Here is a 55439-nt window from a genome sequence, read left to right on the forward strand (position 1 = left end):
GCGCGACGCCTGGTCGAGGCTGCTCTTGGTGGAGTACTCGTTGGCCAGCGCCAGCCCGAAGGTGATGACGCTGCCGCCGACCGCGAGCCAGCCATAGATGGGATTCAGCGCGAAGGCCGCGATCACGTAGACGGGCACCCACGGAAAGTCGCAGAAGGCCAACAGGCCGCTGCCCGTGAAGAACTCGCGGATGGTGTCGACGTCGCGCAGCGACTGCACGTGCCGCGGGCTCGGCTGGATGATCGTCGCGCGCTGCACGCCGCGGAACACGTCCGGATTGGCGACCTTGTCGAACCTGACGCCGGCCCGGACGAGGATCTTGGACCGCAGCATCTCCAGCGCCGACGACACCGCGTAGACGAAAGCCAGGATGACGGTTAGCGCGACCAGGGTGCTCAGGCTGCGGCTGGACAGCACGCGGTCATAGACCTGCAGCATGTAGAGCGGCCCGGCGAGGGCCAGGACGTTGATGAAGAAACTGAAAACGACGGCCGTGGCGAGGGCGGGCCGGGTGGCGCGAAGCGCGGTCTTGATGGCTCCAGGGCCGAGCGGCTTACCATCATGCACTTCGTCAGACATTGCTCACCATGAAGAATCGCGACATCCGGGCGCTGGCAACGCCCCCGGCCAATGACGAGGAACTAGACGACGCGTAGTACCATATTGTGGCAAAGCCTTTAAGAATAAACTTTGCCAATGGATCAACACGCGCAGCGGTTCACGGGATGCTGCGTCGCCGGGGCCACTGTTCAAGGCGAAGCCGCCGCGGCGGCGGAACCCGTTCAACTCCAGGTTCTCCGACCGGTCACTCCGACCTTTGAGCGAGGGCTCCGGATAGCACGCCGAGGTCGGAAATGAAACCCGCGGCCGAGAACTCGTCCTCGATCCTGCGGCGCCCGGCGCGGCCGATGGCGGCCAATGTCCCGCGATTCACGTAGCATTCGCGCAGAATTTCCGCGGCCTTCGCGACGTCCGGCTGGGCCCAGCGGCCCTGTTCGACGTCGTGGCGCTGCTGTCGGTCCTCAACCGGCACGAGGACGTAGGGCACCGGAAATCCGACCTGCGCGTCGACGAATTCCGCCGTGGCGGACCAGTTGGTGGCCAGCACGGGGACGCCCTGGTGCATCGCCTCCGCCAGGGTCAGGCCGAACCCTTCCGAGCGGTGCAGCGAGGCGTAGAGGTCGAGCGACGCCATCCACTCCAGCGTCCGCTCGCGCGACCAGTCCTCGCAAAACAGTTCCGCCCGCGAGCCCATTGCGCTGATTCGACTCTGCAAATGTTCCCAGGCGTGGCGGTCGTAGTCGGCCGAGCGGGTCTTGATCGACAAGAGGACGTAGTCCTTCGGGCCGAAGGCCGCCTCGAAGGTCTGAATGAGATCCCAGGGGTTCTTGCGGGCTTCGGTCGAGGCGATGTCGAAGGCGAATCCGATCTTGAAAGGCCCCACGGGCTGCTGGCGCTCCAGGCTCGGCTCCAGCGCCAGCGGATAGCGCAGGCGGCGCACCTGGCGGCCGGTGGACCGGGCGATCGCCTCGGCGGCGAAATGGGTCGGCGCGGCGATCTCGTGGACGAAGCGCGCCTGCTGGACCCAGCTGTCCGGAAGCCGCTCGAGCTCCCAGACCCACACCGCCACCAGCCGCTTGCCCTTCAGCCGCTTGCGTCCGATCGCGGCCAGCGCGCGGGGCATGTTCGGCGGCGTGACATAGAGCAGGATCGTTCCCGGCCCGAGGGGACAGTCGGCGGCGTCGAGGTCCGGCAGGCTGGCCGGCTGCATCAGGGCCGACGTCAGGTCGATGGCGGCGGCGCCGGGCCCGTGGTCGCGCAGCGAGGCCAGCGCCAGCCGGGCCGTCTGCCCGAGCCCCGAGGGCGATCGAAGCACGCCCGCCACGATCCAGGGCGGCCCCGCGTTGGCGGGGGCGGACGGATCGGGCCGGGGTGCGACCGCCGCGCTCAGCCAGGCATAGGCCGTGCGGCGCTGCCGGGCGGGCAGACGGCGCCACAGGTCATGCACGAAGTGGGCAAGGGTCATGCCGGCCGACCGGAGCCGAGAACGGCGTCGAACGCGCCGACGGTGCGCCGCGCCGCCTCCGCCCAGGTGTATTGCGTCGCCGCGCGGGAGCGCCGGTCGCGGTCTTCCGGCGTCTCGCCTACGGAAGCGTCGCAGAGCCTCGCCAGCGCCTGCGACCATGCATCAACGTCCATCGCGTCCACCGTGATCGCGTGTCCGAAAGCGGCTTCTTCCGTTGCGGCTCCACTGGAGACGGCCACCTGCGTTCCGCAGGCTAAGGCCTCGCTGACCGGCATGCCATAGCCCTCGTAAACGGAGGGATAAACAAATCCGGCAGCGGACTGATAAAGGCGCCGCAGCGTCTGCTGGTCGACATAGCCCGTGAGGATGAGCTGCCCGGAGCGCCGCAGGGCTTCGGAGGCGGCCGGCAGGTCGAGGTCTCCCCAGCCGAGCTGGCCCGTCAGCACGAGCGGCCAGCGGGCCCGCGTCGCCTCGGGCAGCCGCGAATAGGCCTGCACCAGCGTCTTGAAGTTCTTGCGCGGCTCCAGCGTGGCGACGCTGAGCAGATAGCGGCCCTTCTGCAGTCCCAGGGGCGCGGGCTCCTCCTGGCCCTGGAGCCCATAGGCCTCGTCGACGGCGGGCGGGACGATGCGGATGCGCTCGGCCGCGACGCCGAGCATGCTCATGACCTCGTCGGCGGAGAACTGCGAGATGGTCACGAAGAGCGGCGCCGTCTCGATGCGGCGCAGGCCCGCCTCGAACCAGCGCACGCGGTCCTTCGGATGCATCTGCGGGAAGCGGACCGGGGACATGTCGTAGATGACCGGGATCGCCTGGCCGCTCAGCTTGGGATCCGGGAAGAAGCCCAGCGCATAGACGAGGTCGAAGGGCCTCGTCCCCTGCGCCGCATCGATGAGGACGTCCGCGCCACGCACCGCCAGATACTTCGCCCGGGCGATCTGGTGGGACAGGCCCCGCGCCGGCTCGGCGGGCTTCAGGTCCTGGCCGACGCCGGGCGCCACCTTTACGGGCCGGAAGCCCTCGACGAAGTCCGCCAGCCTCTTGGCGCGGCGCCCGGTCCAGGCGAAAAGATCGAGGTCCGTCTCCTGCAATTCGGAGAGGCCTCGCGCGATGCCCATCGTGTAGTTGCCGATTCCGGTCAGTGGAAATCGCGTGGCGACGACGTCGATGGCGATTCGAGGGTGGGACATCGGGTTCCGATCGGGTTGGACCACGGGTGTTTACAAAGTCCATCCTGCCCCGCCAACCCTGCAGGGCGCCTTTCTTGACAGCAGGGCGCCTTCTCCTCTTTGCGCTGCGCCGGGCGTCGGCCCTTTCGCACTGCTGTTGCAGGAGAAGGTTTGCCCGGTGTCGGTCGCTTCGTGCGTCGTGTTCGGTCGTGCGCGCGCTCTATACCCGGATGCTCGCCGCCTGGTTCGGACCCCAGACGATCGCCGATGTCCAGTGGCTCAACCGGCTCCTGGTGGAGCTCGATCGGCGCGTCGCCGATCTGGAATCCGACTGGTCCGGCCACGTGTCGCGCATGAAGCGCGAGGTCGACGACGGCGTGACGGCGCTCAACCACCGGCTGGAGCGTGAGGACGGCAGGCTGATCGCCATCGAGGGGAGCACGGCCGAGCTGATGGACCGCGTCGAGCGCGAGTCCGCCCGCGCCCGCCGCGCCTATTCCGACCTGTCCGCCCGCTTCGCGAACCTGAAGGCCGCCATGCGCGACGGCGGCGCGGAGAACGAGACCGCCAAGCCGGCCCCCGAGGCGCAGGACGAGGCGCTCTCGCCGCTGCTGTCACGCTTCTACGCGACCTTCGAGGACCGTTTCCGGGGCTCGCGCGAGGAGATCCGGGACCGGGTCGCGGCCCTATCGCCGGAGGTCCGCGAGACCCTCGATCGCCTCGGCGGCGGACGGGTCGTCGATCTGGGCTGCGGCAGGGCGAGTGGCTGGAGGTCGCCCAGCAGGCCGGATGCGACGTTCTCGGCGTCGACAACAACGAGGCGCAGCTCGGCTCCGCGCGGGAGCGCGGCCTCCCTGTGCTCAGAGCCGACGCCCTGGAGGGGTCGTGCGCCCAGCCGGACGGCTCGGTCGCGGTCGCGACCGCGTTCCACCTCGTCGAGCACCTGCCATTCCCGGTGCTGGTCCGCTTCTGCCTGGAGATTCAGCGCGTGCTCGCGCCCGGCGGCTCGCTGCTCTTCGAGACGCCGAATCCGGAGAACGTGCTCGTCGGCGCGTGGAGCCTCCAACTCGACCCGACGCACCAGAAGCCTTTGCCGCCCGAACTGCTGGAATGCCTCCTGGACACGGTCGGCTTCGAGGCGGCAAGGTGCGGATGCTGCGCCCGCACTCCTGGCGCCAGGGCTATCCGAGCAAGGGCGGGCTGCCGCCCGAGGTCGTCGAACTGCTGTTCGGCCCGCGCGGCTACGCCGTGGTGGCGAGCAAGCCGCGCTGACGTCCGAACGAAAAAACCGGCGCGAGGGGACGCGCCGGGCTGAACCTGCGAGATCGGGCCGGGCCGGTCAGAACCGGAAGCCGCCGCTCTTCAGCCGCCGCGCGTCGGCCTCCGCCATCATGACGACGAGTTCCTCCAGCGAGGTCTGGGGCGCCCAGCCCAGCTTCTCCTTCGCCTTGGACGGGTCCCCGATGAGAAGGTCCACCTCGGCCGGACGGAAGAAGCGCGGGTCCACCGCCACGACAGTCTTGCCTGTGGCCGGGTCGAGCGCCTTCGTGTTCTCCCCTTCGCCTTCCCAGGCGAGCTTGACGCCGAGCGCCTCGGCGGTCAGCTCGACGAAGCGGCGCACCGTCGTGGTCCGGTTGGTGGCGAGCACGAAGTCGTCGGGCGCGTCGGTCTGCAGCATGCGGGCCATGCCGTCCACATAGTCCCCGGCGAAGCCCCAGTCGCGCTTGGCGTCCATGTTGCCGAGCTGCAGGGTCTCGCCGCTGCCCGCCGCGATGCCCGCCATCGTGGAGGTGATCTTGCGGGTGACGAACTCGCGCCCGCGCAGCGGAGATTCGTGGTTGAACAGGATGCCGGAGCAGGCGTGGATGCCGTAGCTCTCGCGGTAGTTCACCGTGATCCAGTGGGCGTAGAGCTTGGCCACCCCGTAGGGGCTGCGCGGATAGAAGGGCGTGTCCTCCTTCTGCGGGACGGCCTGGACCTTGCCGAACATCTCGGAGGTGGACGCCTGGTAGAAACGGATCTTGGGATCCACGATGCGGATCGCCTCAAGGATCTTGGTCACGCCCAGCGCGTCGATCTCGCCCGTGTAGATCGGCTGCTCGAAGGACGTGCCCACGAAGCTTTGCGCCCCGAGATTGTAGATCTCGGCGGGCCTCGCCTTCTCGATGCAGCGCAGGATGTTGCCGAACTCGAAGAGGTCGAATTCCATGAACTCGATCTCGTTCTCGACCCCGAGCTCCGCCAGCCGTCCCCGGTTGACGCTGGCGGACCGCCGATAGGCGCCCACGACCCTGTAGCCCTGCTGCAGGAGACGCTTGGCCAGGTAGGCCCCGTCCTGTCCCGTGATACCCGTCACCAGGGCTGTCTTCGCCATCGAGGCCTCCAAGGTTGCGGCCATCGGCCATGTCTGAGCCGCTGCGATATTTGCACTGGCCCGGCGCGTCAAGTAAGCTTGCAACCTGCGGGCGACGTCATCCCTTCGAGATCAGGCCACGAATTCGCGGATGGGCGAGCTTGTTGGACGCCCCACCGTCATGTGAAATCTGATGAAACTTGTCGTCCTCACGAATGACTTTCCGTACTTCGTCGCGCATCGGCTGCACGTCGCTCAGGCGGCCGCCGCCGCCGGCTGGACCGTGACGGTGATCGGGCCGCAGAGCCAGGCGATTCCTCCGGAGCTGGCGGCCTGCGGGTTCGACATCGCTGTCCTCCCTCTGGTGCGCTCCAAGCTGGATCCGGCGGCGGACCTCAACTATGTCCGCGGCCTCGTAACGGCGCTGGGCCGGATCCGGCCGGATGTCGTCCACGCGATCACGATCAAGCCGGTTCTGCTCGGCGGAATGGCGCTCCAGGCCGCGCGTCTGGCGCTTGGCCGGCGATTCGGCTTCGTCGCGACCATCCCGGGGCTGGGCCTCGTCTTCTCCACGTCCGCGGGCGCCTCGCGCCTGGGACGGCTGCGGCGCCTCGCCGTGGAGGCCCTCTACCGCGCCGCGCTCGCCTATCCGGGCGTGCGGGTGACCTTCGAGACGCAGTCGGATCGCGCCTTCTTCATGGAGCGCTTCGGCCTGCCCGCCGACCGCGCGATCCTGCTGGCCGGGACGGGCGTCGATCTCTCGCGTTTCGTGCCGGGTCGGCCTCCCGCTGCGCCGATGCGGGTGCTGTTCGCGGGGCGGCTCCTCCATTCCAAGGGCGTCGACACCTTCTGCGAGGCGGCCCGGCTCGTCCGTTCGCAGGGCCTCGACGTCAAATGGCTGATCGCCGGATGGCGGGACGGCGGCAGCGCCGACGCGCTCTCCGAGGATGACATCGAGGCGCTTCGCCGAAGCTCCGACGTCACCTTCCTGGGCCATGTGACGGACATGCCCGGCCTGCTGGCCGGCGTGCACGTATTGGCGCTTCCGACCCGCTATCCCGAGGGCGTGCCGCGGATCCTTATCGAGGCGGCGGCCTGCGGCGTGGCGATAGTCGTGCCGGACTTTCCCGGCGCGCGCCGTCTCGTGGACCACGAGGTTTCCGGCCTGCTGATCGACGACGACGCCGGCGCGCCGGCGGGCGGGCCCACGCCCGCCGCCGTCTCGCTGGCGCAGGCCGTCGCCCGGCTGGCCGGCGTCCCTGGACTGCGCGCCCGCCTGGCCGCCGACGCCCAGCGTCGCGTGCTGCGCGACGGCTACGGCGCCCCGGAGATCCAGGCGCGGTTCCTCGAGATCTTCGCCGAGTCGGCTGGCCGTCCCGCCCCGTCGGCGGCCGTCGAAGTCGTCCACCCTGCGCGCGCGCTCGACGTCGCCGCGCCGGCCGAGCGGTCGTGACCATGTCCTCGCGCCAAGACGACGAACGCCAAGACACCGAGCGCCATGAGGACGAGCCCCCCGGCGCCGAGCCCTCCAAGGCCGGCGACCGCGCGTCCGCGTTCGACCGCAAGGCGGCGCTGGCGCTTCTCGGCTCCTGGGTCGCCGTTCTGAAAGGCTGGCGCGACAAGGCGCTGCCCCATGCGGCGACGGCGGCCGGCAAGGCGGCGCAGGCGATCCGGGACGGCTCGCCCATCGCCGCGGCCGCCATCGGCAAGGTCGCGTCGCTGCTGCCGAGCCGGGTCGGGACCGCGGAGCCCGAGCCGCCTCCGCCGGACGATCCGGAGCTCATCGACGTCCTGGCCGGGCTCGACGCCATGCCGCCCGGCCGGCGGGACGACGTCGCCCTGATGGTGCTCGATCTCTGGGAGGCCTTCACCAAGGAGTTCGGCGGCGTCAGCGCCTTCGTCAGCCAGTCCGTCGACGCAAGGCAGGCCTATGTGGCCCGACTGAACGCGTCCGCCGGACGGATGGCCGTGACTCGCGGCACCGAGAAGGAGCATTTCTACTACTCGGTCGTGATCGTGGCGCATTACCTCGACGCCTGGTCCCAGGCCGCCACCGAAGAGGCGCATACCCGCTCCCCGGCGCAGGTCGACCGCCTCGGCGCGCAGTTCACCGCGCTCGTCGAACGCGGCCGCACCATTCGGACGCTCCGTGCGGGCCCCGCCGGGTCGCCCGCGTCGGCTAGGAACTCGTGACCAGGGCGGCCGGAGCCGAATGGCGCTGGTCAGGCTGGAACAAACGGAACTGACCCCCACGAACGTCGTTTCCAGTGCACTCGAACAGGCAAGGAGACGAAGATGGCAACCGATCAGAACTGGCAGGGCGGCGGGTCCAAGGGTGGAGCCGAGAGCGCCTCCGGCGCCGCGGGCTCGGTCAGCGAATTCGCTTCGAAGGCGGCCGACACGGCCCGGCAGGCCGTGAGCCAGGCGAGCGACGCCATCAAGGGCGCGACTCCCAAGGACGCTGCGCGCATCGCCCAGCAGGGCGGCGAGTACGCCTACAACACGGTGACGTCGCATCCGGTCGCGACGGCGGCGCTCGGGGCCTTGGCCGCCTACCTCATCTTCGGCCGCGGGCGCTCGAACGACTACTATCAGCGCGACATCGACAAGCAGTACCGCCGGGCGCGCGACACGGTCAGCGACTACGCCGACCGCGCCCGCAACCAGTGGGGCGGATACGACGTGTCCGACGCCATGTCGGTGGGACGGGACTACGCGTCCCGGATCGGCAACCAGGCCGCTCACGAGCCGCTCGCGGCGGCGGTCGGCGTGGGGCTCCTGGCCTGGATGGTGGGCTCGTTCCTGTCCAGCAACCGCTAAGGCGTCCGGCTCGGAAGACTATCCCAGGGCGGCGGCGACGCCGCCCTGGTTCGTTAAGCGGCCGCTGAAACGCGATCCTGCTTAATTCGGTCGGAACAAATCGCCCCCGGGCGCGTTCCAACCGGTTACGTCACCGGCGCAACGATCAGGGTGGGCGGACGACATGACCGGGGCGCCGGACTCACGACCAGACATCAGCGACGATCAGTATCGTCGACTTGTGGAGGGTGTTAAGGATTACGCCATCTACATGCTTGACCGCAGCGGCGTGGTCCGCAGCTGGAACGCCGGCGCCAAGCGCTTCAAGGGCTACGAGGCCGGCGAGATCATCGGCCGGCATTTTTCCGTGTTCTTCACCGAGGAAGACCGCCTCGCCGGGCTGCCCGAACGCGTGCTCCAGGTCGCGCGCGAGGAGGGCCAGTCCGAACAGGAGGGCTGGCGCATCCGCAAGGACGGCGCGCGGTTCTGGGCGCATGCGATCGTCGACCCCCTCTACGGCGACGACGGCGAGGTGATCGGTTTCGCCAAGGTCACGCGCGACATCAGCGACCGGCTAGCCGCCCGGGAGAAGCTGCGCGAGAGCGAGGAGCGGTTCAAGCTGCTCGTCCAGAGCGTCACCGACTACGCCATCTACATGCTCGACCCGCAGGGCGTCGTGACCAACTGGAACATGGGCGCGGCGCGGCTGAAGGGCTTTCAGGAGCACGAGATCGTCGGGCGCCATTTCTCGACCTTCTACACCGACGAGGACCGCGCCGCCGGCAAGCCCGGGCTGGCGCTCGACATGGCCGCCCGGCATGGGCGCTACGAGCAGGAAGGCTGGCGCGTCCGCAAGGACGGATCCCGCTTCTGGGCGAACGTGGTGATCGATCCGATCCGCAACGACCGGGGCGAGATGCTCGGCTACGCCAAGGTCACCCGCGACATCTCGGAGCGCAAGGCGGCCCAGGAAGAGGTCGAGAGGGCGCGCGCGGAGGCCCACCACGTCCAGAAGATGGCCGCGATCGCGCAACTCGCGTCCGGCATCGCGCATGATTTCAACAATCTTCTGACTGTCGTGATGGGCAATCTCGACCTGCTGAAGCGCGCCCGCGAGGAACGGCGGCCCAGGCTCATCGACGGGGCCCTGCACGCCGTCGAGCAGGCCCGCAAGCTCACCGGCAAACTCCTGGCCTTCAGCCGCAGCCAGCCGATGTTCCCCGACGCCATCGACCTCAACGCCCTCATCGCCGGGATGGACGACATCCTCTCCCAGTCGCTGCGGGGCGACATCCGGCTGGAGTTCGACCTCGCCGACCAGCTCTGGCCCGTCGAGGTGGACGTCTCCCAGATCCAGGTCGCGCTCATCAACCTCGCCGTCAACGCGCGGGACGCGATGCCCCATGGCGGGGCGTTCAGGATCAAGACCGAGAACCTCGTGATGGGTCACGGCCGGCTCAGCCACGCCGTGGCGGTCAGCGTCTCCGATGACGGGGTCGGAATCGACGCCGACTTCCTTCCCCGGGTGTTCGAACCCTTCTTCACCACCAAGGAGGTGGGCCGCGGCGTCGGACTGGGCTTGTCCCAGGTCTACGGCTTCGCCCAGCAGTCGGGCGGAAGCGTGGACATCCGCAGCGAGGTGGGCAGGGGCACGACGGTCACGCTCTATCTTCCCAAGGCGAAAACGGCGGAGAACCCCGCGGCCGGGGAGGCCGCCCGGAGCGGCGAGATCGACGGCCGGGGCCTGAAGATCCTGCTCGTCGAGGACAATCTCCACGTGGCCGAAGTGGCCGCCGCGCTCCTGACGGAACGGGGCCACGCCGTCGAAGCGGCGGTGAACGCCGAGGAGGCCCTTCAATTCCTGGCGCGCGCGCCGGACTTCGACCTCGTCTTCTCGGACCTCGTCATGCCCGGCGAACTGGATGGCCTGGCGCTCGCCCGCCAGGTGCGCTCGACCTGGCCGTCGATGCCGGTCCTGCTCGCGACGGGCTACAGCGACGCGGCGACCCGGGCCAAGGCCGAGGGTTTCGCCTTGATCACCAAGCCCTACCGCCCCGACGCGCTCGCGTCGGCGATCCAGCAGGTCGTCTCGCAGGCGGCCGCCGTCCCCTCCCAGGGGGCCTCCAACGTCGTCGCGCTCGCCCGCCCCGGGGCGTGAACGGCCGCGCCGCCGCTGAACCGACGTTTTCGCTCGATCTTCAGCGCGGCCGTGACTTGGCCTTAGTTCCTGGCATGATGAGCGCCTGGTCGGCTGAGGCGGGGCGATGGGCAGACCTCTCGCGATCCTTCTGGTCGAGGACGAACCGTTCGTGACCCTCACGGTCGCCGAAATGCTTGGCGAGATGGGCCATTCCGTCATCAAGGCGCAGGACGGGGCGGCTGGCCTGGAGGCGTTCGAGCGGCATCCCGGCGTCGATCTCCTCATCACGGATATCGGGCTGCCGCGGATGCGCGGCGACGCGCTGGCGGCGCGATGCCGGGAGACGAGGCCGGACCTGCCCGTCGTCTTCATCACCGGCTATCCGGCGACGGACGAGGTCGAGATGCAGCGCACGGCCTTCGTCGGCAAGCCTTTCCATTCCGCCGAGCTGATCTCCGCCATCCTGGAGATCCGGCCCCTGAAGCCGGGCCAGACCCTGTCGGGGCGACGCGAAGCGATCCGGCGCGTGCTGCGCGATACGCTGGCCACCGTCATGCGCTGACGCTGAGCCGCGCGCCTGCGCTCATGCGCGCCAGGCATTGGAGCCCTGTTTGCGGGAGTCTGCCGAACAAAACGGCCGTCTGGCCGTTCAATCCGCATGATCTCTGAAAATATCAGTCGGATTAAAGCGATGTCGTTGGCGCCCTGGGACGAAAACGCCCGCATCGCCGCGCTTCGTTCCTACGGCATCCTCGATACGCCCCGGGAGCCGGAATTCGACGACCTCGTGAATTTGGCGGCGTCGCTGTTCTCGTGCCCTATCGCGGTCATCACCCTGATCGAGGACAAGCGCCAGTGGTTCAAGGCCGAGGTGGGCCTGGGGATCCGGGAGACCCCGCTCGACGTCTCGATCTGCTCGCACGTGCTGCTGCGCAACGATCCTCTGGTCGTCGACGACCTCGCGGCCGACCCCCGCTTCACCTGCAATCCCCTGGTCACCGGGGCGCCGAACCTCAAATTCTACGCGGGCGTGCCCCTCGCGACGGCCGACGGCGTTCCGCTGGGATCGCTCTGCATCCTCGACTTCAAGTCTCGCACCCTGACCACGGAGCAGGTCGGCGTGCTGCAGGCATTGGCGCGCCAGGCGATGGGACACATCGAGCTGCGCCGCGCCGTCCGGCTGCGCGACGAGGCGCTGGCCGCCGCCGCCGAAGCCGAGAAGCGCCGGGCCCTCCTGATCCGCGAGCTGCACCACCGGGTGCGCAACATGCTGGCGCTCCTCAGCGGCATGCTCACCGTCACGGCCAAATCGCGGGGCGAGGACAAGCCGTTCCGTCGCATCTTCTCGCAGCGGATCGCCTCCCTGTCGGCCACCCATGCGCTGCTGACGGACGACTACTGGCAGACGGCGCGGGTCCAGGCCCTGATCGAGAACGAGATCGCGACGCTGACGCCCGAGCTTCGGCGGCGCTTCTCGATCGAGGGCCCGGCGGTGGACCTGGCCGCGGATCTTGCGGTTCCGCTGGGGATGGCTTTTCATGAGCTCGTCGTCAACGCCGTCGAGCATGGCGGCCTGGCGAAGGGAGAAGGCAAGGTCCATGTCGCCTGGCGCCTCGCAGAGGGCGAGGGCAAGCGCCTCGTCGACGTCGAGTGGCGGGAGGAGGGGGGCTCCGAGGTCGTTCCCCCATCCAAGCGCGGCGTCGGCCTGGAGATGCTCCAGCAGGTGCTCCGGATGCAGGCGAGGGCCGAGACCACGGTCGAGTTCCGTCCCGCCGGGCTCTATTTCCGGATGAGGGCGCCTCTGATCGAGGCGAGACTGGTGCCGAGTTTCGACGATTAGCGGCCGCCGCGTCGGAACGAACAGCCGCCGCGCCGGTTGAGGGGCCTGCCGCGTTCGCCGAAGGCGGACGCCGAACGATGCGTTGAATCCCATGAACCAGGGAGGTTTCAGATGAGCCGCGGCTTTCCATCGATGACGGCGCTCTTGGGTCTGCTGGCGGTCGCCGGCTACCAGAACAGGGACAAGCTGGGCGAGCTCCTCGGAGGCCTGCAGAACCGAGCCGGCCAGGGGGGCATGGGCCAGGGAGGCGCGGACCCGTCCGGGATGGGTCAACCCGGGACGAGCCAGGGCGGAGGTCTCGGCGGGCTGCTCGGCGGCCTCACCGGACAGGGCGGCGGCTTCGGCGGCGGGCAGGGCGGCGGCCTCGGCGGCCTGGGCGGCCTTCTCGGCGGGCTCGGGGGCGCCGGCGTCGGAGGCCTCCTGAGCGGCGGCCTGAGCGACCTGCTGGAGCGCTTCAACCAGAGCGGCCACGGCCAGACGGCCCAGTCCTGGGTCCAGCCGGGGCCGAACCAGCCCATCGCTCCCGACCAGCTGGAGCAGGCGATCGGGCCCGACGTGCTCAGCACGCTGACGCAGCAGACGGGGCTGTCGCGGGAAGAGCTGCTTGCGCGGCTGTCGCGGGAGCTCCCCGAGGCCGTCGACAAATACACGCCCGAAGGACAGCTCCCGCAGGGCTGACCTGGGCCGCATCCTCGAAGCCGCTTCGCCGTTCCGGGCGGGGCGGCTTCGTTGCGCCGGTCGGCGGCGGCGAGGGCGGCGACTGATGTAAGGCCCCTCGACCTCTCCCCGTCATCCCCGGCCGGAGCCGCGGCGGCGGAGGGGAAGGGGATGCAAATCCTCGTGGCCGGCTTCCGGGATCCCCCTCCCGGCGCTCCGCGCCGCCGCCGGATGACGGCGGAGGAGGTTGCCGTTACCGCGTCCGGCAGCCGACGCAACTCAAACGCTTGTCGCCCGTTCCGCTAGGTCGGTGGGATCGGAACGTAGCGGATGGGCGCGGAAGACGGGTCTGCGGAAGACGAGCGCGGCGCGCGCGGCCGTGAGCCGCGCGTTCCTCCTGGACGTCCCGGACCGCGTCCTCTCGCCGTCTGCCTGTTCACCGACAGCCGCGCACCGTCCGGAGTCGGCGAGCACATGCTCACGCTGGTCCGCCATCTGCGCGGGTCCTGCCGGTTCAGCGTCGTCGGCATGCGCAGTCCCGAGAGCCGGCGCCTGCTGCGCCGGGCCGAGGCCCTGGGCTGCGACACGCTGGCCATGCCGCGCTGGGAGCTGCCCGAGAGCTGGGCCGACCTGGGCCGCTTCCTCGCCGCGCAGCGGCCGGACCTCATGCATGTCCATGCCGGCGTCGGCTGGGAGGGGCTGCCTGCCGCCTACGCGGCCCGCTCCGCCGGCGTCCCGGCGATCATCCGCACCGAGCATCTGCCCTATCTGCTCACCGAGGACCGGCACAGGCGCTGGCACGCCGAGCTCCTGCCTCTTCTGCGGGGCCTCGTCTGCGTGTCCGACAGCTCCCGCCGGTCCTACGAGGCCGAGGGAGCGCCGCGGTCGCTGCTGCATGTGATCAGGAACGGGGTGGACTCTTCGCCGCCCGCCGCGAGCCGGGCCGAGACCCGCCGGCGGCTCGGCGTCCCCGACGACGTCCCGCTGCTCCTCACCGTGGCGCGCCTGTCGGCGCAGAAGGGGCACGCGGATCTGCTCGCCGCCGCGCCTCACGTGCTGGCCGCGTGCCCCGATGCGCGCTTCGCCTGGGTCGGCGCGGGTCCGCTGGCGTCGGCCCTGGCGGCGGACATCGAAGCGGCGGGGCTCTCCCACGCGATCTTGCGGCTCGGCCGCAGGGACGACGTGCCCGACCTGATGGCCGCGTCAGACCTCCTCGTCCTGCCCTCCCTGTTCGAAGGCCTGCCGCTGGTCCTGCTCGAGGCCATGGCGGCCGGCCTGCCGGCGCTCGCGACGCGCGTTCCGGGATCGTCCGACGCGGTCCGCGACGGGGAGAACGGCGTCCTGGTTCCGCCGGGCGATCCGCCCGCCCTCGCGGCCGCCATGGTCGCGCTGCTGCGGGATCCGGCGCGCCGCGCGGAGCTGGCCTCGGCCGCCCGCCGGCGCTTCGAGGCCGATTTCACCGCCGCCCGCATGGCGCGCGAGACGCTGGCGCTCTACCGGCGCCTCCTTTCCGACGCGCGCGCCGACGCCCGGCTCGCCCAGACCCCATCCAGCATGGAGACGTTATGACCTGTCGCATCGGGTTCATCGGCGCGGGCGGCATCGCCGGCCGCCACATCGGCAATCTCTCGGGGTTCGACGACGTCCGCATCGTCGCCGTGGCGGACCCGGCCGCCGACAGGGCGGGGGAGGCCGCCGCGCGCTGCGGCGCGCGCGCCTATTCCGACCACCGCGCCATGCTGGACGCCGAGAGGCTGGACGCCTGCTATGTCTGCGTGCCGCCCTTCGCCCACGGCGCGCCCGAGCATGACCTGCTGGACCGCGGCGTCCCGTACTTCATCGAAAAGCCGCTGGCCGCCGACGGCGCCGTCGCCGAGGCGATCGGGGCGCGGGTGGCGGAGGCGGGGCTCGTCACGGCCGTGGGCTACCACTGGCGCTATCTCGACACCACCCAAGAGGCGCGCGAGCGGCTCGCCGCCCGGCCCGCCCGGCTGGTGAACGGCTACTGGCTCGATTCCACGCCGCCCCCGGCCTGGTGGTCCAGGCAGGACCAGTCGGGCGGCCAGATGGTCGAGCAGACGACCCACATCCTGGATCTCGCCCGCCTTCTGGTCGGCCCGGTCGAGGAGGTCTTCGCCTTCGGCGGGCGCACGCCCCGCGCCGACCACCCCGACTGCGACGTCGACGAGGCGTCCACGGCCTCGCTGCGGTTCCGCTCCGGCGCGGTGGGGTCGGTGTCGTCGACCTGCCTGCTGCGCTGGCCGCACCGCATCGGCCTCAACCTGTTCAGCGACGGCATGGCGATCGAGCTCACCGAGTTCGAGATCATGGTCGACGTCGGGGAGGGCCGGCCGGTGCGCGGCGCGCAGGGCGATCCCTTCGTGCGGGAGGACCGCGATTTCGTCGACGCCGTCATGGGCCGCGAAAACCGCATCCGCGCGCCCTACGCCGAGGCGCTGGAGACCCACCGCCTGGCGATCGCCGCGGCGCGGTCCGCGCGGGAGCGGCGCCCCATCGCGCTCGGCCAGGCCACGGCGGCGGAGGTCTCCCATGGCTGAGGATCGCATCATCCGCTCGCTGGGCGTCGAGGCGCCGGGGCGGGCCTACCATTTCAGCTATGGCGACGGGCCCACGCCCGAGGGGTTCTTCAAGGTCGAGACGCTCTATTCCGGCCTGTCGGCCGGCACGGAGCTCACCTTCCTGAAGGGCACCAACCCCTATCTGTCGTCCCGCTGGGAGAGCCAGTACGGCGTCTTCGTGGACGGCGAGCCGAGCGCCAGCTTCCCGGTCCCGTTCCTGGGCTACATGGAGGTGGCCCGCGTCACCGAAAGCCGCGCCGGCGCGCCGCGCGAGGGCGACGTGGTCGCCATGGCGTATGGCCACAAGAGCGGCCACGTGGCGGACGCCGCGCAGGATTTCCATGTGGTCCTGCCGCCCGGCATGGACCCCATGCTCGGCGTCTTCGTCGCCCAGATGGGGCCGATCTGCGCCAACGGGCTCCTGCACGCCGCGGCCGATCTCTACGGCGCGCAGGCGAGGGGCCTCGGCGACGGCGTCGTCGGCCAGCGCGTGCTCGTCATGGGGGCGGGCACGGTCGGCATGCTGACCGCGCTGTTCGCGCGACGCTGCGGGGCGCTCGACGTCCTCTTGGTCGATCCGTCGCCGTTCCGCCGCTCGCGGGCCGAGGCGCTGGGCTTCGCCGCGCTCGACGCGCCGGACGCCTGGATGCACGTGAAGGACCGCTGGTTCCACGGGCCCGCCGAACGCGGCGCCGACGTCGCGTTCCAGTGCCGCGCGACCGGCGGAGCGCTCCACCAGTGCCTCAAGGCGCTTCGCCCGCAGGGAACCGTGATCGACCTCGCCTTCTACCAGGGCGGCTCCGAGGAGGTCCGGCTCGGCGAGGAGTTCCACCACAACGGCCTGGCCATCCGCTGCGCCCAGATCGGCCGGGTCCCGCGCGGCCTTGCGCATGCCTGGAACCGGCGCCGGCTGGCGGCCGAGACGCTCGCCTTGCTGGCGGACGAGGGCGACGCGATCCGCCGCACGCTCATCACCCATGTCGAGACCTTCGACGCGGCGCCGGCCTTCATGGAGCGGCTCGTGGCCGAGAGGCCGGATTTCCTGCAGGTCGTCTTCGAGTTCGGCCGATGAGCGGCGCGCCCGCCCCGTTGCGGCGGCCCACGCGCATCCTCTTCGTATTCGCGTGGCTCGTCGTGGGAGGCGAGGAGACGGAGGTGCGCCTTCTGGCCCGCAACCTCGATCCGCGCCGTTGGCGCATCGACGTGGTCGCCTGCTTCCGCAAGGAGGGCATGCCCGACCAGTCGGTGACCCAGTTGAGGGCGCTCGGCGTCGACGTCGACGAGGCGCCCTACGCGCTCTCCTTCGAGGACACGGTCGCCTATCTGGCCCGCAAGATGGAGGGCTACGACGTCGTGGTCGCCTGCCAGGCCGTCCCGGACGTCGCGCCGGCATTGCGCCTCATGGCCAGGCCGCCGCCTTTAATCGAGCATGGCGGCATCGTCGCCGAGGCGCTGGCCGGCCCGAAGGATCTCACGGCCCGCTATGTCGGGGTCTGCACCAGCATCCGGGAGGCGGCGGCGTCGCGCATGCCGGAGCGCGAGGACCGCACGCTGGAGATCCCCAGCATGGTCGATCTCGGCGAGTTCGATCCCGCCGACCGCGGCCGGGCGCGCGCCGCCATGGGCGAGCCCGGCGACGCCTTCCTGGTCGGCTGGGTCGGGCGGCTCGACCGCAAGAAGCGGGTCGAGGACTTCATCCGGTCGGCGGCGATCGTGGCCCGCGCCGCCGCGTCGGCAAGGTTTTGGGTCGTGGGCGGCCCGGACGCCTTCATGCCCGACTACGCCGATGAGCTCCGGGCGCTTACGGCCGAGCTCGGGCTCTCCGGCCGGCTGCGGTTCCTGGGCGACCGGGCCGACGCGCCCCGGCTGCTGATGTCGCTGGACGCCTTCGTCTGGCTCGCCGAGGGTGAGGGCATGCCCCATGTCGTGGCCGAGGCCGGGGCCGCGAGCCTGCCGGTGGTGGCGACACCGGACAACGGCGTCCTGCAGCAGATCGCCCATGGCGAGACCGGGCTGCTGGTGGGCCGCCGCGATCCCGAAGGGGTGGCGGACGCCGTCCTGCGGCTCCACGCCGACGCCGCCCTGCGGGCGCGGCTGGGCGCCGCCCTGCGCCGCAAGGTCGAGCGGGACTACAGCGTCGAGGCCGTGCTGCCCCGGTGGGAGCGCCTGTTCGACGAGGTGGCGGCGGAAGCCCGCACCTAGAGCATGCTGCGAAAAGGTGGAAACCGGCTTTTCGCGCCAAGGCATGCGATCACCGGGACGCGACAGGGTGCTGTGTTTCCGCCGAAACACAGCACGCTCTAGATCCCGGACCCGCCGGTTTCGCGCCCGGCGACGCGCTTGCGCCATTCCTCCAGCACCGACACGTCCGTCGCCCTCAGGCCCGGCGCGGGCGAGGGCAGGGGCATCCAGCCGGCCAGTTCGCCGTCCGCATAGGCGACGGGGCAGTCATGCTCCGAATCGGCCGCCATCCAGCATTCGCCGCCTGGCTTCAGCTTGCCCCAGCGCGCCACGTCGACTTCGGCCGGGCCCTGCTCGGACGCTCGCAGCATCACCAGCACCCGGGAGCCGTCCCGCGGCGCCTCGGCCATCGACCGCCACTCGCCATAGGAGCGTTCAGCCATGTCGACCTCCTGATCGTTTCCCGCCGAACGATGCCCGGCGGCGCCGGCGAGCGCAAGCCGGCCCGCTCACGGCGCGGGCGGGGGACGGGCGCTGCGGCGTTCGTCCGGCTCCACCACGACGTTCGGACCCGGCGCCTCCGGCGATGTCGCGTCGAGCGCGGTGGCGAGCCCGCCCTCGGCGACGGCGCGGGCGGTGGCCTGCGGGGTCGCGCCGCTCACCCGCGTGGTCGGCGCCTCGGGCGGCTGCGGCTCCTGCTCTTGCCGGTTGGAGCGCACGACCGCCGGCGTATCCTCGCCGACGAGTCCGAGCTTGACCGCCTGCTCGGCCATGGCGACGCTGTCGGAGGCGAGCAGCAGCGTGCTCCCGGCCTGGCTCACCGCCATGGCGAGGCGCTCCATGTCCCGCACCCTGGCGGGATCGTGCGACACGTCGCGGATGAACACGCCGAGCACGCGCCCGGGATTCTCCTCCACGATCCTGCGGTAGATCTCCGGGTCGTGCTGCCCGCTGTCGCCGATCAGCACGAAGGGCAGCGCGTCGTAGAGCGCCAGCATGCGCCGGATCAGGTCTTCCTTGTGGCTGCGCGCCTCGCGCGGCAGCGGCGAAGTCCAGCTGACGCCCCATTCGCGCAGGAACAGGATGGGCCCGACCGGGATGCGATGGATCTGGAAGAACTCCTCCAGCACCTCGTAGGTGCCCCAGGGCGCGCGCGAGACATAGAGCATCGGGTTGCCGTCGCGCCCGCTCAGTCCCCCATGCAGGGCCTGGTACAGCGCCGCGACCCCCGGGAAGGCGATCCGGCTCTCGGCGTCCTCGACGAACAGGCGCCACAGCATCACCAGCCTGTTGGCGATCCCGGTCTCAACGACGGTGTCGTCGATGTCGCTGATCACCACGAAGCGGCAGCGGTCCGGCGGGATGAACACGGAGGCCTTCGCGGCGACCCGGGGCTCCTCCAGCTCCAGGTCCACCTCGTGCCAGCTCCGGTCCGGGGCGGGCGGCGCGGCCAGGCGCAGATGGATCCTGAAATAGCCGTCGCGGTCGGTCGTAACCCTCTCCTGCGCGCCGCAGAACCGGGCCGTCACCGCGGCGCCTTCCACCGCTCCTCGCGTGATGCGGCGCAGCACGTTGCGGATCTGCCCCGGGACGCCGCCGCGCCGGTCCTGGCGCGCCTCGTCGGACTGGCGGAACACGCGCCCGATCAGGAAGACCTCGCTGCGCGAGCCGTAGCCCCGGTAGGGCAGGAGCGCGACGCCGCCGCGGCCCTGCGCGCGGGCGACCGGGCGCGCCACCGCGGCCAGCAGCCGGCGCGCCGACCGCCCCATGGCGGCGAGGATGGCGGCCGGGCTCCTCACGTCCCGGCTCCGATGGCGCAAGGCTCAGGCATCGATCACGCTCCGATGATGTGGCCGATCGGCTTCAGCGGCTCGACCCGGTCCGCCACGATCTTCAGGATGGCCAGCAGCGGCACGGCCAGGAACGCGCCCGGGATGCCCCACACGGAATGCCAGAAGAACAGCGACCCGATCACCAGCACCGGGTTCAGCGTGAACCGCCGCGCCAGCAGCATCGGCGTGACCGTCTCACCCTCGACGACATGGATCAGGAGATAGGCCCCGGCCGGGAGCAGCGCATACCAGGGCCAGTCGAAACTCAGCACGCCGGCGGCGAAGAAGATCGCGATGCCGGCCATCGGGCCCAGGATGGGGATGTAGTTGAGCAGGAAGGCGGCCGCTCCCCACAGCAGCGGCGTCCCGAGGCCGCAGGCCCACATGGCCAGACCCGTGGCGACGCCCACGAGGGCGTTCATCATCGTGATGGTCAGCAGATAGCCGGTGATGTTGGTCTCGATCTCGCTGGCGATCTCGACCGCCTGGCGCTTGTCGGAAAAGCTCGGCAGCACCTCCACGAAGCCGCGCAGGAGGCGGTCGCCCGAGGCCAGCAGGAAGAACAGCAGCACCATCGTGGTGAAGAACCGCCCCAGCATGTTCGCCGTCCCGGTGGCCAGGTGCCCGGCGATGCCGGAGCCCTGGCTCACCGTGACGGACTGCCCTTCGGCCGCCCCCGGCCCGGCGTTCGACGTGACGTGCTCGAACTCCTTCAGGGCGTTCTGGATGAAGTCCAGCGGCTGGCGCAGCACGGCCAGCTTCTCCTGCAGGATCGGCAAGGTCTGCGGCAACCGCTCGATCCAGCCCGAGGCCGGCAGCGAGATGGCGAAGGCCACGACCCCGATCGCGCCGAAGACGACGAGGATCAGCAGCAGCGCCGCCAGCGACTGGGGGACCCGCATGCGCTCGTGCAGGAGCCGCATCGCCGGCCCGAGCAGCAGCTTCAGCACGATCGCCAGAGCGATCGGCAGGATGATCTCCCTGGCGAAGTAGAGCGTGTAGACCACCGCCAGGATGGTCAGGATCAGCACGCCCCAGGAGCGGACGCCCTGCGGCGCCGCCTCGCCCCGGGCCACCGCCTTGCGGGCCTCGCGGGTCTCCGCCGCGAGGGACTTTTCGTTCCTGGCCGACGGCGCGACCGCGCCTTGTTCTCTTGTGACCGCCACTGACCGTCTCCCATCCTGGACTCTCTAACGAGGGAGGGCGGTCGTTCGCTCCCCGCCTCGGACGGAAGGGACGGAGCCGCGTCCGCGGCGCGCCCTGACCCGGCTCACTCCTGCGGCGACGCTTCAGCCCGCGACGCTCGGCCGCGCGGGCCGGTCCCCAGGGATCCGGGACGGGAGCGCTGGCCAATCTGGCGTTTGATGAGGTATAGACCCCCCACATCTTGCGGGGACGGCGTCGGGCGTCGTCGCCGGATGCACGTCTCGTCCCGAAGACCGCACCGAACCGAGCCACATCGCCCTCCTGGGCCGGAGATAGCACCGATGTCCATCAGCCACGCGCGCCAGAGCCACATGTCGAACAGCTTCTTCGCCGCATCGCTCGCGGATCGCGACCCGGAGATCGCCGACGCCATCGGCAAGGAACTTGGTCGCCAGCGGGACGAGATCGAATTGATCGCGTCGGAGAACATCGTCTCGCGCGCCGTGCTCGAGGCGCAGGGCTCGGTGATGACCAACAAGTACGCCGAGGGCTATCCGGGCCGGCGCTACTATGGCGGCTGCCAGTTCGTCGACGTCGCCGAGACCCTCGCCATCCAGCGCGCCACGCGCCTGTTCGGCTGCCGGTTCGCCAACGTCCAGCCGAATTCCGGCTCGCAGGCCAACCAGGCGGTGTTCCTGGCGCTGATGAAGCCGGGCGACACCTTCATGGGGCTCGATCTCGCGGCGGGCGGCCATCTCACCCACGGGGCGGCGCCCAACATGTCCGGCAAGTGGTTCAAGGTGGTCAGCTACGGCGTCCGTCGCGAGGACCAGATGGTCGACATGGACGCCGTCGAGCGCCTGGCGCGCGAGCACAAGCCCAAGATCATCATCGCCGGCGGCTCGGGCTACTCCCGCCACTGGGACTTCGCCCGCTTCCGCGAGATCTGCGATGCGGTCGGGGCCTATTTCATGGTCGACATCGCCCATTTCGCGGGCCTCGTCGCCGGCGGCGCGCATCCGTCGCCATTCCCGCACGCGCACGTCGTCACCTCCACGACGCACAAGACGCTGCGCGGCCCGCGCGGCGGCCTCATCCTCACCGACGACGAGGAGCTGGCCAAGAAGATGAACTCGGCCGTGTTCCCCGGCCTGCAGGGCGGCCCGCTGATGCACGTCATCGCCGCCAAGGCGGTGGCCTTCAACGAAGCCCTGGCGCCTGAGTTCAAGCTCTACGCCCACGCCGTGGTCGACAACGCCAAGGTGCTGTCCGACACCGTGAAGGCGGCCGGCTACGACATCGTGACGGGCGGCACCGACAACCACCTGATGCTGGTGGACCTCAGGCCCAAGAGCGTCACCGGCAAGGCCGCCGAAGCCTCGCTCGGGCGCGCCCACATCACCTGCAACAAGAACGGCGTGCCGTTCGACACCGCAAAGCCCACCATCACCTCCGGCGTCCGGCTGGGGACCCCGGCCGCGACGTCTCGCGGCTTAGGCGTCGCCGAGTTCAAGCGCGTCGGCGAGCTGGTGGTCGAGACGCTCGACGGTTTGGCTAAGAACGGCGAGGAGAACAACGCCGGCGTGGAGGAGGCCGTGAAGGCCAAGGTCGCCGAGCTGACGCGGCGCTTCCCGATCTACGGCTGAGCCTCGCTGTTCGCCGTCATCCCCGGCGGGCGCGAAGCGCCGGGAAGGGGATCCGGACGGCGTAACTCATGCCCCCTCGTCCTGAGGAGCCGCGCAGCGGCGTCTCGAAGGACGAGGGGATCCAGGATGCTCATGCGGCCGAGCGCGCCGGAGCCCTCAGGCGCCACGTGAAACAGGTCAGGACACAAAGCCCGTGCGCTGCCCCTATTGCTCCAGCCTCGACACGCAGGTGAAGGATTCCCGCCCGACGGACGACAGCTCCGCAATCCGGCGGCGGCGCGTCTGCCCGGACTGCGGCGGCCGCTTCACCACCTTCGAGCGCGTCCAGCTGCGCGAGCTGATGGTGGTCAAGCGCTCCGGCCGCCGCATCCCGTTCGACCGCGACAAGCTGGTGAGGTCCATCGAGATCGCGCTGCGCAAGCGCCCTGTCGATCCCGATCGGGTCGAGCGCATGATCAACGGCATCGTCCGGCAGCTCGAGAGCCTCGGCGACGGCGAGGTCACCACCGCGGTGATCGGCGAACTCGTCATGGAGGGCCTGAAGGCGCTCGACGACGTGGCCTATGTGCGTTTCGCGTCGGTTTACCGCAATTTCCGCGAGGCCAAGGACTTCGAGGAGCTGCTCGGCGAGCTCACGAGCCCGGACGACGACGGCGCGCCGCCGCCGGCCCGGCGGCCCAAGGCGGGAGCGCGCGAGGCGTCATGACCGCGCCAGCAGGCCGGCCGCGGGCGAGGAGCCCGGGCGAGGCCTTCCCTCCCGACGACGTCGCCACCATGCGCATCGCGCTGGCGCTGGCGCGGCGCGGGCTGGGGAACACCTGGCCCAATCCGGCGGTGGGAGCCGTGGTCTGGACGCCTGGCCCGGACGGCCCCGTGATCCTCGGCCGGGGCTGGACCCAGCCGGGCGGCAGGCCTCACGCCGAGCCCGTTGCGCTGGCGCAGGCCGGGGCGGCGGCGCGCGGCGCGACCCTGACGGTGACGCTGGAGCCGTGCTCCCATTTCGGCAAGACGGCCCCGTGCAGCCACGCCATCCTCGACGCCGGGATCGCCCGCGTGGTCTCCGCCATCGAGGATCCCGACCCGCGGGTCAACGGGCGCGGCCATATCCTGATGCGCGCCCACGGCGTGACGGTGAGCGTCGGCGTCCTCGCCGGCGAGGCGCGGTGGGCCAATCGCGGCTTCATCAAGCGCATCGTCGAGGGCCGCCCCATGGTCACCCTCAAGCTCGCCCGGACGGCCGACGGCTACGCCGCCGCCTGCGCCGGACCGCGCCTGATGATCACCGGCGCCGAGGCGGCCGCGCGCGTCCACCTCATGCGCGCCCAGCACGACGTCGTGCTGGTGGGGGTCGGGACCGTGCTGGCCGACGACCCGCTCCTGACCTGCCGCCTGCCGGGCCTCGAGCATCGCTCCCCCGTGCGCGTCGTGCTCGACACGGCCCTGCGGACGCCGCCCGGCGCCAGGATCGTGGCGACCGCCCGGGAGGTCCCGACCTGGATCGTCGCCGCGCCGGACGCGCCGGGCGCGGCCGAGGCCGCGCTGGCGCAGGCGGGCGCCGTCGTCATCCGGGTCCCGCGGGCGCCGGACGGCGCGGGGCTGGACCTGCTCGCCGCGCTCGCGGCCCTGGCGGCGCGGGGCGTCACGCGGGCGTTCTGCGAGGGCGGACCCCGCCTGGCCGAGGCGCTCGCCTTGGCCGGGCAGGTCGACGCCGTCGAAATCCTCACCGGGCCCGACAGGCTCGGCCGGCCCGGCCTGCCGGCGATCGGCCCGGCGCTGGCCCAAATCATCGAACGCGATCCCCATATGGAGCGGGGCGATGCCGTCCCGCTCGGTCGCGATGCGTGGCGTAGCTACGCCAGGAGGCGCTGATGTTCACCGGAATCGTGACGGATGTGGGCGAGCTCGTCCGCGTCGAGGACCACCAGGGCGCGCTGCGCCGCCTCACCATCCACTCCGCCTATGAGGCGGCGGGCATCGATCTGGGCGCGTCGATCGCCTGTTCGGGTCCCTGCCTCACCGTCACCGGGATGGGTCCCCGGCCGGAGGGCGGCTCCTGGTTCACCGTCGACGCCGCGGCCGAGACGCTGGCCCGCACGACAGTGGGCGGCTGGCGCGCGGGGCGGCCCATCAACCTGGAGCGCTCGCTGCGGATCGGCGACGAGCTCGGCGGGCATCTCGTCTCCGGCCATGTCGACGGCGTGGCGGAGGTCGTGGCCCGCGACGACGTGACGGCCGACGAGGGCGCGGGCGGCGCCTGGGGCCCCACGGCCCGGTTCACCATCCGCGCGCCGGCCGGCTTGGCGAAGTTCATCGCCGAGAAGGGCTCGGTGGCCCTCGACGGCGTGTCCCTCACGGTCAACAGCGTCGAGAGCGACCTCTTCACCGTGTTCCTGATTCCGCACACGCTTCAGGTGACCACGCTGGGCGCGCTCAAGGCCGGCGACCGGCTCAACCTGGAGGTCGACCAGATGGCCCGCTACGCGGCGCGGCTTGCGGAAGCGCGCGAGCAGGGCTACTGACAGCCTCCTCCGCTCAACCCACCGAGACCCGCCATGGCCGCCCCCCGTTTCGCCAGCGCCACCCGTGATGGCGCGCCCACGAAGGGCCGCCTGCTGATCGTCGAGGCCCGTTTCTACGACGACCTCGCCGACGAGCTTCTGGCGGGCGCCAAGGGGGTCGGCGCGGCCGAGGAGATGGACGTCACGGTCCTCACCGTCCCGGGCGCGCTGGAGATCCCATCCGCCATCGCGATCGCGCTCGACGCGGCGGAGGCGGCCGGGACGCCCTTCGACGCGGTCGTGGCGCTCGGTTGCGTCATCCGCGGCGAGACCGGCCATTACGACATCGTGGCGGGCGAGAGCTCGCGGGCCCTGATGGACCTGTCCGTCGACCGGCGCATTCCGTTCGGCAACGGCATCCTGACGGTGGAGAACGACGAACAGGCCTGGGCCCGCGCCCGGGTTTCGGACATGAACAAGGGCGGCGGCGCGGCCGAGGCTGCGCTGGCGGTCCTGCGCATCAAGCGCCGCCTCGCGGCTGGAAGGATCTGATCGGAATGGCCAAGGGCGAAAAACGCTCCGCGGCCCGGCTCGCCGCCGTGCAGACGCTCTACGAGATGGAGCTGTCGGGCAAGGGCGTGCTGGACGCCGTCGCGCAGTTCGAGGCCCACTGGATGGGCCGCGAAGTCGAGGACATGGAGTTCAAGCCGGCCGAGGTGGGGTTCTTCCGCGACCTCGTGTCCGGCGTCGTCCAGGAGCAGCGGCTCATCGACCAGAAGGTGGACGCCGCGCTCGCCAAGGGCTGGCCGCTGAAGCGCATCGAGGCGGTGCTGCGCGCCATCCTGCGCGCCGGCGCCTATGAGCTGATCCGGCGCGCCGACGTGCCTGCGCGCGTCGCCATCACCGAATATGTCGACGTGGCGAACGCCTTCTATGACGGCGAGGAATCCGGCATGGTCAACGCCGTGCTCGACGCCATCGCCCGCGACGTCCGCGGAGACGAACTGACCAAGCAGCGGGCCCGCTAGGCCAGCCGGACCCGGTGGCGGGCCCGGGAATGTGGAGGCTGGCGATTTCGACCCCATCACGGCCTTCCGAGGACGACCTCATCGCGCGCTATTTCCGGCCCATGGCCGGGGAGGGGGGCATGGCCCTCCTCGACGACGCGGCGCGCCTGCCGGGCGAGGCGGGGCGCGATCTCGTGCTCAAGGTGGACGCCATCGTGGCCGGGGTGCACTTCTTCCCGGACGATCCGCCGGAGGCGATCGCCTGGAAGGCGCTGGCCGTGAACCTCTCCGACCTGGCGGCCAAGGGCGCCGCGCCGCGGGGCTTCCTGCTGGCGCTGGCGCTGCCCCCGGACTGGACCGAAGAGTGGCTGGCCGCCTTCAGCCGCGGCCTGAACGACGGCGCCGTCGCCACGGGCTGCCCGCTCCTGGGCGGCGACACGGTGAAGACCCCCGGACCGCTGACGATCTCCGTCACGGCCCTGGGCTCCGTCCCGGCGGGGCGCATGCCGGTGCGCATGGCGGCGCGCGAGGGCGACGCGATCTTGGTCTCCGGCACGGTCGGCGACGCCGCGCTCGGCCTGGCGCTGCGGCTCGACGGCGCCCAGCCCTGGGCCGACGCGCTCGATCCCGGCCAGCGGGCGCATCTCCTCGACCGCTATTTGCGGCCGCAGCCGCGGCTGGCGCTCGCCCCGGCGCTGCTCGCTCATGCGCGGGCCAGCATGGACGTCTCGGACGGGCTCGTCGGCGACCTGCGCAAGCTGCTGGCCGCCTCGAACCTCGGCGGAACGCTGGAGCTCGACGGCGTGCCGCTCTCGGCCGCCGCCGCCGCCGCCGTCGCGCGCGAACCCTCGCTCCTGGAGCGCGCCGCGACCGGCGGCGACGACTATGAAGTGCTCTGCACCGTCGGCCCGGCCGACCTCGCGGAATTCCAGTCCCGCTGCGCCTCTCTGGGCGTCCCCATGACCCTTATCGGGTCCGTGGGCGCGGCCGGACAGCCCTTCCAGGTGCGCCGCGGCGGCGAGCCGATTGCGATCCCCCGTGGTTCATTCAGCCATTTTTGAGGGTTCGTCATGCATGCCCCGCTCGTGAACGACCGGCTGGCCCGGCGCAACGCCGTGCTGCTCGCCGTGGCGCAGGCGCTGGCGGGCGCCAACTCCACGGTCGTCTTCGCCACCGGGGCGATCGTGGGCGCGCAGCTGGCCCCGGACCCCGCCTGGGCGACCACCCCCATCTCCATCCTGGTGCTCGGGATGGCCTTCGGCACCCTGCCCATGGGGGCGATCGCGCGGCGCTGGGGCCGCCGGGCGGCCTTCTTCGTCGGCGCCGCGGCGGGCTGCCTGACGGGCCTCTGCGGCTGCGTGGCCATCCTGAAGAGCTCCTTCGCGCTCTTCCTGCTCGCCACCTTCTTCGGCGGCCTCTACGCCGCCGTGGCGCTGTCCTACCGCTTCGCCGCCGCCGACACGGCCAGCGCGGCCTTCAGGCCGCGCGCCATCGCCTATGTGATGGGCGGCGGCCTGGCCGCCGGCGTGCTGGGGCCGCAGCTCATCCAGTTCACCATGGACGTCTGGCCGCCCTATCTGTTCGCCGCCACCTACCTGGCCCAGGCCGCCGTGGCGCTGGTCGCCATGGGCGTGCTCTTCTTCGTGCGGATTCCCTTCCCGCCCGTCACGGCCGCCGGCGGGGGGCGCCCGCTGCTCGAGATCATGCGCAAGCCCGCCTTCATCACCGCCGCGCTCTGCGGCGTGGTGAGCTACGCGCTGATGAACCTCGTCATGACCTCCGCGCCGCTGGCCATGCGCATGTGCGGCCACGCCATCGGCGACTCAAATCTCGCCATCCAGTGGCACGTCATCGCCATGTATGGACCGAGCTTCTTCACCGGCTCGCTGATTGCGCGATTCGGCGCCCCGCGCATCATCGTGGCCGGCCTCGTCATGATCGCCGTCGCGGGGCTCATCGACCTGTCGGGCGTCACCGTGGCGCATTTCTGGGCCGGGCTGATCGTGCTGGGCCTCGGCTGGAACTTCGGCTTCATCGGCGCCACGGCGCTGGTGGCCGAGACCTGCGCCCCCGAAGAGCGGACGCGGGTGCAGTCGATGAACGACTTCCTGGTGTTCGGCACGATGGCGGTGGGGTCGTTCTCCTCCGGCCACATCCTGGCGACGGCCGGATGGAGCGCGGTCAACCTGGTTGTGTTCCCGCCCGTGGCGCTCGCGCTGCTGGTGCTGCTGTGGCGCCTGTGGACGCGGACGCGGACGGCGTGAGCGGTCCCGCCGCGACCGCTGAAAATAATCCCTGAAATGCGGGTTTCCTGCGAAAGTCTGTTTGCGTCCGACGTTCGATTTTGCCACGCTTGCGCCGCCTCGCGTGGTGAGGCGCGGTCAGAATAACGGTTCGTCAGCCACGAGGCGTGTCAGAGCCGCACCGCTGGGAACTGCAAGGACGGCACAATGACTTTAGCGTTGATCATCATTGGCGGCCTGTTGTCGGTCGCCTATGGCGTGTGGGCGAGCGCGGACGTGAACCGACGCGACGCAGGCACGCAACGGATGCAGGAGATCGCGTCCGCCATCCGCGAAGGAGCGCAAGCCTATCTGAAGCGGCAATATACGACGATCGGCATGGTCGGCGTGGTGCTGTTCGCCATCATCGTCTGGCTGCTGGGCCTCAAGGTGGGCGTCGGCTTCCTTATCGGCGCGGTGCTGTCCGGCGCGGCCGGCTTCATCGGCATGAACGTGTCCGTCCGGGCCAATGTGCGCACCGCGCAGGCGGCCTCGATCTCGCTGGCGGCCGGCCTCGACGTCGCCTTCAAGGCGGGCGCGGTCACCGGCATGCTGGTCGCGGGCCTCGCGCTGCTCGGCGTCGCCGTCTACTACGTCATCCTCACCGGTCCGATGGGCCTGTCCATCACCAACCCGGCCGAGTTGCGCGTCATCATCGATTCGCTCGTCGCGCTCGGCTTCGGCGCCTCTCTGATCTCGATCTTCGCCCGTCTCGGCGGCGGCATCTTCACCAAGGGCGCCGATGTCGGCGCGGACCTCGTGGGCAAGGTCGAGGCCGGCATTCCCGAGGACGACCCGCGCAACCCCGCCACCATCGCGGACAATGTCGGCGACAATGTCGGCGACTGCGCCGGCATGGCGGCCGACCTGTTCGAAACCTATGCGGTGACCGTGGTCGCCACGATGGTGCTGGCCGCCATCTTCTTCGCCGGCCAGCCCGTGCTCAGCGCGGCGATCAACTACCCGCTCGCGATCTGCGCCGTCTGCATCGTGACGTCGATCGTCGGCACCTTCTTCGTCAAGCTCGGCAGCAACAACTCCATCATGGGCGCGCTCTACAAGGGCCTGTGGGTGAGCACGCTGCTGTCCGTGGTCGGGCTGGCCATCGCCACCTGGGGCACGGTGGGCTTCGGCGACATCGGCGTCGTCAAGGCCATGGGCGGCGACATCACCGTCAACGGCACGCGCCTGCTGATCTGCGGCGTCGTCGGCCTCGTCGTCACCGGCCTCATCGTCTGGATCACCGAGTACTACACCGGCACGGGCAAGCGGCCCGTGGTTTCGATCGCCCAGGCGTCGGTCACCGGCCACGGCACCAACGTGATCCAGGGCCTCGCGGTGTCGCTCGAATCGACCGCGCTGCCCGCCATCGTCATCGTCGGCGGCATCATCAGCACCTTCCAGCTCGCCGGCCTCTACGGCACCGCCATCGCGGTGACGACCATGCTCGGCCTCGCCGGCATGATCGTGGCGCTGGACGCCTTCGGGCCCGTCACCGACAACGCCGGCGGCATCGCCGAGATGGCCGGCCTGCCCAAGGAGGTCCGTCACTCCACCGACGCGCTCGACGCGGTGGGCAACACCACCAAGGCGGTGACGAAGGGCTACGCCATCGGCTCGGCCGGCCTCGGCGCGCTGGTGCTGTTCGCCGCCTACAGCTACGACCTGCAATACTTCACCAACGAGGCCAACAGGGCCGGATCGACGCTGTTCCCGTATTTCAAGGGCGTGGCGAACGTCTCGTTCGACCTCTCCAACCCCTATGTGGTGGCCGGCCTGATCTTCGGCGGACTCATCCCCTACCTGTTCGGCGGCATCGCCATGACGGCCGTCGGCCGCGCGGCGGGCTCCGTGGTGGAGGAGGTGCGCCGGCAGTTCAAGGAAAAGCCCGGCATCATGGCCGGCACCGACCGCCCGGACTATGGCCGCGCCGTGGACATGCTCACCAAGGCCGCCATCAAGGAGATGATCATCCCCTCGCTGCTGCCGGTGCTGGCGCCGCTCGTCGCCTATTTCGGCGTGCTGCTGATCTCCGGCTCCAAGGCCTCGGCCTTCGCGGCGCTGGGCGCCTCGCTCCTGGGCGTCATCGTCAACGGCCTCTTCGTCGCCATCTCGATGACCTCGGGCGGCGGCGCCTGGGACAACGCCAAGAAGTCCTTCGAGGACGGCTTCATCGACAAGGACGGCGTCAAGCACCTGAAGGGCGGCGACGCCCACAAGGCGTCGGTGACGGGCGATACCGTCGGCGATCCCTACAAGGACACCGCCGGCCCGGCCGTGAACCCGGCCATCAAGATCACCAACATCGTGGCCCTGCTGCTGCTGGCGATCCTGGCGCATATCGGCGCCGCGTGAAATCGACCGCCGCCGCGCTCCGTCGCGGCGGCGTTCTGATGGCCTGACCTGGTTCCTCTCAACGCCCCTCATCCTGAGGAGCAGGCCCCCTTGGGCCTGCGTCTCGCAGGACGAGGGATTGCTGGGTGCGGGAGCGCCAGGTTCCGAAGCCAGGCCAACAAAAAAGCCCGCGGTCCGCCGCGGGCTTCGTCGTTTCCGGCCGGGATCTCCGGCCGGGCAGGGCGCTTGGACCGTGCGGTCAGATCACGCCCTGGCCGGTGGCGCGCAGCAGCTGGCGCACGACCGAGAGCTCGTTGCCGCCCGTCGGCGTCGTGCGGCTGATGAAGTCGAACGGCACGCCGTCCTGCAGGCCGTAGGAGGCGATCTTCTCGACCTTCATGGACTTGTTGAAATTGATCGCCAGCACGCGCTGGTCGATCACGGTCGGCTCCATGAACTGCAGCGTCCGGGTGGTCTTCTGGCTGATGTAGTACCAGGTCTGGTTGCCGACGGTGGACACCGTGGAGGGGGTTCCCATCGCGCTGAGCACCTTCTGCGCGTCCGTGCCGACCCGCACCTCGCTCAGGAGCTTCTCGTCGAGCATGTAGCCGCGGGTCTGCGGCTCGGTGTTGCAGGCGGACAAGCCGGCGCCGAGCGCCACGGCCAGCGCCAGGCGCATGGTCCACCGCCGGGCGGAGCTGTGTCTGGCGACGGAGCTGTCCGACGTCTTGCGACGCACCATGTGTAGACTCCCAGAATGCCGCCCACTTGGGCCGAAAGAGGAGGGCCGGTCGTTGAACGACGATTTCTCTTGCCGGGACCGGCACGGATGCCGTAACCCGCGTCCAATGGAATTGCAAGGAGCGCCGCGGCGGCCCCGGAAGCATCTCGGCTTCCTTCCCGGACGGGACGTGCGAGCATGATTTTCAGCCTGTTCAAGCGCCGGGACGCCAACGCCGAGCTGGTCGGCCGCCTGCACGAGGCGGTGGCGAACGCCGCCCGCGCGCCGGCCTTCTACCGGGATCTCCACGTGCCCGACACGGTCGAGGGCCGCTTCGACATGATGGTGTTGCACGCCTTCCTGACCCTGCGGCGGCTGAAGGCCTTGCCGCCGCCGGCCGAGGATCTGGCCCAGGATCTCGTCGACGCCGTGTTCAAGGGCTTCGACCACGCCCTGCGCGAGCTGGGCGTCGGCGACGTCGTCGTCCCCAAGCGCATGAAGACGATGGCCGGCGCGTTCTTCGGCCGCGCCAAGGCCTATGAGCTGGCCCTGGGCGGCGGCGAGCCCCTGGCGGACGCCGTCCTGCGCAACGTCTACGCCCAGGCGCCCGAGAGGCGCGCCGACGCCGACCGGCTGGCGGCCTACCTGATCGAGGCCGTCCGGCGCTTCGAGGCCGTCGGCTTCGACGACATCGCGGCCGCGAGGCTGCCCTTTCCGGATCCCGACGCGTTCTGCGCGACGGCGTCCGTCACCCCGACCGCATGAGGGCCGCGCCATGAAGACCCCGCGCGACAAGGACCACGATCGACATGCCCGGCGCGAGTCGGCCGCCGCCGCGCCGCACGGCGCCCCGCCGACGCTGTCGCGCACCATCGACGTCGCCTCGGGCCTGGGCGCGGGCGCCGACGTCGCGGTCGAGGCCAGCGAGGCCGAGCGCGCGGCGCTCGCCAGGGAGTTCAAGATCGACGGGATCGATCGGCTGACGGGCCGGTTCCGGGTGACGCCCAAGGGGCGCACCGTCCATGTCAGGGGCGAGGTGACCGGCGACGTGCGCCAGACCTGCGTGGTCACCCTGGAGGAGTTCTCCTCGCGGGTGGTGGAGGAGGTCGACCTCGACTTCGCCGAGGACGCGCCGGTGGGCCGCGAGCAGGAGGCCGACGAGAACGTCTCCTCCGAGCTCATCGACGCCCCGGACCCGATCATCAACGGAAAAATCGACCTCGGCGCCATCACGGCCGAGTTCCTGGCGCTCGGCCTCGATCCCTATCCGCGCAAGCCCGGCGTCGAGGGTTTCGCCCATATCGAAAGCGAAGATCCCGAAGAGTCTCCGTTTGCGGCGCTCGGCCGCCTCAAGGGCGACGAAAAGTCGTGAGACCCACGCCTTCGGCGTCCGCCGCCGGGGCCGGTTTTCCTCCTGTTCATCAGGATAAAACCCGGTTGCCTCGAGCGGCCGCTTCGTTATTGTCCGCCGTCCGCACGAGCCCGTGTGCGGCCGTTTGCGTGACCACTTGAATGGGCCGGCCTGGGAATCCATGACACGCAACGTGAGGATCGCGCTCGACGCCATGGGAGGGGACCACGGCCCCTCGGTGGTCATCCCCGGCGCCGCGCTGGCGCTCGTCAGGCATCCCGACGCGACCTTCATCATTCACGGCAAGGAGGCGGAGTGCCTGCCCGTGCTGGAGCGGCATCCGGCCCTGAAGGCCGTGACCACGTTCCACCACTCCGACGTCGCGATCCGCATGGACGACAAGCCCAGCCAGGCGCTGCGGCAGGGCCGTTACAAGTCGTCGATGTGGCGCGCCATCGACTCGGTGAAGAAGGGCGAGGCCGACGTCGCCGTGTCGGCCGGCAACACCGGCGCGCTGATGGTGATGTCGAAGTTCTGCCTGCGCACCATGGCGCAGGTGGATCGTCCCGCCATCGCGGCGATCTGGCCCACCATCAAGGGCGAGAGCATCGTGCTGGACGTCGGGGCGACGATCGGCGCCGACGCCCGCCATCTCGTCGACCTCGCCATCATGGGCTCGGCCATGGCGCAGATCGTCTTCGGAATCGATCGTCCCACCGTCGGCCTCCTCAATGTCGGCGTCGAGGAGATCAAGGGCGTCGAGGAGGTCAAGTCCGCCGGGCGCCTCCTGAAGGAGGGCGGTTTTCCCCACCTCTCTTACGCCGGCTTCGTCGAGGGCGACGACATTGGGCAGGGCGCGGTGGACGTGGTGGTCACCGAGGGCTTCGCCGGCAACATCGCGCTGAAGACCGCCGAGGGAACGGCCCGGCAGATGGCGTCCTACCTGCGCAGCGCCATGAGCCGCACCTTCATGGCCAAGCTCGGCTACGTCTTCGCCAAGGGCGCCTTCGACTCCCTGCGCGAGAAGATGGACCCGCGCCGCGCCAATGGGGGCGTTTTCCTTGGCCTCGACGGCATCGTCATCAAGAGCCACGGCGGAGCCGACCAGACGGGATTCGCCGCCGCGATCGATCTGGGCTACGACATGGTGAAACACGACCTCCTGTCCAAGATTCGCGACAGTCTTGAGGCCCACTTCCCGAGCGCGACGCCCGAGCCGGCGATCGCGGCGCCGGAGACTCAGGTGTGATGACATTGCGTTCGGTCGTCATCGGATGCGGCCAAAGCCTCCCCGATCGCGTTCTCGCCAATGCGGAGCTCTCCACCATGGTGGACACCTCCGACGATTGGATCGTGGAGCGGACCGGCATCCGCCAGCGCCACATCGCCGCCAAGGAGGAGACCACCTCCGTGCTGGCCACGCGCGCGGCGCGCGCCGCCCTGGCGTCGGCCGGCGTGGACGCGTCGGAGATCGACCTGATCATCGTCGCCACCGCGACGCCGGACTTCACCTTCCCGGCCACCGCCACGCAGGTCCAGGCGGCCTTGGGCGTCACGCGCGGCGCGGCCTTCGACCTGCAGGCCGTATGCTCGGGCTTCGTCTACGCCCTGACCACCGCGGACAAGTTCCTCACCTCCGGCACGCATCAGCGCGCCCTGGTTATCGGCGCGGAGACCTTCTCGCGCATCCTGGACTGGACCGACCGCACCACCTGCGTGCTTTTCGGCGACGGCGCCGGCGCGGTGGTGCTGGAGGCGCGGCGGGGCGACGGCGAATTGTCGGACCGCGGCGTGCTCTCCACCCATATCCGGGCCGACGGCCGGCACCTCGACAAGCTCTATGTCGATGGCGGCCCCTCGTCGACGGCCACCACGGGCCATCTCAGGATGGAGGGCAAGGAGGTGTTCCGGCACGCCGTGAACTTCCTGGCCGAGACGATCGAGGAAACCTTCCGCGTCACGGGCGTGACCGCCGACGCGATCGACTGGTTCGTCCCCCACCAGGCCAACCGGCGCATCATCGACGCCACGGCGCGCAAGCTGGGCATCGATTCGGCCCGCGTCGTGGTCACCGTCGAGGACCACGGCAACACCTCCGCGGCGTCGATCCCGCTGGCGCTCGCCACGGCCTGCGCGGATGGCCGGATCAAGCCGGGCCAACTGGTCCTGATCGAGGCGATGGGCGGCGGCTTCACCTGGGGCTCCGCGCTGATCCGCTGGTGAGCGGCTCAGCCTCACCAATCTGTGATTGAATCATCCGCTCTTGCGTCATCATCGTTGACCGGTGTCGGATCACAGAATAGCCTTCGCTATCAGAGGCATAGCCGCAGTCTTCACTGCGCTCTGCTGAAGGCTTCTTTTGACGAGAAAGCATCGGGGGACGGTGTGGCCGAACGGACGATCACGCGGGCCGAGCTGTGCGAGGCCGTCTACAAGGGTGTGGGCCTGTCCCGGACCGAGTCGTCGGCGCTCGTCGAACTGGTGCTGAAAGAGGTCTCCGACTGCCTGGCCAATGGCGAGACGGTGAAGCTCTCGTCCTTTGGGTCCTTCGTGGTGCGCTCAAAGGGAGAGCGCGTGGGCCGCAACCCCAAGACGGGCGTCGAGGTGCCGATCGAGCCCCGCCGCGTCATGGTGTTCAAGCCCTCCAACATCCTGAAGGCCCGAATCAATGGCCTGGACGTGCGCGACGTCGCGGATTGACGTCGGCGAACCCGGGGGCGCGTCGCCGCCCTTTCGTCTGAACGCCTGCCCGGGGGCCCGAGGTGGACAAAAGTCCTGACGCTTTCAGAACCATCAGCGAGGTCGCCGAAGATCTCGACCTGCCGCAGCACGTGCTCCGGTTCTGGGAGACGCGATTCTCTCAGATCAGGCCGCTGAAGCGGGGAGGCGGACGGCGCTACTACCGCCCGGACGACGTCGATCTCCTGCGCGGGATCCGGCAGCTGCTCTACGGGCAGGGCTACACCATCAAGGGCGTGCAGCGCATCCTCAAGGAGCAGGGCGTCCGCTCCGTGCAGGCGCTCGGGCGCGGCGAGATCACGGCCCCGATGCCGCCGCCGAGCCATGGCGGCGCCGAGGAGGACGATCCGCTCGACTCCTATGGGCCGGACGACGAGATGGGCGAGGCGGAGACCCGCGGCTCGTCCGTGGCCACCCTGACGCAGGTGGCCCGGCCGGGGCCGTCCTCCATGGGCGGCCTGCAGATGTCGCCGGACGCGATCCGCCGCCTGCAGGGCGCGCTGTTCGAGCTTCTCGAATGCCAGCGCCTGATCGACGCCGTCCGCGGCGCGCCCGCGCAGGAGAGCGACGGCGAGGCCGCCTGAGCGGCCCCGGCCGGCCGGCGGGACCGGGCCTCAGCCGATCTCCACCACCACGCGGCCCCGCACCGTCCCGTCCAGGATCTTCTGGCCGGTCTCGATCACCCGGTCGAACGGGATGGTCGTGGTGAGCGCCGCCAGCTTGGCGCGGTCGAGATCCCGGTCCAGCCGCGACCACGCTTCCAGCCGCCGCGCCTTGGCGGCCATCACGCTGTCGACGCCGAGCAGCGCGACGCCGCGCAGGATGAAGGGCGCCACGGACGAGGGCAGGTCCATGCCGCCCGCCAGTCCGCAGGCGGCGATCGCGCCATTGTAGCGGGTCATCGACAGGAGGTTGGCCAGCGTGGTGGACCCGACCGAATCGACGCCCGCCGCCCAGCGCTCCCGGGCCAGCGGCTTGGCCGGTCCGGCGAGCTCCTGGCGGTCGATGATCTCGGCGGCCCCCAGGCCCTTGAGGTAGTCGGCCTCCTGCGGCCGGCCGGTCGAGGCGATGACATGCCAGCCCAGCTTGGACAGGAGCGCGATCGCCACCGAGCCGACGCCGCCCGCCGCGCCGGTGACCACGACAGGCCCCTTGTCCGGGGTGAGCCCATGTTTCTCGAGCGCGATCACGGCCAGCGCGGCCGTGTAGCCGGCCGTCCCGATGGCCATGGTCTCGGCCGCGCTCAGGCCCTCGGGGCGCCGGATCAGCCAGTCGCCCTTCACGCGGGCCTTCTGGGCGTAGGCGCCCAGATGCGTCTCGCCGATTCCCCAGCCGTTGAGGACCACCGCGTCGCCGGGCTTCCAGTCCGGATGGCTGGAGCTCTCCACCTCCCCGGCGAAGTCGATGCCGGGAATCATCGGGAAGCGCCGAACCACCGGCGCCTTGCCGGTCAGCGCCAGGCCGTCCTTGTAGTTGACCGTGGAATGCGTGACCCGGACGGTCACGTCGCCGTCCATCAGCTCGGTTTCGTCGAAGTCCCGGAAGCTGCAGACGTAGCCCTGCTCGCCCTTGTCGACCACCACCGCCCGGAATGCCGTCATCGCCGCGTCCTCACCCTGTCGCATCGGTCCGGCAGTTGTGGCCGAGGCGCGCGCATGCGGCAAGCCCGGCTCGGCGTCAGGCGCCCGCCGTCGCCGGGCGGACGACCGCCTCCTCCTTGATCGGGATGTTGATCAGCGCCGACGCGACGCCCAGCCCTACCGACAGCCACCACACGGCGTTGTAGGACCCGGTGCGCTCATAGATGGCCCCGCCCAGCCAGACGCCCAGGAACCCGCCCAGCTGGTGGGAGAAGAACGCGAAGCCGTAGAGCATCGCCAAATAGCGCGTCCCGAACATCTGCAGCACCAGGCTGGAGGTCGGCGGCACGGTGGAGAGCCACAGGAGGCCCATGCCGACGCCGAAGGCCAGGGCGGTCGCCGGCGAGGGCGGCAGCAGCATGAACACCGTGACCACCAGCGAGCGCCCGAGATAGATCCCGGAGAGCAGCCATCTCTTGGGCATCCGGCCGGAGAGCCAGCCGGACGTGAGCGATCCGACGGCGTTGGAGAGCCCGATGATCGCCAGGGTCCATGCGCCGACCCAGGCCGGCAGGTTCTGGTCCTTCAGATAGGCCGGCATATGGGCGGTCACGAAGGCCAGCTGGAACCCGCAGGTGAAGAAGCCGATCACTAGCAGGACGTAGCTCGGGTGCCGGAACGCTTCCGAGAGCGCCTGCCGGATGGACTGCGAGGGACCCACGCCCGCGGAGTTTCCGTTGCCGCGGGTCGCGAGCGTGATGGAGAGCGGAACGACGAGCAGGACGGTGAGGCCGAAAATCAGGCTGGTCTGCTGCCAGCCGATCGAGTCGATCAGCATGGAGCCGAAGGGCGGGAACAGGAACTGGCCGAAAGAGCCCGCCGCGGTCCCGAGCCCGAAGGACAGGCCGCGCCATCTGTCCGGCAGGAGCTTGCCGAAGGCGCCGAGGACGAGGTTGAACGAGCAGCCCGACAGGCCGAAGCCGATCAGCACGCCCGCGCCCAGCGTCATCATGCCGGGCGTGCTCGCCACGGCCATCAGGGCGAGGCCTCCCGCATAGAGCAGCGCGCCCGCGATCAGCACCCTGATCGTCCCGAAGCGGTCGGCCAGCGCGCCGGCGAAGGGTTGTCCCACGCCCCACAGCAGGTTCTGGATGGCGATGGCGAAGGAGAACACCTCGCGGCCCCAGCCGAACTCCTGGCTCATCGGGATCTGGAACAGCCCGGCGGAGGCGCGCGGACCGAAGGTGATCAGGCCGCAGAGGCACCCCGCCACCAGGATCGTCTCGGGAGCGTAGCGGGAGGCCCGGCGGGCCAGCGATGGTTCAGAGGCGGCGGTCATCGGCGAAGGGCTCCGGGTCGGAAGCCGGAACCATAAGGTCCGATCTTCCAGGCTAAAAGTCAGGGCTTGTGATGCGTCCGATCGGTCCGTGCGATCGGTCAAGCCGCTGCGGCGGCCGGGACGTCGAAGACGAAGCAGGTCTCGGTGCCATGGGCGAGCAGCCGGCCCTTGGCGTCGTAGAGCTTGCCCTCCGACGTCGCGAGACGGCCGCCGGCGTGGATCACGGAGCCCACGGCCCGGACGCGGCCGGCGTCCGGCAGGACCGGGCGCACGAAATGAACCTTGAACTCGGCCGTCGTGTAGCCTTGCCCGGCGCGCAGCATGCTGTGGACCGCGCAGGCCATCACGGTGTCCAGCATGATGGAGGTCCAGCCCCCGTGGATCGTCCCGAGCGGGTTCAGGAAGGCGTGCGAGGGCTCGCCCTCGAACTCCACTTCGCCCTCGTCGGCGCGGCCGAGCCGCATGCCCGAGATCTCGGCGATCGGCGGAGCGGGATAACGGCCGGCGATCATGCCGCGCAGGAAGTCGAGGCCTGACACGGACGCGACCTCGCGCAACGGCAGGACGCCGTAGCGGGGGGTGGTCGGGGCCTGCTGGTCGAGGGTGGGGGACGACATCGGATTCTCCTGCGGAACGCACGGGAAGGTCAGGCGGGGGGCGGCGCGTCGCGATCGTCGGCGAGGCGCGCGGCGAGCGCGTCGGCGGTGCGGCGCAGTCGGGCCAGCTCGCGCCGGTAGCTTTGCGCGGCGTCCGGCCCCAGTTCGGCCGTGAAGGCGTCCTGCGCCTTGCGCCAGAAGGGCAGGGCCCGGGCCATCGCCTCCTCGCCTTTGGGCGTGAGCCGATACCGCTTGCCCCGCCCGGACGACTGGACGGGGGCGACGAGGCCCGAGCGCCGCATCTGGTCGATGTTGCGCAGCAGGGTGGTGCGCTCGAGCGCCAGCCCGTCGGCCAGATGGGAGAGCGTCTCGTAGCGGTCGATCTTGAACGCCGCCAGGACCGAGAACTGCGCCATCTGCAGCCCGGTTTCGCGCATGAAGGCGTTGTAGACGCGCATGAGCGACCGCGCCGCCATCATGGCCGACCGCGCGAAACACAGCGGCAGGTCGGGCGGCAGGTCCTCCGGGAAGGAGGGCGCTTCGGCGTCGGGACGGCGATCGGCGTTCATGGCGTGTGGATACACGCTTCTCGCGTGGCTGGGAAGACGCACGCGCCGTGAATTCTGCAACCCGGGATGCGTAGACTCAGGCGGCGCCATATCCTCACGTGATTGCTGGAGGGCGCATGCTGTCCCAGGCTGACATCGACGCATTCACGGCAGGCGAGAGCGGCGAGGGCGGGCAGGGCGGCAAGGCTCCAGGCCAGCCGCCTCCGCCGGCGGAGGCCGTGGCCGTGGCCCCAGCGCCCGAACGGCCCAGCGCCGCGCTTTGGCCGCGCATCCCGGCCGTCCAGCCCTGGTTCCCGCTCTGGTGGCTGCGCTACCCCACCCGGCTCGACGGCGAGAGCTGATCCGTCACAAATCGGTCGCCAGCCCCTTTCCATTCAGGGGCGTCGTGCCTATAATACTTATGCTCACTTTGAGCAGAAGCCGACCGATCCTCATGCCCGATCGGTCTTCCCAGTCTGTTCTTATGCTCAAAGTGAGCATTAGGGGGAAGTCATGGAAGCCCAGCTCGCCCTTCGCCCCGCGCCGTCGCCCCTGGCCTCGACGGCCGCGCCGCTCACTCCCGCGCAGCGGAGATACGGGCTCCTGCCGACGCCCGACCTGGCCTGGACTCCGGCGGTCGAGAGGGCGACGGCGCATCTCTACGACAAGGTCCGCGACGTGATCCCGTCGGTGGAGTGGCCCTTCTTCGCGCCCTATGTGAAGGCGATCAACGAGCTGAAGGCGGAGCGCGGGGCAGTCATCCTGGCCCACAATTACCAGACGCCCGAGATCTTCCATTGCGTCGCCGACGTCGTGGGCGACAGCCTGCAGCTGGCCCGGCGGGCCGCCGAAGCCGAGCAGGACATCATCGTCCAGTGCGGCGTGCACTTCATGGCCGAGACCTCCAAGCTCCTCAGCCCGGACAAGACGGTGCTGATCCCCGACAGCCGCGCCGGCTGCTCGCTCGCCGCCTCCATCACGGGCGCCGACGTGCGGCTGCTGAAGCAGCGTTATCCGGGCGTGCCGGTGGTCACCTATGTGAATTCCTCCGCCGACGTGAAGGCGGAGACGGACATCTGCTGCACCTCCTCCAACGCCGTCCAGGTGGTCGAGAGCCTGGGCGTCGACCGCGTCATCTTCCTGCCGGACGAGTATCTCGGCCACTACGTCCAGTCCCAGACCCGCGTGCGGCTCATCCTCTGGAAGGGCCATTGCGAGGTGCACGAGCGCTTCACCGGGGCGGAGCTTCGCGCCTATCGGGAGGCCGACCCGTCCATCCAGATCATCGCCCACCCGGAATGCCCGCCGGACGTGCTCGCCGAGGCCGATTTCACCGGCTCCACGGCGCACATGATCGACTGGGTGAAGACCCGCCAGCCGCGACGGGTCGTCATGGTCACCGAGTGCTCGATGGCTGACAACGTCGCCGCCGAGGCGCCCCGGGTCGAGTTCGTGCGGCCCTGCAATCTCTGCCCGCACATGAAGCGGATCACGCTGCCCAAGATCCTCGACAGCCTGGTCAACATGCGCGAGGAGGTCCTGATCGACCCGGCCATCGCGGAGCGCGCGCGGCTGCCCATCGAGCGCATGGTCAACCTGAAGGCCTGAACCCCGATCCCCGACACGCCTGCGCGCCGGCGACGCCCGGCGCGCAGGACTCCACGCGCCCTGAGCCGAGCCCGATCGCCATGGCCTCACCCATCATCATCGTCGGCGGCGGCCTTGCGGGGCTCTTCTGCGCCCTCAAGCTCGCGCCGCGGCCGGTCACCGTGCTGGCCGCCGCTCCCATCGGCGAGGGCGCGTCCTCCAGCTGGGCCCAGGGCGGCGTCGCGGCCGCCATGTCGGAGGGCGACAGCCCCGAAAAGCACGCCGCCGACACGGTGGCGGCCGGCGCCGGGCTGGTCGACCAAGCCGTGGTCCTGCAGATGGCGCGCGAGGCCGGCGACCGGGTCCGCGACCTGCTCGCCTATGGCGTGCCCTTCGACAAGGACCTCGAAGGCCGGCTGGTGCAATCGCGCGAGGCGGCCCATTCCGAGCGCCGGATCGTGCGGGTGAAGGGCGACATGGCCGGCCGGGCCATCATGGAGGCCCTGATCGCGGCCGTGCGGCGCACGCCCTCCATCACCGTGATGGAGGGGGAGTTTGCCGAGTCCCTGGTGGTCGACCGCGGCTGCGTCGTCGGAGTCGTGAGCCGCGGCGACGCCGGGGCCGCCGCGCTCGCCCGCGCCCTGCCGGCGGCGGCGGTCGTGCTCGCCACGGGCGGGATCGGCCACCTCTACGCCGTCACCACCAATCCGTCGCAGGCCAACGGGCAAGGGCTGGCGCTGGCCGCCGAGGCCGGCGCGCTGATCGCGGACGCCGAATTCGTCCAGTTCCACCCCACCGCCATCGACATCGGCCGCGACCCCGCGCCCCTCGCCACCGAGGCGCTGCGGGGCGAGGGCGCGATCCTGGTCGACCGGACCGGCCGCCGGTTCATGCCCGACCTCCATCCGGACGCCGAGCTCGCGCCGCGCGACATCGTCGCCCGCGGCGTCTTCGCCGAGATCGCGGCCGGACGGGGCGCCTTCCTGGATTGCCGCGCCGCCGTCGGCGAGGCGTTCGCCGAGAGGTTCCCCACCGTCTACGCCGCCTGCGCCGGCGCGGGCCTCGATCCGGCGCGAAGCCCGATTCCCATCGTGCCGGCCGAGCACTACCACATGGGCGGCGTCTGGACCGACGCGCGCGGCCGCAGCTCCGTCGAGCGGCTCTGGGTCGCCGGCGAGGCCGCCTCCACCGGCGTCCACGGGGCCAACCGCCTCGCCTCCAACTCCCTGTTGGAGGCGGTCGTCTTCGCCGGGCGCATCGCCGCCGACCTGCAGGCGCTCGACCTGCCCGAGATCGGGCCGCTCCCTGGCGCCGCAGCGCCGGACCGCGGGCCGGCCCGCGACCCGGGCGACGACGAGCTCCTGCCGCGGCTGCGCCGCCTGATGAGCGCCAGAGTGGGGGTGATCCGCGACGGGGCGGGGCTGGCCGCCGCCTGCCGCGACCTGGCGGCCATGACGGCCGAGGCGCGCACGCCCTCCTTCCGCAACATGCTCACCGCGGCGACGCTGATCACGGCCGCCGCGGCGGCGCGCCCGGAGAGCCGGGGCGGCCATTTCCGCAGCGACCACCCGCATCCGGACCCCGTCCTGGCGCGGCGCTCGCGCCTCAATCTCCAGGAAGCGCGCTTCATCGCGGCCCGCGCCGCGGCGTCCGCCGCCTGACTGTCGCCTCATCCGCCGGAGCCGCCTCATGACCGCCCTGTTCCTCAACCCGCTCCTGATCGACGAGGCCGTCCGCCGGGCCCTCGACGAGGACCTGGGCCGCGCCGGCGACATCACCACCAACGCCACGATCCCGGCGGCCGCGACCGCCACGGCCGTGATCGCCTCCCGGCAACAGGGCGTGGTCTCGGGCCTGCCGCTCGCGGCGGCGGCGTTCCGGATCTTCGATCCGGCGGTCCGCTTCGAGCCCGTGGCGCAGGATGGCGAGCGGGTCGAAGCCGGCGGCGTCGTGGCCCGCGTCTCCGGCCCCGCCCGCTCCATCCTGTCGGCCGAGAGGGTGGCGCTGAACTTCATGGGCCGGCTCTCGGGCGTCGCCACCCACACGGCGGCCTATGTGGATGAGGTCCGGGGCACGCCGGCGCGCATCGTCTGCACCCGCAAGACCACGCCCGGGCTGCGGGCCTTCGAGAAATACGCCGTCAAATGCGGCGGCGGCGCCAACCACCGCTACGGGCTCGACGACGCCGTGCTGATCAAGGACAACCACGTGGCCGTCGCCGGCGGCGTCGCCCAGGCGCTGCGCGCCGCCAAGGCGGCCGTCGGCCATCTGGTGAAGGTCGAGATCGAGATCGACCGCATGGACCAGCTCGACGCCGTCCTGGCCGAGGGCGCCGACGTTGTCCTGTTCGACAATATGAGCCCGGCCGACATGGCCGAGGGCGTCCGCCGGGTCGCCGGGCGCATGAAGACCGAGGCGTCCGGCAACGTGAACCTTCAGACCGTCCGGGCGATCGCCGAATCCGGCGTCGACATGATTTCCGTGGGCGCTCTGACCCACTCGTCCAAGGTGCTGGATCTCGGCCTTGACGTCGAGATCAGCGTCGGGGAGCGCCCGGTGGGGCTTCGATGACCGGGCAGCTCACCGTGCTTTTGATGTGGTGGAAGCCCGAGGACCACAGCGCGGCGAGCCGTCTTAGTGTGCCGATCGGGGTAACGAAAGCAAGCATGGCATTATCAAGAATCATTGATGTCCAGCAGCATAGTGTCGTATGTGCGATGGGCGCCACAGACGCTCAGGTCTGGCCTGGCTTCAGCTTGTAGAAAATGTGCCGGCCGATCACGTCCATCTTCTTGAGGCGCTTGGCCCAGAAGGGTTTCACGTAATTGGCGTGGTAATGCGTGGCGCCGCCCACATCGGCGTTGTAGGTCTGGCCGAACGTGACCTCGCGGGCGATCCTCACCGCCATCTTCCAGTGTTCCGTCTCGGTGATGCGCAGCGCCTTGCCTTCGCAGGCGAAGGAGAACTGGCAGGCGAATTTCCGGTGCCGGTTCTGGTAGACGACGCCGCACACGCTGGCGGGATAGAGCCCGCTTTTGACGCGGTTCAGCACCACCTGCGCGACGGCCGCCTGGCCCTCTTCGGGCTCGCTGCGCGCTTCGAAATAGACCGCCTCGGCGAGGCAGCGCTCTTCCTTGTTGAGGTTTTCCGGGTCGAGCAGGCTGGCGTAGCTCGGCCGCAGGTCGTCGGCCTTGGGCGCCACGGTGACGCCGGCCTGGCCGGGCGAGCCCAGCGCGACGTTGCGCGAGCGCAAGGCGTTCAGCCCGTCGACGGACACCGGCGCGGCCGCGATCTCCACCGGGGTGGCGTCGGCGGGCGCGGGCGTGGTGGAGGAGAGCGACACGGCGCGCGGCACCGTCGGGGTCGAGCCGATCCCGGTCGTGGTGCTGCCCGAAGCCCGCGCGGCCGCCGTCGACTGCGAGGTGCTCGATCCGGACGAGGCGCCGCCCAGCGGCGTTCCCGGGGTCGTCGCGGCGGCGTCGCTGGACGGCTCGAACGCCGTCACCGAGTCCGGCGCGTCGACGCTCGGCGGCAGCAGGATGGTCGGGGGCAGCAGGTCGACATTGTGGCCGGTCAGCATGCGCTCGCCGCGCCGCAGGCCGGGCGGCGTCTGCGACAGGCTGGGTCGCAGCACCAGGATGGGGTCGCCCTTATGGGTGCGGTCCACCACCGGATAGCCCTTGTTGCCGGCCTTCATCTCGGCGCGGGGCGCGGGCGCGCCCGCATAGGCGTCGGGGGAGGGCTCTTCGGCCGGCAGCCGGGCGGAGTGGATCAGGCCGTAGCGGCCCGGGATGGCGGGAGAGGCGGAGAGCAGGCTGGAGCGGACCGGCGGCACCAGCATCCCGGCGGTTCCGAGCGGCGCCTGCGTCATCGCCGAGACCTGGAAGCCTCCGGACGCGTCCACTCCGGCGTCCGCCGCCATCGAGACCAGAACGCCGGCCGCAAGCACCCACGGGGCCACCGTTCCGAACGCCCAACGCACACTTGAAGTCATGCGCACGCAACCTCACGCCCACCAGAACAGATGCGGCGCCGTTACCGAAGTATGACCGGAACGGGTTCAGACGACCGCGACTTCATTTATCGGAGAGTAAGGTTGACCAGGCGTTAACAGGCCGGATCGTCACGGCGCGGCGCGACGTGGCGCGCCGATCTACTTGCGCGCGCCGGTGCAGGGATCGAGCACGACCGCGCTGGCATGGCGCTGGACGGACCCGGTCGACACCGGATCCAGCACCGACCGGATCTGCTCGATGGACTGCTTGACGGAGGGGACCCGCGCCTGCGCCACCTGCGCGCCGGAGGGCTGGACGGCGGCCGCCAGATAGCGCACCGCGCCCGCCGACACCACGCAGATCGTCAGGGCGAACATGATCGTCGCGCCCAGCATGCGTCCGCTCGTCCCGCCCATCGTCTCACGTCCCGCGCCGGCGCATGACGCGCCGGCCCGCAAGGTACGATGGACATGGTTAACGGCTTCTTTGGCGCGTCAGCGCGCCGGGAGCATGCGCTGGAGCACGCCGTCGCGGCGGACGAAATGGTGCCAGAGCGCCGCGGCCGCATGGAGCGCGGCCAGACCCACCAGCGCATAGGCCGCCCACTCGTGGACCTCCTTCATGGGCCGCGACACGGCGCGGCTGGCCGCGATCGGGGAGGGGATCTGGAAGACGTAGAAGTCGATCCCGCGGCCGCGGAAGAAGATCAGGGCCAAGCCGACCAGGGGCGTGGCGATCATCAGGGCGTAGAGCCCGACATGGCCCAGCCGCGAGGTGGCGTCGATGAAGCGCCCGAGCGTCGGGTCCGCGGGCGGCGGCTTGTGGCGCCAGCGCCAGCCGAGGCGCCCCGCATAGAGCGCCAGGATCAGAAGGCCGAGCAGCATGTGAACGTTGACGAAGGCGGCTTCCGCCGATCGGGGGAGGGCGTCGACGAGCAGCCCCATCGCGAACACCACGACGATGAGCCCCGCCATCGTCCAGTGAAAGAAGCGCGATACGGCGTCGTAGCGGTCGGTCGTCGTGAGGGTCGTCATGTCTCCTCCTTCAAGACCGGTCCGATCGGCCGGGGGCTGCCCCGAACGGACGCAGGTGGATCGCTCCCGGGCCGAAGCCGAGCCGGACGCGGGATGGCCCAGTTGTGGCCGCCCGCGCCTTTCCGGCGCATGACGGGGGCATGAACACAGTCCGGGTCCGTCCCGCCTCCGCGCGCAGGGGCCGGCCTCGCCGAGCCCCCGGCTCCGGGCTCAGATGTCCACCAGCTCGGTCGCGAAGGCCGCGCGCTCCTGGATGAAGGCGAAGCGCGCCTCGGGCTTGTTGCCCATCAGCCGCTCGACGGTGTCGCTCGTGACCGGCTTCTCGTCCGTGATCACCTGGACCTGCAGCAGCGTGCGCCGCTTGGGATCCATGGTGGTCTCCTTCAGCTGGGCCGGCATCATCTCGCCCAGGCCCTTGAAGCGCCCGATCTCGACATTGGACTTGCCCTTGAACTCGGTGCGCAGCAGGTCGTCCTTGTCGGCGTCGGTGCGGGCGTAGACGGTCTTGCCGCCATGCGTCAGGCGATAGAGCGGAGGCACGGCGAGATAGAGATGGCCGCCCTCGATCAGCTTGGGCGTCTGGCGATAGAAGAAGGTGATCAGCAGCGAGGCGATGTGGGCGCCGTCGACGTCGGCGTCCGTCATGATCACCACTTTCTCGTAGCGCAGCTCCTCTTCCTTGAAATGCGCGCCCGTGCCGCAGCCGAGCGCCTGCACGAGGTCGGAGAGCTGCTGGTTCTGGGCCAGCTTGTCCCGCCCGGCGGAGGCGACGTTCAGGATCTTGCCGCGCAGCGGCAGCACGGCCTGGGTCTGGCGGTCGCGGGCCTGCTTGGCCGAGCCGCCGGCCGAGTCGCCCTCCACGATGAAGATCTCGGACCCGGCCGCTCCCGCCGCGGTGCAGTCGGCGAGCTTGCCCGGGAGGCGAAGCTTGCGCACGGCCGTCTTGCGCAGCACCTCCTTCTCGGCGCGGCGCCGGATGCGTTCCTCGGCGCGCTCGATCGTCCAGTCCAGAAGCTTCGTCGCCTGCGCGGGCGATCCGGCCAGCCAGTGGTCGAAGGCGTCCCGGATGGCGTTCTCCACGATCCGCGACGCCTCCAGCGTGGCGAGCTTGTCCTTGGTCTGGCCCTGGAACTCCGGCTCGCGGATGAACACCGACAGCATGGCCGCGCAGGAGGCCATGATGTCGTCGGTGGTCAGCGTCGCGGCGCGCTTGGACTGCCCGATGCGCTCGGCATGGTCCTTCAGCGCGCGCAGAAGCGCGATGCGCAGGCCCGACTCGTGCGTGCCGCCCTCGGGCGTCGGGATGGTGTTGCAGTAGGAATTGACGAAGCCGTCCTCGCCCGGCCCGAGCCAGCTGATCGCCCATTCGAGCGAGCCGTGGCCGCCCGCCTTCTCGATCTTGCCGGCGAAGATCTGGTCGGTGATGAGCTCCTTGCCCTCGATCTCCCGCGCCAGATAGTCCTTCAGGCCGGCCGGGAAGCGGAACACCGCCTCGGCCGGCACCTTGTCGACGCCGTCCAGCAGCGCCGGCGCGCAGGACCAGCGGATCTCGACGCCGCCGAAGAGATAAGCCTTGGACCGCGCCATCTTGAACAGGCGCCGCGGCGAGAACCGCGCCTCCGGCCCGAAGATCTCCGGGTCCGGATGAAACCGCACCCGCGTGCCCCGGCGGTTGCGCACCTCGCCGAGCGCCTCGACCGGACCCAGCGCGTGGCCGCGCGAAAAGACCTGGCGGTAGAGTTGCTGGGCTCGGGCCACCTCCACCTCGAGCCGGTCCGACAACGCGTTCACCACCGAAATGCCGACGCCGTGCAGGCCGCCGGACGTCTCGTAGACCTTGGAGTCGAATTTGCCGCCCGCGTGCAGCGTGGTCATGATGACCTCGAGCGCGGACTTGCCGGGAAACTTCGGATGCGGGTCGATCGGGATGCCGCGGCCATTGTCGGTGACCGTGATCGCGCCGTCCTCGGCCAGCCCCACCTCGATGAAGCTCGCATGGCCGGCCACGGCCTCGTCCATGGAGTTGTCGATGACCTCGGCGAAGAGGTGGTGCAGCGCCTTCTCGTCGGTGCCGCCGATATACATGCCGGGCCGCCGGCGCACCGGCTCCAGCCCCTCCAGCACCTCGATCGAGGCGGCCGTATAGCCGGCCTCGCCGGGCGTGCCGACGGGCGCGGGCGCCGCGGCCAGCGTCGTGCGGCGGGCCGGCTTGGCGCGCTCCGGCGCGCCCTTGGCGGGCGACCCCGCGTCGGCCCCGGCCAGGTCCGGATCCGCCTCCGGCAGCTTCCGCGCAGCCCCGCCGCCAAAGAGATCGCCCGTATTCGCCATGCCGCCGCCGCCGCCCCGTGCTGATTCGCTGCGCGTCCAGTATGCCACGCCCAAGCCCCGTTGGAACGGATCGGAAACACGCCGTCCACCGAAAACGCCGCGCGGCGTTCTTTGGCGAGCGCGCCGTCACTAACGGGGGATCGTGTCGCGGGCGGGGCGAGCGCGGGCGGGGGAACGCCGGCCGCGCGGCGATTGACTCTCGTCAAGTTTCGGTCGTTTTCTAGGGCCAAAGAAGACGGGAAGGGGCGACCGATGAGGAAGGCTGGGATTTGGGCGGCGGCCGGCGCGCTGCTGGCGTCCGCGTGGGGGGCGCAGGCCCAGACCCCGCGCATCGTGGCCTTCGGGGACAGCCTGTCGGATCCCGGCAACCTCTTCATCGCGACCGGCGGGACGACCCCGCCGAATCCGTATGACCAGGGGCGTTTCTCCAACGGCCTGACCTGGGTGGAGCGCCTGTCGGGCGCGCCGCTCAACTTCTTCACCTTCGCGGCGGGCCGGCCGGGCAGCGTGGATTTCGCCTTCGGCGGCGCGCGGACCGACACGACGGTCGCCAATCCGCCCGGCATCCCGGACCAGATCGCCAGCTATCTGTCGCGCGGCGGGACCTTCGGCTCCTCCGACCTCGTGACGCTCTGGGGCGGCGCCAACAACATCTTCCAGGCGCTTGCGGCGCCGTCGCCGACGCTGGCCTCCCTCGGCGCGGCCTCGACGGGCGGCGCCGGCGCGCTCGCCGGCTCGGTCCAGGCGCTCGCGGCGGCGGGGGCGCGCAACATCGTCGTGCTGAACCTGCCCGATCTCGGCCTCACGCCGAGCTTCCTCAACACGGCCGGGCAGGCGGGGGCGACCTACGCGTCCGCCGCCTTCAACCAGCAGCTCGCCGCGTCCCTCGCGGCCGTGAAGGCCGCGAATCCGGGCGTCAGCATCATCCAGGTGGACGCCAAGTCGATCTTCGACCTCGTGGCCGCCAGCCCGGGCGCGTTCGGCGTCGCCAATTCCAGCGCGGCCTGCCTCGCGACGCCGTCCTGCGTCGCCGCCCCGGCCGCGGTCCAGAACGGCTTCGCGTTCTGGGACGGCGTCCATCCCACCGCCGCCGGGCATGAGCTGATCGCCCGGCTCGCGCTCGAATATCTGAACGCCCCCGTCTCGGCGGCGGGCCTCTCCGGCATGGCGGACGTCGCCCTCATGGACCGCCGCGACGCCGCGGCGCGCGCCTTCGGCCGCTTCGACCGGATCCGCCTCGGCCTGCAGCAGCCGGACGGCGTCTACGCCGAGGCGCTCGGCGGCCGGCTCGAAGCGGGCCAGGACGGCGGCCGGCCGGGCTATTCGTCGAACCGCGCCGGGCTGGCGGCGGGCGTGACCCACGCTTTCACCCCGAACTACGCGGTCGGCCTGGAGGCCTAATTCACCTCGGGCCGCTACGAGAGCGGCGGCTATCGCAGCGACCTCGTGGTCGGCGGCTTCGACGCCGTGTCGTCCTATACGCGCGGCCCGTTCTTCGCCCGCCTGGGCGCCGGCTTTGGAATCAATCGCTTCGGCGGATTGGAGCGGGCCACGCTCGGACCGTTGAAGAACGCCGCGAGCGCGACGGGTCTGTCGGCCAACGTCACCGCCGAGACCGGACTCTCCTACAAGTTCGGAGCGCTGGACGTGTCGCCTCGCCTGCGGCTCGGCTGGCTCGGCGCGAATTTCGACCGCTTCCAGGAGGCGGGCGTGGTCGCCCCGCTCGACGTGCGCAGCCGCTCGGTGTCGGCCCTGGCCGGCGCCGCGGAGGTGCATTTCGCCTATGATCTCGTCTCCGAGCGCGGCCGCAGGATCGCGCTGCTCGGCACGGTGGGGTATGAGCGCTGGTTCGGCGTGTCGGGCTACCAGGTCGAGGCCGAACTCGCCGGCAACACGGCCCTGCCTTTCGCCGTGCGCGCCGCCAAGCCGACCGGTCCGGGCCTGCTCGTCGGGGCCGGCCTCGCCGGCCGGCGAAGCCAGCGCCCGCCGTCACGAGGGCAGGGTCGGGGTCCAGTACCGCTTTTGAGCCGCGTCGCGCCCGATCCGGGCCTCGCCGTCAGCCCCGGCCGCCGCCGGCGGCCGTCAGGGCCGCCGCCATCACGGCCGCGACGCCGTGCGCGATCCGGCCCAGGCGCGTGTCGCTGCGTCCCGCCCGCCGGGGCGGATGCGGCGTAAAGGCCCCCTCGTCATACGCGAAGCTTGCGCCCGCCATGGCGGCGATCTGGTCGAGGGGGACGGTGCGCGGGAGCCGGGTCTTCATCATGCCCTCCATGCTAGGCGAGACACGGTTAACGCCTCCTCCACGGCCGCGGTCGAGCTGGACGCCGAGAGCGCGTCCGGCCTCGATGCCGCCGGCGCCGGACTTCATCCCTGCGTGGTTCATGGCGTCCGCTCCTCCCGCGCTCCGGATGCCGAAGGGCTAGCGTCCAGACATGACGCGGCGGTGACGCGCGCCGAGCGGCCCCGAACGCAAACGGGGCGCCCGAAGGCGCCCCGTCGCAATCAGAGTCAGGCCCGGCCTTGCGGCCGGCGGCGGCTCAGTACGAGTAGTACATCGAGTTCTGCAGTCGTTTTGGGTAACGCGAGAAAATATTAAGAATTTCAATAGTTTACGCAATTTTCTACCTCGGCATGTTTTCTTTTCCGCACCACGATTCGAACCACCGTGCGCCACCCCTGAAGCGGATAGAGCCGGTCGCCAGATATAAGCGGGACCCTGCGAGCGGCGACTCCGTCGACCCATTATGTGGTGAACTGCCCGGGCAGCTAGGCATGCAAGTGGTTCGGGCAGGGCCGCTCCCACGGTGCAATCTGCCCCGACGATCGGCTTGCCGTTTTTCACCGCGTGCGGCCCTTGATCGTTTCAGCATCTGCGTCGCCCCTGATACGCCAAGCGGACCTCAGCGACGCCCGCTTCGCGCCGATTGCGTTGAAAAGTTGCCTAGTTGGCTTGGGCAGAGGCGCGGGCGACCCAGGGCGAGAAGCGCCTTCCTCCTCAGGTTTGGCATCCCTTGGGGCCCGTTCGGCAGGAGTTTGGCCAGCTTCCTGAGGCTGCAAGGTGGAACTCGTCTCTGGCTCCAGGGGGGCCGCGGAGCCGCAATCGGTCGAGCCTCAAAATGCGCTTCAGGCGCAAACAGCATCTCCACCCTCTTCCGCTGTCGGCGTGAGGTGACGTACTCGTCAGTGGTGGCGTTGGCCCGCGCCATGTCGCGGGCCCCTTCGTGGATCGAGCGTGGGACCTTGCGGGCGGGCTCGCGCAGCACGTCACTGTCGCGGAAGCGGCCTTACGGCGCCCACTAGTGCAGAAGCCCCGGTGCGCCGTTCCGAAGCGGCCGTCCAGCCGGCCTTGCCAGTTCCTCCTCAACGGCAAGCCTATGGCTCAGCGCGAACTGATGGTCCTTCTCGAAGTCGGCCCACGTCGCCGCGCTCAAAAATTGATTGACAGCTCACTACTGCCAGAGTGATGTCAGGCCGCACTGGTCTGATAGGTGGATATGTTCAGCATCAAGCCGATCCGCCGCAGGAAGGTTTCCGAGGAGCTTGTGGAGCAACTCGTCGACTCGATTGTGTCGGGCAAAGCGCCCCCAGGAACTCTGCTCCCCTCGGAGCGTGAATTGGTCGATCAGTTCGGGGTTGGTCGCAGCTCCGTGCGAGAGGCACTCTTCGCGCTGCAGAAAATCGGACTGATCGCGCTCAGCAATGGCGAGCGCGCAGTTGTGGTCGAGCCGACGTCCGCGGCACTGGTCAATGAATTAGCGGCGCCAGTGCGTTACTTCCTGTCCCGTCCCTCAGGCGTGCGTGAGTTCCAATGCGCGCGCGAATTTCTTGAAGTGGGTCTCGCGCGCCACGCAGCGAAGCACCGCACGGCGGAGGATCTCGCCCGTCTCGAGGCTGCGCTGGTCGCCAATCGAGGGGCGGTGAACGATGTGGACCGCTTCATCGATACCGACGTGGCCTTTCATGACATCCTCGCGGACATCTCCGGCAATTCGATCTTCACGACCCTGAGCTCCGCGCTCTCTTCCTGGCTGCGCAACCAGCGTGCGGTCAGCGTTGGCCGTTCCGGCTCGCCGGAGGCGGCCGTTGCGGCGCATGCCCGGATCTTCGAAGCCATCGCAGCAAGCGACCCGGACGCCGCAGAGGCTGCCATGCGCGATCACCTCAACCAGGTAGTAAATTTCTACTGGTCAGGCTCGGAAGGAGGCAGCCGATGAGCCGTTTTGCAGTGATCGTCGAGTTCGTGGTCCGAACAGGGCAGACGGCGGCTTTCAAGGAACTAATTGTGGCGAATGCGTCTGCTTCTGTGGCCGATGAGCCCGGCTGCCATCGTTTCGATGTTCTAGTTGACCAAGCGGACGAGGATACTGTTGTCCTTTATGAGATCTATGAGGACGAAGCCGCCTTCGCCGAGCACTCAAAATCCGCGCATTATTTGACCTTCGCGGAAGCATCTCTCCCTCTGGTTCAGGCCAAGACAGTACGGTCGCTCCGGATCATTGCTACGCCCGAGGCCGGAAAGCTGTGAATTACACGTTCCAATTCGAATTCACGACCGCTGATTGGGCGACCCTGTTCGCAGGGGCCGTTCGTACTCTGTGGTATTCGTCGCTGGGCATGGTTGTTGGTCTGGCGATCGGGATTGTCGGTGCAATCTGGCGTAATTCGCGGCTCCAGGTCTTGCGGCTAGTCGCCGGCGGCTATGTCGAATTCGTTCGCAACACTCCTCTGCTCATCCAGCTATTCCTGATCTTTTTCGGCCTACCGATGCTCGGCGTGCGGCTTTCTGCGGACCAGGCCGCCATAGTGGCGCTCACCTTCAACTTTGGAGCTTATGCGACCGAGATCGTCAGGGCGGGCATTGCAGCCGTGCCGAGCGGGCAAATCGAGGCAGGTCACGCGATGGGACTGACCTGGTTCGAGACCTTTCGCCACATTGTGATCCTGCCCGGGATCGAGCGGGTCTATCCCGCGCTGATCAGCCAATTCACGCTTTTGATGCTGGGATCCAGCATCGTGTCAGCTATCGGAGCCAATGAGCTGACATCGGCCGCCAACTCGATCCAGTCCCGGAATTTCCGCAGCTTCGAAGTCTACACCATTGCGACGCTGGCCTATCTCGGGCTGACGTTGCTGTTCCGCCTGGGCTTCCACTGGCTCGGTTACGTGATCTTCCCACGTCGCCGGATCATTGGCGTCGCGGCCACGAAGGTTCGCTGAAATGCGCGACTTTGGCTTCGTCGATGTTGGCCTGCTGCTTCAGGCTGCCCGCTGGACCGTCCTGCTCTCGCTGCTCGCGTTTGTCGGAGGGGGCATCCTGGGCGCTATAATTACGTTGGCGCGCATCTCTCGCTCGGCGACGCTGCGTAAACTTGCCGGCGGCTATATCCTGCTACTGCAGGGCACGCCGCTGCTGATGCAAATATTTCTCGCATACTTTGGACTGAGCCTGCTTGGCTACAACCTCCCGCCTGTGGCGGCCGCAACGCTGGCGTTTACAGCTTACTCCAGCGCCTTTTTTGCCGAGATTTGGCGTGGCACCATCGAAGCTATTCCGAAGCCGCAGTGGGAGGGCGCAGTTTCCATCGGTCTGACCCGCTTCGAGCAACTCTACCACGTGATCGTGCCTCAAGCCGCACGCATAGCCTTGGCCCCAACGGTCGGCTTCTCTGTCCAGATTGTCAAAAACACCTCACTCGCCGCTCTGATCGGTTTTACCGATTTGGCTCGGGCCTCACAGCTCATCAACAACGTGACCTTTGAGCCGTTCCAAGTCTTCGGCGTCGCGGCCGCAATCTATTTCGCACTTTGTTTCCCAATCTCACTGCTGGCTCGGTCACTCGAGCGGAGGCTTCATGTCGGTCGTTGATGTCAAATCGGTCAAGAAGAATTTCGGCTCGCTCGAAGTTCTGAAGGACGTCTCCTTCTCGGTTGAGCGCGGCCAAGTGGTCGTCCTGATTGGGCGAAGTGGATCTGGCAAGACCACGATGCTGCGCTGTCTCAACGGACTAGAACAAATTGATGGAGGTGACATTCTGATTGACGGATTCCGGGTCTCAGAGCGGGGCGCAAACCTGCGCCAACTTCGACAGGACGTGGGCATCGTCTTTCAGCACTACAACCTCTTCCCGCATCTTACGGTGGAGAGGAATATTACGCTGGCGCTCACCGTGGTGAAAAAGATGCAGCGTGCCGAGGCGCGGAAGATCGCCGAACGCGTGCTCGCCCAAGTAGGGCTGGCAGAGAAGATCGACGCCTATCCCGAGCAGTTGTCCGGCGGGCAGCAGCAACGTGTCGCAATCGCGCGGTGTCTGGCCGCCTCTCCCAAAGTCATGCTCTTCGACGAGGTGACATCCGCGCTTGACCCGGAGCTGAAGGAAGAGGTGCTCCAAGTCGTCGAGGAACTCGCGCGCAACGGCATGACAATGGTTCTTGTGACTCACGAGATGAACTTCGCCCGGCACGTTGCCGACAGGATCATCTTCATGCATCAGGGCCGCATCCATGAATGCGGCTCGCCCACGGAGCTCTTCGAAGCTCCAAAGACGCCGGAGATGCGTCAGTTCATCGCTGCAACCCGATCCTAAGGAGGGAGACCGTCATGACAATGAACAAATGCCTCGGAATCATCGCCGCTGTCGCGCTGACATGCGCCAGTGCGGCGCCCGCGATAGCGCAGTCGTCGCTGGATGCCATTGTCAAACGTGGCAAGATCCTCGTTGCCATCGACATGGGATCTTCGCCCTACGCGATGACAAACGCCCAGGGGCAACCGGAGGGCTCCGACGTCGAGGCTGCGCAACTCCTCGCCAAAGACCTCGGAGTCGAGCTCGAAATCGTGCCAACCACAGGGCAGGGCCGTATCCCGGTGCTGTTGAGTGGAAAAGCTGACCTGACGATGGCCACGTTCAGCATCACGCCCGAGCGGGCCAAGACGATCGCGTTCTCGAATCCCTACGGCGTAATCCGCTCTGTCGTCTTCGGCGCCAAGGGGGCCGCGATCAAGGACCCCAAGGATTTGGACGGCAAGAAAATCGGCGTAACGCGGGGCACGACGCAGGAGCCGCAACTCGTCGCGACGGCCCCGAAGGGAGCCGAAATCATCCGCTTCGACGATGACGCCACCAGCATCTCG

At 69.9% G+C, this 55439-nt stretch carries 53 protein-coding genes and 4 pseudogenes (1 of these 57 running past the window's edge); 40 read left to right on the plus strand and 17 right to left on the minus strand.

What is annotated here, in order from left to right:
- The 3 genes from ACYVO7_RS23290 to ACYVO7_RS23300 all read right to left on the minus strand — a co-directional run.
- A partial coding sequence (locus ACYVO7_RS23290) for an ABC transporter transmembrane domain-containing protein (RefSeq protein ID WP_460452160.1) occupies positions 1-579 on the minus strand: 579 nt, incomplete at its 3' end.
- A gap of 226 nt (positions 580-805) precedes the next feature.
- Positions 806-2026 carry a glycosyltransferase gene (locus ACYVO7_RS23295; protein ID WP_460452161.1) on the minus strand — a complete coding sequence of 407 codons (1221 nt, stop codon included), beginning with the start codon at positions 2024-2026 and terminating at the stop codon, positions 806-808.
- Entirely contained in the window at positions 2023-3216 is a 1194-nt protein-coding gene (locus ACYVO7_RS23300) for a glycosyltransferase family 4 protein (RefSeq protein ID WP_460452162.1), read from the minus strand. The genes ACYVO7_RS23295 and ACYVO7_RS23300 overlap by 4 nt, the downstream gene beginning before the upstream one ends.
- Positions 3217-3943: 727 nt before the next feature.
- Here ACYVO7_RS23300 and ACYVO7_RS23305 point away from each other — a divergent pair.
- Together ACYVO7_RS23305 and ACYVO7_RS23310 are read left to right on the plus strand one after the other, a co-directional pair.
- Positions 3944-4321 (plus strand): annotated as a pseudogene (locus ACYVO7_RS23305) (class I SAM-dependent methyltransferase); the annotation flags it as partial.
- 20 nt (positions 4322-4341) lie between these two features.
- A complete protein-coding gene (locus tag ACYVO7_RS23310) occupies positions 4342-4467 on the plus strand; it encodes a hypothetical protein (RefSeq protein ID WP_460452163.1) in 126 nt (41 codons plus the stop codon).
- Positions 4468-4534: 67 nt separating this feature from the next.
- On the opposite strand, the gene gmd is transcribed toward ACYVO7_RS23310, so the two are convergent.
- A complete protein-coding gene (gene gmd, locus ACYVO7_RS23315) occupies positions 4535-5569 on the minus strand; it encodes a GDP-mannose 4,6-dehydratase (protein WP_460452164.1) in 1035 nt (344 codons plus the stop codon).
- A gap of 172 nt (positions 5570-5741) precedes the next feature.
- Here gmd and ACYVO7_RS23320 point away from each other — a divergent pair, with 172 nt between their 5' ends.
- From ACYVO7_RS23320 to ACYVO7_RS23370, 11 genes and pseudogenes are all read left to right on the plus strand, one after another.
- Positions 5742-7001: a glycosyltransferase gene (locus ACYVO7_RS23320; RefSeq protein ID WP_460452165.1), complete on the plus strand. Its 1260-nt coding sequence runs from the start codon at positions 5742-5744 to the stop codon at positions 6999-7001.
- 2 nt (positions 7002-7003) lie between these two features.
- The gene (locus tag ACYVO7_RS23325; RefSeq protein ID WP_460452166.1) at positions 7004-7741 is read left to right on the plus strand and encodes a hypothetical protein; all 738 of its coding nucleotides are present in this window, start codon (positions 7004-7006) and stop codon (positions 7739-7741) included.
- 102 nt (positions 7742-7843) lie between these two features.
- Positions 7844-8368, plus strand: a complete 525-nt coding sequence (locus ACYVO7_RS23330; RefSeq protein WP_460452167.1) for a hypothetical protein — start codon at positions 7844-7846, stop codon at positions 8366-8368.
- 163 nt (positions 8369-8531) lie between these two features.
- Positions 8532-10505 carry a hybrid sensor histidine kinase/response regulator gene (locus ACYVO7_RS23335; RefSeq protein WP_460452168.1) on the plus strand — a complete coding sequence of 658 codons (1974 nt, stop codon included), beginning with the start codon at positions 8532-8534 and terminating at the stop codon, positions 10503-10505.
- A gap of 106 nt (positions 10506-10611) precedes the next feature.
- Positions 10612-11049: a response regulator gene (locus ACYVO7_RS23340; RefSeq protein WP_460452169.1), complete on the plus strand. Its 438-nt coding sequence runs from the start codon at positions 10612-10614 to the stop codon at positions 11047-11049.
- 129 nt (positions 11050-11178) lie between these two features.
- On the plus strand, positions 11179-12327 hold the full coding sequence (locus tag ACYVO7_RS23345; protein WP_460452170.1) for an HWE histidine kinase domain-containing protein: 1149 nt from the start codon (positions 11179-11181) through the stop codon (positions 12325-12327).
- A gap of 111 nt (positions 12328-12438) precedes the next feature.
- Complete coding sequence (locus ACYVO7_RS23350; protein WP_460452171.1) at positions 12439-13005, plus strand: YidB family protein; 567 nt, start codon at positions 12439-12441, stop codon at positions 13003-13005.
- A gap of 309 nt (positions 13006-13314) precedes the next feature.
- A complete protein-coding gene (locus ACYVO7_RS23355; RefSeq protein ID WP_460452172.1) occupies positions 13315-14553 on the plus strand; it encodes a glycosyltransferase in 1239 nt (412 codons plus the stop codon).
- A complete protein-coding gene (locus ACYVO7_RS23360) occupies positions 14550-15542 on the plus strand; it encodes a Gfo/Idh/MocA family protein (protein WP_460452173.1) in 993 nt (330 codons plus the stop codon). Before ACYVO7_RS23355 ends, ACYVO7_RS23360 begins: the two co-directional genes overlap by 4 nt.
- Positions 15535-16635, plus strand: coding sequence for a zinc-dependent alcohol dehydrogenase (locus tag ACYVO7_RS23365; protein WP_460452174.1), 1101 nt, complete (start codon positions 15535-15537; stop codon positions 16633-16635). The genes ACYVO7_RS23360 and ACYVO7_RS23365 overlap by 8 nt, the downstream gene beginning before the upstream one ends.
- Positions 16632-17759: pseudogene (locus tag ACYVO7_RS23370) on the plus strand (glycosyltransferase family 4 protein); the annotation flags it as partial. The gene ACYVO7_RS23365 and the pseudogene ACYVO7_RS23370, both read left to right, overlap by 4 nt.
- A 104-nt stretch (positions 17760-17863) precedes the next feature.
- Here the strand turns inward: ACYVO7_RS23370 and ACYVO7_RS23375 are convergent.
- From ACYVO7_RS23375 to ACYVO7_RS23385, 3 genes are all read right to left on the minus strand, one after another.
- Positions 17864-18187, minus strand: coding sequence for a hypothetical protein (locus ACYVO7_RS23375; RefSeq protein ID WP_460452175.1), 324 nt, complete (start codon positions 18185-18187; stop codon positions 17864-17866).
- A gap of 66 nt (positions 18188-18253) precedes the next feature.
- Positions 18254-19543 carry an App1 family protein gene (locus ACYVO7_RS23380; protein ID WP_460452176.1) on the minus strand — a complete coding sequence of 430 codons (1290 nt, stop codon included), beginning with the start codon at positions 19541-19543 and terminating at the stop codon, positions 18254-18256.
- 35 nt (positions 19544-19578) lie between these two features.
- A complete protein-coding gene (locus ACYVO7_RS23385) occupies positions 19579-20742 on the minus strand; it encodes an AI-2E family transporter (RefSeq protein ID WP_460452177.1) in 1164 nt (387 codons plus the stop codon).
- A 321-nt stretch (positions 20743-21063) separates the two neighbouring features.
- Between ACYVO7_RS23385 and glyA the strand changes: the two genes are divergently transcribed.
- The 9 genes from glyA (at position 21064) to ACYVO7_RS23430 (ending at position 30510) form a co-directional block, all read left to right on the plus strand.
- Positions 21064-22368: a serine hydroxymethyltransferase gene (glyA, locus tag ACYVO7_RS23390; protein WP_460452178.1), complete on the plus strand. Its 1305-nt coding sequence runs from the start codon at positions 21064-21066 to the stop codon at positions 22366-22368.
- Between the two features lie 193 nt (positions 22369-22561).
- Entirely contained in the window at positions 22562-23074 is a 513-nt protein-coding gene (gene nrdR / locus ACYVO7_RS23395; RefSeq protein ID WP_460452179.1) for a transcriptional regulator NrdR, read from the plus strand.
- A complete protein-coding gene (gene ribD / locus ACYVO7_RS23400) occupies positions 23071-24237 on the plus strand; it encodes a bifunctional diaminohydroxyphosphoribosylaminopyrimidine deaminase/5-amino-6-(5-phosphoribosylamino)uracil reductase RibD (RefSeq protein ID WP_460452180.1) in 1167 nt (388 codons plus the stop codon). The genes nrdR and ribD overlap by 4 nt, the downstream gene beginning before the upstream one ends.
- Positions 24237-24887, plus strand: coding sequence for a riboflavin synthase (locus tag ACYVO7_RS23405; protein WP_460452181.1), 651 nt, complete (start codon positions 24237-24239; stop codon positions 24885-24887). Before ribD ends, ACYVO7_RS23405 begins: the two co-directional genes overlap by 1 nt.
- Before the next feature lie 33 nt (positions 24888-24920).
- The gene (gene ribH / locus ACYVO7_RS23410; protein WP_460452182.1) at positions 24921-25418 is read left to right on the plus strand and encodes a 6,7-dimethyl-8-ribityllumazine synthase; all 498 of its coding nucleotides are present in this window, start codon (positions 24921-24923) and stop codon (positions 25416-25418) included.
- Positions 25419-25423: 5 nt separating this feature from the next.
- Positions 25424-25894: a transcription antitermination factor NusB gene (nusB, locus tag ACYVO7_RS23415; protein ID WP_460452183.1), complete on the plus strand. Its 471-nt coding sequence runs from the start codon at positions 25424-25426 to the stop codon at positions 25892-25894.
- Between the two features lie 29 nt (positions 25895-25923).
- A complete protein-coding gene (gene thiL, locus ACYVO7_RS23420; protein ID WP_460452184.1) occupies positions 25924-26934 on the plus strand; it encodes a thiamine-phosphate kinase in 1011 nt (336 codons plus the stop codon).
- Positions 26935-26943: 9 nt separating this feature from the next.
- Positions 26944-28137, plus strand: a complete 1194-nt coding sequence (locus tag ACYVO7_RS23425) for an MFS transporter (RefSeq protein WP_460452185.1) — start codon at positions 26944-26946, stop codon at positions 28135-28137.
- A gap of 186 nt (positions 28138-28323) precedes the next feature.
- On the plus strand, positions 28324-30510 hold the full coding sequence (locus ACYVO7_RS23430) for a sodium-translocating pyrophosphatase (protein WP_460452186.1): 2187 nt from the start codon (positions 28324-28326) through the stop codon (positions 30508-30510).
- 238 nt (positions 30511-30748) lie between these two features.
- Here the strand turns inward: ACYVO7_RS23430 and ACYVO7_RS23435 are convergent, their stop codons facing one another.
- Positions 30749-31231 (minus strand): outer membrane protein assembly factor BamE, encoded by a 483-nt coding sequence (locus tag ACYVO7_RS23435; RefSeq protein ID WP_460452187.1) that lies wholly within the window; start codon positions 31229-31231, stop codon positions 30749-30751.
- A 177-nt stretch (positions 31232-31408) separates the two neighbouring features.
- Between ACYVO7_RS23435 and ACYVO7_RS23440 the strand changes: the two genes are divergently transcribed.
- From ACYVO7_RS23440 to ACYVO7_RS23465, 6 genes are all read left to right on the plus strand, one after another.
- Complete coding sequence (locus ACYVO7_RS23440; protein WP_460452188.1) at positions 31409-31975, plus strand: ubiquinol-cytochrome C chaperone family protein; 567 nt, start codon at positions 31409-31411, stop codon at positions 31973-31975.
- Between the two features lie 10 nt (positions 31976-31985).
- Complete coding sequence (locus tag ACYVO7_RS23445) at positions 31986-32582, plus strand: YceD family protein (RefSeq protein WP_460452189.1); 597 nt, start codon at positions 31986-31988, stop codon at positions 32580-32582.
- A 160-nt stretch (positions 32583-32742) separates the two neighbouring features.
- On the plus strand, positions 32743-33810 hold the full coding sequence (gene plsX / locus ACYVO7_RS23450) for a phosphate acyltransferase PlsX (protein WP_460452190.1): 1068 nt from the start codon (positions 32743-32745) through the stop codon (positions 33808-33810).
- Positions 33807-34784 carry a beta-ketoacyl-ACP synthase III gene (locus ACYVO7_RS23455; RefSeq protein WP_460452191.1) on the plus strand — a complete coding sequence of 326 codons (978 nt, stop codon included), beginning with the start codon at positions 33807-33809 and terminating at the stop codon, positions 34782-34784. The genes plsX and ACYVO7_RS23455 overlap by 4 nt, the downstream gene beginning before the upstream one ends.
- Before the next feature lie 162 nt (positions 34785-34946).
- Entirely contained in the window at positions 34947-35261 is a 315-nt protein-coding gene (locus tag ACYVO7_RS23460; RefSeq protein WP_460452192.1) for an integration host factor subunit alpha, read from the plus strand.
- Between the two features lie 62 nt (positions 35262-35323).
- The gene (locus tag ACYVO7_RS23465) at positions 35324-35884 is read left to right on the plus strand and encodes a MerR family transcriptional regulator (RefSeq protein WP_460452193.1); all 561 of its coding nucleotides are present in this window, start codon (positions 35324-35326) and stop codon (positions 35882-35884) included.
- Between the two features lie 30 nt (positions 35885-35914).
- Here the strand turns inward: ACYVO7_RS23465 and acuI are convergent, their stop codons facing one another.
- From acuI to ACYVO7_RS23485, 4 genes are all read right to left on the minus strand, one after another.
- The gene (gene acuI, locus ACYVO7_RS23470) at positions 35915-36901 is read right to left on the minus strand and encodes an acrylyl-CoA reductase (NADPH) (RefSeq protein WP_460452194.1); all 987 of its coding nucleotides are present in this window, start codon (positions 36899-36901) and stop codon (positions 35915-35917) included.
- Positions 36902-36977: 76 nt separating this feature from the next.
- Positions 36978-38219, minus strand: coding sequence for an MFS transporter (locus ACYVO7_RS23475; RefSeq protein ID WP_460452195.1), 1242 nt, complete (start codon positions 38217-38219; stop codon positions 36978-36980).
- 98 nt (positions 38220-38317) lie between these two features.
- Positions 38318-38836: a PaaI family thioesterase gene (locus ACYVO7_RS23480; protein WP_460452196.1), complete on the minus strand. Its 519-nt coding sequence runs from the start codon at positions 38834-38836 to the stop codon at positions 38318-38320.
- A gap of 29 nt (positions 38837-38865) precedes the next feature.
- On the minus strand, positions 38866-39399 hold the full coding sequence (locus ACYVO7_RS23485; RefSeq protein WP_460452197.1) for a MarR family winged helix-turn-helix transcriptional regulator: 534 nt from the start codon (positions 39397-39399) through the stop codon (positions 38866-38868).
- Between the two features lie 101 nt (positions 39400-39500).
- On the opposite strand from ACYVO7_RS23485, the gene ACYVO7_RS23490 reads away from it, so the two are divergent.
- The 4 genes from ACYVO7_RS23490 (at position 39501) to nadC (ending at position 43521) form a co-directional block, all read left to right on the plus strand.
- Positions 39501-39725 carry a hypothetical protein gene (locus ACYVO7_RS23490; RefSeq protein ID WP_460452198.1) on the plus strand — a complete coding sequence of 75 codons (225 nt, stop codon included), beginning with the start codon at positions 39501-39503 and terminating at the stop codon, positions 39723-39725.
- 151 nt (positions 39726-39876) lie between these two features.
- Entirely contained in the window at positions 39877-40971 is a 1095-nt protein-coding gene (nadA, locus tag ACYVO7_RS23495) for a quinolinate synthase NadA (protein ID WP_460452199.1), read from the plus strand.
- An 80-nt stretch (positions 40972-41051) separates the two neighbouring features.
- Positions 41052-42611, plus strand: coding sequence for an L-aspartate oxidase (locus ACYVO7_RS23500; protein ID WP_460452200.1), 1560 nt, complete (start codon positions 41052-41054; stop codon positions 42609-42611).
- A gap of 28 nt (positions 42612-42639) precedes the next feature.
- On the plus strand, positions 42640-43521 hold the full coding sequence (gene nadC / locus ACYVO7_RS23505) for a carboxylating nicotinate-nucleotide diphosphorylase (protein WP_460452201.1): 882 nt from the start codon (positions 42640-42642) through the stop codon (positions 43519-43521).
- 163 nt (positions 43522-43684) lie between these two features.
- On the opposite strand, the gene ACYVO7_RS23510 is transcribed toward nadC, so the two are convergent.
- From ACYVO7_RS23510 to parE, 4 genes are all read right to left on the minus strand, one after another.
- Positions 43685-44944: a cell wall hydrolase gene (locus ACYVO7_RS23510; protein WP_460452202.1), complete on the minus strand. Its 1260-nt coding sequence runs from the start codon at positions 44942-44944 to the stop codon at positions 43685-43687.
- A gap of 159 nt (positions 44945-45103) precedes the next feature.
- A complete protein-coding gene (locus tag ACYVO7_RS23515) occupies positions 45104-45340 on the minus strand; it encodes a hypothetical protein (RefSeq protein ID WP_460452203.1) in 237 nt (78 codons plus the stop codon).
- A gap of 99 nt (positions 45341-45439) precedes the next feature.
- On the minus strand, positions 45440-45979 hold the full coding sequence (locus tag ACYVO7_RS23520; RefSeq protein WP_460452204.1) for a cytochrome b: 540 nt from the start codon (positions 45977-45979) through the stop codon (positions 45440-45442).
- Positions 45980-46189: 210 nt separating this feature from the next.
- Positions 46190-48307 (minus strand): DNA topoisomerase IV subunit B, encoded by a 2118-nt coding sequence (gene parE / locus ACYVO7_RS23525; RefSeq protein WP_460452205.1) that lies wholly within the window; start codon positions 48305-48307, stop codon positions 46190-46192.
- A gap of 252 nt (positions 48308-48559) precedes the next feature.
- Between parE and ACYVO7_RS23530 the strand changes: the two genes are divergently transcribed.
- Together ACYVO7_RS23530 and ACYVO7_RS23535 are read left to right on the plus strand one after the other, a co-directional pair.
- On the plus strand, positions 48560-49708 hold the full coding sequence (locus tag ACYVO7_RS23530) for an SGNH/GDSL hydrolase family protein (RefSeq protein ID WP_460452206.1): 1149 nt from the start codon (positions 48560-48562) through the stop codon (positions 49706-49708).
- Between the two features lie 36 nt (positions 49709-49744).
- A pseudogene (locus ACYVO7_RS23535) lies at positions 49745-50482 on the plus strand (autotransporter outer membrane beta-barrel domain-containing protein); the annotation flags it as partial.
- A gap of 820 nt (positions 50483-51302) precedes the next feature.
- Here the strand turns inward: ACYVO7_RS23535 and ACYVO7_RS23540 are convergent.
- Positions 51303-51558: pseudogene (locus tag ACYVO7_RS23540) on the minus strand (transposase); the annotation flags it as partial.
- A gap of 243 nt (positions 51559-51801) precedes the next feature.
- Between ACYVO7_RS23540 and ACYVO7_RS23545 the strand changes: the two are divergent.
- The 6 genes in view from ACYVO7_RS23545 to ACYVO7_RS23570 are tightly spaced (at most 14 nt apart) and all read left to right on the plus strand, a layout consistent with a single transcriptional unit that may run on beyond the window.
- Positions 51802-52521: an FCD domain-containing protein gene (locus ACYVO7_RS23545; RefSeq protein ID WP_460452207.1), complete on the plus strand. Its 720-nt coding sequence runs from the start codon at positions 51802-51804 to the stop codon at positions 52519-52521.
- The gene (locus ACYVO7_RS23550; RefSeq protein WP_460452208.1) at positions 52518-52832 is read left to right on the plus strand and encodes a putative quinol monooxygenase; all 315 of its coding nucleotides are present in this window, start codon (positions 52518-52520) and stop codon (positions 52830-52832) included. Before ACYVO7_RS23545 ends, ACYVO7_RS23550 begins: the two co-directional genes overlap by 4 nt.
- Positions 52829-53524, plus strand: coding sequence for an amino acid ABC transporter permease (locus ACYVO7_RS23555; protein WP_460452209.1), 696 nt, complete (start codon positions 52829-52831; stop codon positions 53522-53524). The genes ACYVO7_RS23550 and ACYVO7_RS23555 overlap by 4 nt, the downstream gene beginning before the upstream one ends.
- Before the next feature lies 1 nt (position 53525).
- A complete protein-coding gene (locus ACYVO7_RS23560; protein ID WP_460452210.1) occupies positions 53526-54173 on the plus strand; it encodes an amino acid ABC transporter permease in 648 nt (215 codons plus the stop codon).
- On the plus strand, positions 54160-54891 hold the full coding sequence (locus ACYVO7_RS23565; RefSeq protein WP_460452211.1) for an amino acid ABC transporter ATP-binding protein: 732 nt from the start codon (positions 54160-54162) through the stop codon (positions 54889-54891). The genes ACYVO7_RS23560 and ACYVO7_RS23565 overlap by 14 nt, the downstream gene beginning before the upstream one ends.
- A 14-nt stretch (positions 54892-54905) precedes the next feature.
- Positions 54906-55439, plus strand: the 5' portion of a protein-coding gene (locus ACYVO7_RS23570; protein WP_460452212.1) for a transporter substrate-binding domain-containing protein. The gene runs 258 nt beyond the window's last position; the window shows 534 of its 792 coding nt (coding positions 1-534); its start codon is at positions 54906-54908; the stop codon falls past the right edge of the window.

This window comes from Alsobacter sp. SYSU BS001988, assembly GCF_054796215.1.

What these genes read in the sequence shown, in the direction of transcription:
- ACYVO7_RS23425 (WP_460452185.1), top strand. Translation starts at nt 26,944, where the DNA reads ATGCATGCCCCGCTCGTGAACGACCGGCTGGCCCGGCGCAACGCCGTG.
- nadC (WP_460452201.1), top strand. Translation starts at nt 42,640, where the DNA reads ATGACCGCCCTGTTCCTCAACCCGCTCCTGATCGACGAGGCCGTCCGC.
- acuI (WP_460452194.1), bottom strand. Translation starts at nt 36,901, where the DNA reads ATGACGGCATTCCGGGCGGTGGTGGTCGACAAGGGCGAGCAGGGCTAC.
- ACYVO7_RS23445 (WP_460452189.1), top strand. Translation starts at nt 31,986, where the DNA reads ATGAAGACCCCGCGCGACAAGGACCACGATCGACATGCCCGGCGCGAG.
- ACYVO7_RS23560 (WP_460452210.1), top strand. Translation starts at nt 53,526, where the DNA reads ATGCGCGACTTTGGCTTCGTCGATGTTGGCCTGCTGCTTCAGGCTGCC.
- ACYVO7_RS23435 (WP_460452187.1), bottom strand. Translation starts at nt 31,231, where the DNA reads ATGGTGCGTCGCAAGACGTCGGACAGCTCCGTCGCCAGACACAGCTCC.
- ACYVO7_RS23350 (WP_460452171.1), top strand. Translation starts at nt 12,439, where the DNA reads ATGAGCCGCGGCTTTCCATCGATGACGGCGCTCTTGGGTCTGCTGGCG.
- ACYVO7_RS23515 (WP_460452203.1), bottom strand. Translation starts at nt 45,340, where the DNA reads ATGCTGGGCGCGACGATCATGTTCGCCCTGACGATCTGCGTGGTGTCG.
- ACYVO7_RS23360 (WP_460452173.1), top strand. Translation starts at nt 14,550, where the DNA reads ATGACCTGTCGCATCGGGTTCATCGGCGCGGGCGGCATCGCCGGCCGC.
- ACYVO7_RS23355 (WP_460452172.1), top strand. Translation starts at nt 13,315, where the DNA reads ATGGGCGCGGAAGACGGGTCTGCGGAAGACGAGCGCGGCGCGCGCGGC.
- ACYVO7_RS23405 (WP_460452181.1), top strand. Translation starts at nt 24,237, where the DNA reads ATGTTCACCGGAATCGTGACGGATGTGGGCGAGCTCGTCCGCGTCGAG.
- ACYVO7_RS23490 (WP_460452198.1), top strand. Translation starts at nt 39,501, where the DNA reads ATGCTGTCCCAGGCTGACATCGACGCATTCACGGCAGGCGAGAGCGGC.
- ACYVO7_RS23335 (WP_460452168.1), top strand. Translation starts at nt 8,532, where the DNA reads ATGACCGGGGCGCCGGACTCACGACCAGACATCAGCGACGATCAGTAT.
- ACYVO7_RS23300 (WP_460452162.1), bottom strand. Translation starts at nt 3,216, where the DNA reads ATGTCCCACCCTCGAATCGCCATCGACGTCGTCGCCACGCGATTTCCA.
- ACYVO7_RS23325 (WP_460452166.1), top strand. Translation starts at nt 7,004, where the DNA reads ATGTCCTCGCGCCAAGACGACGAACGCCAAGACACCGAGCGCCATGAG.
- ACYVO7_RS23340 (WP_460452169.1), top strand. Translation starts at nt 10,612, where the DNA reads ATGGGCAGACCTCTCGCGATCCTTCTGGTCGAGGACGAACCGTTCGTG.
- gmd (WP_460452164.1), bottom strand. Translation starts at nt 5,569, where the DNA reads ATGGCGAAGACAGCCCTGGTGACGGGTATCACGGGACAGGACGGGGCC.
- ribD (WP_460452180.1), top strand. Translation starts at nt 23,071, where the DNA reads ATGACCGCGCCAGCAGGCCGGCCGCGGGCGAGGAGCCCGGGCGAGGCC.
- ACYVO7_RS23500 (WP_460452200.1), top strand. Translation starts at nt 41,052, where the DNA reads ATGGCCTCACCCATCATCATCGTCGGCGGCGGCCTTGCGGGGCTCTTC.
- ACYVO7_RS23345 (WP_460452170.1), top strand. Translation starts at nt 11,179, where the DNA reads ATGTCGTTGGCGCCCTGGGACGAAAACGCCCGCATCGCCGCGCTTCGT.
- ACYVO7_RS23295 (WP_460452161.1), bottom strand. Translation starts at nt 2,026, where the DNA reads ATGACCCTTGCCCACTTCGTGCATGACCTGTGGCGCCGTCTGCCCGCC.
- ACYVO7_RS23365 (WP_460452174.1), top strand. Translation starts at nt 15,535, where the DNA reads ATGGCTGAGGATCGCATCATCCGCTCGCTGGGCGTCGAGGCGCCGGGG.
- ACYVO7_RS23320 (WP_460452165.1), top strand. Translation starts at nt 5,742, where the DNA reads ATGAAACTTGTCGTCCTCACGAATGACTTTCCGTACTTCGTCGCGCAT.
- nadA (WP_460452199.1), top strand. Translation starts at nt 39,877, where the DNA reads ATGGAAGCCCAGCTCGCCCTTCGCCCCGCGCCGTCGCCCCTGGCCTCG.
- ACYVO7_RS23530 (WP_460452206.1), top strand. Translation starts at nt 48,560, where the DNA reads ATGAGGAAGGCTGGGATTTGGGCGGCGGCCGGCGCGCTGCTGGCGTCC.
- ribH (WP_460452182.1), top strand. Translation starts at nt 24,921, where the DNA reads ATGGCCGCCCCCCGTTTCGCCAGCGCCACCCGTGATGGCGCGCCCACG.
- glyA (WP_460452178.1), top strand. Translation starts at nt 21,064, where the DNA reads ATGTCCATCAGCCACGCGCGCCAGAGCCACATGTCGAACAGCTTCTTC.
- ACYVO7_RS23430 (WP_460452186.1), top strand. Translation starts at nt 28,324, where the DNA reads ATGACTTTAGCGTTGATCATCATTGGCGGCCTGTTGTCGGTCGCCTAT.
- ACYVO7_RS23375 (WP_460452175.1), bottom strand. Translation starts at nt 18,187, where the DNA reads ATGGCTGAACGCTCCTATGGCGAGTGGCGGTCGATGGCCGAGGCGCCG.
- ACYVO7_RS23550 (WP_460452208.1), top strand. Translation starts at nt 52,518, where the DNA reads ATGAGCCGTTTTGCAGTGATCGTCGAGTTCGTGGTCCGAACAGGGCAG.
- ACYVO7_RS23475 (WP_460452195.1), bottom strand. Translation starts at nt 38,219, where the DNA reads ATGACCGCCGCCTCTGAACCATCGCTGGCCCGCCGGGCCTCCCGCTAC.
- thiL (WP_460452184.1), top strand. Translation starts at nt 25,924, where the DNA reads ATGTGGAGGCTGGCGATTTCGACCCCATCACGGCCTTCCGAGGACGAC.
- ACYVO7_RS23510 (WP_460452202.1), bottom strand. Translation starts at nt 44,944, where the DNA reads ATGACTTCAAGTGTGCGTTGGGCGTTCGGAACGGTGGCCCCGTGGGTG.
- ACYVO7_RS23520 (WP_460452204.1), bottom strand. Translation starts at nt 45,979, where the DNA reads ATGACGACCCTCACGACGACCGACCGCTACGACGCCGTATCGCGCTTC.
- ACYVO7_RS23545 (WP_460452207.1), top strand. Translation starts at nt 51,802, where the DNA reads ATGTTCAGCATCAAGCCGATCCGCCGCAGGAAGGTTTCCGAGGAGCTT.
- ACYVO7_RS23440 (WP_460452188.1), top strand. Translation starts at nt 31,409, where the DNA reads ATGATTTTCAGCCTGTTCAAGCGCCGGGACGCCAACGCCGAGCTGGTC.
- parE (WP_460452205.1), bottom strand. Translation starts at nt 48,307, where the DNA reads ATGGCGAATACGGGCGATCTCTTTGGCGGCGGGGCTGCGCGGAAGCTG.
- ACYVO7_RS23480 (WP_460452196.1), bottom strand. Translation starts at nt 38,836, where the DNA reads ATGTCGTCCCCCACCCTCGACCAGCAGGCCCCGACCACCCCCCGCTAC.
- nusB (WP_460452183.1), top strand. Translation starts at nt 25,424, where the DNA reads ATGGCCAAGGGCGAAAAACGCTCCGCGGCCCGGCTCGCCGCCGTGCAG.
- plsX (WP_460452190.1), top strand. Translation starts at nt 32,743, where the DNA reads ATGACACGCAACGTGAGGATCGCGCTCGACGCCATGGGAGGGGACCAC.
- ACYVO7_RS23330 (WP_460452167.1), top strand. Translation starts at nt 7,844, where the DNA reads ATGGCAACCGATCAGAACTGGCAGGGCGGCGGGTCCAAGGGTGGAGCC.
- ACYVO7_RS23565 (WP_460452211.1), top strand. Translation starts at nt 54,160, where the DNA reads ATGTCGGTCGTTGATGTCAAATCGGTCAAGAAGAATTTCGGCTCGCTC.